The sequence below is a fragment of the Cohnella kolymensis genome (assembly GCF_000829465.1).
Taxonomy (GTDB): Bacteria; Bacillota; Bacilli; order Paenibacillales; family Paenibacillaceae; genus Cohnella; species Cohnella kolymensis.
Window position 1 is genome coordinate 57672 of the sequence record NZ_JXAL01000028.1, and the last position, 43497, is coordinate 101168.

The following is a 43497-nucleotide window of genomic DNA, read 5'->3' on the forward strand; positions in this document are numbered from 1 at the left end:
AGAGCCCGGAGCCGCGTCCGGTCATCATCGTCAGTAAAGATGTACTCGTCCGGGTCAAAGCGGATGTGCTCGGCATCACAGCCGAGGATTATTTGTCCGACCGGATCGCCACCGTGTCAGACCAGTATACCGGCCATTTAACGCTGCAGGTGCATCCTTCCTTTATCGACCAGTTTTACACTTACCGCTATTTACACATCAAGCCGATGGGTTTGAACGTCACTTTGCTTCCTAACCAGTTCGTCATTCTCAAGGATGAATTGGGCACGTCAAAATCCGCGCTGCTCAAGGTTACTCCCGACGGAACGCGGCTGGAACCGCTCCATATGAGCAACGATCCCATATGGGGCATCACTGCGCGCAATGCGCAGCAGCGGATGGCGCTCGAGCTGCTTCTCAACGACGACATCCCTCTCGTCACCTTGACCGGCCGCGCAGGTACGGGCAAAACATTAATCACCCTGGCCGCAGGGCTGATGAAGGTGGAAGACGAGCATCGATTCAAAAAACTGCTCATTGCCCGTCCGGTCGTTCCGATGGGCAAGGACATCGGTTATTTGCCGGGTGAAAAAGAAGATAAGCTGCGTCCGTGGATGCAGCCCATTTACGATAATCTGGAATTTTTATTCGATACTAAAAAAGCGGGGGATTTGGACAAAATTTTGATGGGGCTCGGCAGCATTCAGGTCGAGGCACTCACTTACATCCGGGGCCGCTCCATCCCAAGCCAATTCATCATCATCGATGAAGCGCAAAATTTAAGCAAGCATGAAGTGAAGACTATCGTCTCCAGAGCCGGCGAGAACAGCAAGGTTGTGCTGCTCGGCGACCCCGAGCAGATCGACCACCCGTATCTCGACTCGCAGAGCAACGGGCTCACGTATTTGGTCGAGCGGTTCAAGGAAGAAGGCATCAGCGGCCACGTCACCTTGGAGAAAGGGGAGCGTTCAGGGCTTGCCCAGCTGGCTACGGAAAGGCTATAAGGCTATGCGTGCCATTCCACCGTGCAGCGGTAAGCTTGCGCGATTCGCTCAGCCAATTCCGTAAGCTGTCGATCAATGAGGTGGAGGCGTTCATCGCCCGCAGTAAAACTTGCGATCAGATGTTCCTTCAACTGCATCAGAGCCGGGGCGGGTTCCGCACTCGGCTTTAATGATTGCAGGGAAAACGCGGCTGTCAGCGCCAAATCTGCAAAGGCGTTCTCAGCTCGCGTTTCAATTACATAATCTTCATACAACTCTCCATGTTCCGTTCCTTCAGATGGAAGCACAAGCAGGGTAATTCTTTCCGACGGTACCCGATAATGGCGCAGCAGTTCCTCTACCGGAGAATAAGACTCGGCGGTATCAAAAATAAGAAGCTCTTTGTGCCGGTCGAAAAGCGGAGCGCGGTCGGCGATTCCTTTGACGATTTGCGCGTAAAAACCGGGCAATTTCCCGTCCGGCAGCTGCATATCAAGACCATATTTGATATCCAAATTCATCATTCGCCATCCTTCATCATCATGCCTTGTATTCATATCATTATAACCTTTGAAACACTTACAAAAAAAGCGAGACAACGCGGCTTGACACCTGTTATCATGATAAAACGAAGTATAAAGCGATAGATGAAAAAGGTGAAGGCTATGGCCTTTCGTAAGTCCGCCTTGGCGCTGATCTTGCTCGGAGTCATGCTGTTTATATTGTCTCCATGGACGGAAGCGCCCTCCCGTACTTCCCTTCCTTCTCCCATCATGCAGAAGGACGATGTTGAGACGCTGGAGCCGGTCATGGCTCGGGTTCCTTCTCTCTTAACCGTTGAGGCTGCATTGAGCGATGCGGAATTCGGTATTCTTGAAGAGCAAAACAAGCTGTATATGACGCGTCACCGGAATGTGATGGTTAACTTGATCCAAATCCGGCCGGAGGATGCGTATGAGCATTTCAAGACATCGCTCGAGATGGGTGATGCGGCGGACGTCATGCTGGTGCGTAATGAATGGGTGAAACCATTCGCCGTAGCCGGCCACTTACTGCCGGCGGATGCCGCTTTCGTCGGCTCCGCGCAGGCCGAACAGTTCGCTGCCGTCGCCGCTCCGGCGAAATGGAACGGTTATTTCTGGGGCGTTCCTAAGGACATCGATCCCTATGTAACGCTATGGAATTCTGCTTTGCTGCGCACTCTTCTCGGCGAGAATATCGCGTTTCCGTTGTCAGCGGAACAATGGCAGCAGCTCGCCGCCAAAAGCGAGGCTATGCCGTCCCCTGTTTCCTGGCTGTCGCTGAATCCCGAGGATCCGATGGCATTGCTGTCTTGGCTCGATAACGCCTCGGGTGAGCGAACCGATACGTTGATAGACAGCGTATACGATCAGTGGAGAGGCGGGGCGCTTGACTCAGCGTTCGGCATTCTTGACCAGCATAGAGCGGGAGTCACTATGGACGCCGATGCGATGCAGGCCGGCCGGTCGGTCATCGAAGGCCGAACAGCGGCAGCCGTAATCCCGTTCTCGGCGGCTGTGCGGCTCAGTTATGAAACGCCCCGCGGCAGTACGATTCAAGTGGACCGCTCGTCCTGGAATCTTCCTTTTGTGTGGCCGCGCGGAAGAAGCTTTGTGATCTCCGCTCAGACCGAATCAGAGGAAGCCGCCTATACCTGGATGGCAGAGATGACAGACGGTCCGGCGCAGCTGGAATATTACAAGCAGTGGGGACTGCTCCCCGTATATCGATCCGTCTTCGAGCAGGACCTGCAGCTGTCCGATCTCATACCGTCAAGAATCCCTATGCGTTTTCCCAACGAACCTCCCGGGAGCTCAGAGCCGGAGCTATATTCCCGGCTCACCCATTTGGGAGAGCTTTGGAGAGCGTTCGCAGAAGGCCGGCTGTCGCTGGAAGACTGGCAGAAGCAGTGCTCATGAGCTCAACCGATTTTTAAGAGGACGATCAGCCGGCCGTTCTCCAAAGCTACGCTTTCCGCTTTTACATATTTGATTAATTTTTGCGGGTAGAAGCCCAGATCGAATTCCCTCTCGAGATCGGCTCGTGTCGTATCGGGCAGAGCAAGTCCGTTGAATAGAAGCTTATCCACGTGAAACCGGATGGCGTTCTCCGGTTCTTCCTCAATCGTATAACGGCCTTGAATCTCCACCTGAATGTCGCCGTTATCGCCTTTCATCGACAGCATCCCATCGTTGAAAGTGAACGCGAAGTGCTCGAACCGGCTGTCTTGGCTGCGAAGAAATTTATTCAGCTGAGCGTCCGTGAGCGTCAGCTTTGTTTTGAGCCCGGTCGTTTGGATGGTGCCGGGAGTGTCCTTGATCCAAGCCGGCAGCTCCTGCATCGCATCGGCGAGCGCTCTGAAATGCTGCTTCACCTCATAGAGACCGACATTTTTCCAATAGACCTGGAGCTCCCCCATCAGATGCCGAAGCATATCCTCGTCGCCGCTTGCCGCTAATGCCGCATCCAGTTCGCTCTGCAATGCCACGATGCGCTCGCGTTGGGCGCGGAGCTCTTGTTCCACTTTCGCCAGCTCCGTCTTGTTCAGTTGCAGATCGTCATAACCGTCACGCAGTTTTCCATACTCCGCCGAAAAGCGGTTCATCGTTTCATGATCGGACTCGGCAATCATATCCATCATATCCCACACTTGCAGCAGCTCCTGAAGGGAATTGGCGGACAGCAGCGATGACAGCCAGAAATCTTTGTACCCCATATAATAGGAACGCAGCACGCGTCCCGCTTTTTCTCTTTGGGCGGCGATGGCCAATTCTTGCTCGGCCAGTCGATCTTCGCTCGCTTCGATCGCAGCTTGGGTGTCGGTCCTCAGCGCGGCGATGCGCTCAATTTCCCGGTCGAGCTCAACGACGGACAAGCTTTTCTCGAGCAGCTGTTTGGTTTCTTCGGTGATCGGCTCGGCATACACCGGCAGCACCGCGCCTGTTCTGGAAGCAAGAAGCATTATAAATAAAATAAGAACGGCCTGTAAAAGGCGGCGCATCGGGACCCCTCCTCTCGGTCGGACGAGCGGCGCGGTAGTCTGAATCTATGATCAGCCCCGCACATTTATGACCCGACGAATGAACTGCATCTTTCGACATGGCCGACTCCTAAGTTATTATAATATGACGAAACATATCGGGGAAGGAGGCTGGCACATGAATGTTGAAATTCCGGAATCATCGCTTACCGGCGTAATCAGGCGACAGATAGAAGACAGCAAATACGTTGGCGAAGATCTGAGCGGCAATCTTGTTCCTGTCATTCCTTTTAACCAGTATATGAAGCTTTGTCTCTATCATCCCGCATATGGTTATTACCGTACCGGATCCCCGCGCGTCGGCAGGGAAGGAGACTTCTATACGAGCGCATATATCGGAGAAGTGATGGGCGAGCAGCTGGCTTCCTGCCTGGTCCGGCTGGCACGCGACCGGTTTCCGCAAGACACGCCTGTGGAAGTGATCGACTGGGGCGGAGGAACGGGACGCCTGTCCCGGCAGATGCTGGACGTCTGGACGCAAGAGTACGGCCAAGCAGCCGATTCTCGATCACGGTCGTCGATGGAAATCCCGGTCATCGGCAGGCGGCGGGTGAACTGCTGGAGCCGTACATCGCCTCCAAACGGGCTCGAGTCGTCAGCGACGAGCAGGCGGATCCGGCTTTATGGTGCGGCAGCAATGTGATCATCGTGGCAAATGAGCTGCTGGATGCTTTTCCGGTTCATCGCATCGTATCGCGCGGCGGCCGCTTGCTGGAGTGGGGAGTGGCTTGGGATGCGGGCGGCTTTATCCCTTGTTTGATGGAACTGAGCTCGCCGAGGCTTTCGGATTGGGTGGAAGAGCAGGGGATAAGCTTGCTCGACAACCAGACGATCGAAGTCAATTTGGATGCGGCAGACTGGATCGCTGAGGTCGGCAGCAGTCTGGGGAACGCGATTGTTGTGCTGATCGACTATGGCGATGAGGCGGGCGAATTGTCGGCGCCTTATCGGATGGAAGGCACGCTGCTCTGTTACTATAAGCACCGCGCGCATGACAATCCTTATCTCATGCCGGGCGAGCAGGACTTAACCTCTCACGTTAACTTCACTCATATTCGCCAGGCGGCCGTTCGGGCGGGTTGGCATGAACTGTGGTACGGCACGCAAAAGAAGTTTCTTGTGGAATCCGGCGTATTGGAAAAGTTGAGCACACACACGATCGCGGATCCGTTCCACCCGGTCGTCCGCCGCAACCGGTCGATCCGCCAGCTGCTGCTCTCCGACGGCATGAGCGAGCTTTTCAAGGTGCAAATTTTGGCCAAGAGTGAGAGTTAGCTGCTCGCCTGCGGTGCAACGCAAAAATGAAATAGAGGCTGTCTCCCTAAGTCTTCGCAGACTTGAGAGGCAGCCTCTTTCGATTGCTCTGAAAGGGTATGTACCACACCCGGACCGTTGTTATAACGGCAGGCCCATTTCGAAAACGGACCAGTAAGTAAAGCCAAGGAACGCAATGACCATGTATCCCCAGAACATTAAGAGATACGTCTTCTCGGTAAAGTTCAAATAACCTAGCAAGAAGAAAACGGCTGTCTGGATGAAGAATAGCAGCGACATCTCGTACATATCGCCTGCGAACGCCATTAAGGCAATTGCCAATGTCCAGAAGCCGAGCACCCGAAACATTCGTGCCATGCAGGTATCCCCCTTTGTGCTAAGCGACCGGCGATGCAGTGCATGCTTTCGGTCGTCTTTCTGTCGTTCAAGCCCATCACTACAGCATATTATACCGTTTGGACAAAGGAGTGTAAACTGAAACTCGTGACGAAATGGCAAACTTTTCGGCACGATACGCGGGCTGGCTAGGTCTCCCCGTTCTATGTAAGCAAGCTCGTGAATAATCCCTTCGGCTCCGCAGGTATAGTGATTCAAAAAATGGATATACATAGAAGTATCCGATAGATTCTATGAATTCTACTACGGGCATAGAAATGAAGCAAGCAACGTAATATACGCGAAAACCGAGGAGGGAAGGGCACCCATGACGGCTGTGAGACAAGACGCATGGAGTCCGGATGACGATTTGATCTTGGCGGAGGTTACTCTGCGTCACATCCGGGAAGGCGGCACGCAATTGTCCGCTTTTGAAGAGGTAGGGCAGCGAATCGGCCGTACTTCAGCCGCTTGCGGTTTCCGTTGGAACAGTTGTGTCCGCAAAAGATACGACGAAGCCATCGGAATGGCCAAGCAGCAGCGCCAGAAACGTAACTATTTGAAGAAACAAGGCATATCCACCCTAGCCGGCGGCGATCGTCTGATCGTGGAAGAGGGCGAAGGCGGTAAAACGGAGATGATGTCGGCGGAGTCGATGTCTCTGGAAGCGATTATCCGTTATTTGCGTCAATGGAAAAATACAGTGCAGGAAATGAGCCGTCAAATCAGGCAGCTCGAGAAGGAAATGAAGGAGAAAGACGAGCGTCTGACCGAGTACCGCGAACAGAATGAGCGTCTCTCCAAGGAAGTTAACGAGGTTCAGACCGACTATCGTGTTGTGAATGACGATTACAAGGCGCTTATACGAATTATGGACCGGGCACGCCGTCTCGCTTTCCTGACGGAAGAGCCCGATGAGGACCGCGCGAGATTCAAAATGGACGCAAACGGCAATCTCGAGCGCATTGAATAGGATAATTAAGCTCAGCTGCCCGCGGGGGACTATCCCCGCGGGCGTGCTTGGTATGGTAAGAAAAAGAGAGGAGGGAGAGGACTTGCCGACAGCTGCTGTTGTAGGCGGAGGATCGCTGGGCATGCTGCTGGCTGGCCGCCTCGCCGCCTCGGGATGCGATACGGAGTTATGGACAAGAACAAGCGAGCAAGCGGCCAGGATCAATTCCGAAGGGCTGACTGTTGAAAGTGAGACAGGACAAGCCGTTATCCGGGCAGAGGTGAAAGCCGTTCCGATCAACGAGGCGGCATTTTTTAAGAACGGTCCTATTCTATTGGCGTTGAAACAGACTGCGCTGACTCCCGATTTTTTGGAACGGTTCGCAAGAATTGTGCCTGACGACGCCACCGTGGCGCTGTTTCAGAATGGAATCGGGCATGTCGAGAAGCTGCAGCTGGCATTGCCGGGAAGAAATTTGGTGGTTGCCATTACAACGGAAGCGGCGCAGCGCATCGACTCCGTTACCGTGCGTCATACGGGCAGAGGGGAGACCCGGCTCGGTAACGTCACGGAGGATTCCGGAGGACACGATCAGGACTTGGAGGATTTGCTGAAACAGGCAGGATTTTCCGTTTCACTGTCGAAACAAGTGAGGGAAGCGATGCTGCGCAAATTGCTCATTAATGCGGTGATCAATCCGCTGACGGCCATTTTGCGGGTGAAGAACGGGGAGCTTACGCAGTCGCCGGAACGGCTGCATTTGATGAAAGCTTTATTTCTCGAAACATATGAAATTCTAACACCTCACGGTTTGGGCGATGAAGCTGAACTGTGGAACCATGTATTGCAAGTGTGCGACGCGACCAAAGCGAATCGATCATCCATGCTGCAGGATGTTTCCTTACATAAAGAGACGGAGATTGAATCCATTAACGGTCAGATTTGCCGGCTGGCGAGCGAGCAAGGGAAACCGGCTCCGTGGAATACAGCGGTGACCACACTTGTGAAAGCAGTCGATTAAATCAGGGGAGAGTATACGATGAGTGCGTTTTGGGGGTCGCTCGTTCACGCATACGCGTTCTTGGCCGTTGTGCCAGTAATCCCGTTCCTTGTAGTCTATTGGATCGTGAAAGCGCGCGGCGGTGACCGCAAAAAAGCCATACGTGCGGCAATTGACGTCACGAACGCTTTTCTCATCGGCTGCGTCGCCATGCTGCTGAACCGCCGGCTCAGTACGGACTTCGGCCTTTATTTCATCATACTGCTGCTGCTCATAGGCGGAGGGCTTATCGGGAACGCGCAGAATCGAATCCGCGGAAAAGTGGATACGGGCAAGCTGGTGCGCGGAGTGTGGAGGCTCACTTTTTTCCTGATGGGAATCATGTACTTGCTGCTGATGTCTTTGGAAATCATTCTCCCGCCCGACGTGAAATCATAGGAATCCTATATAGGCTTGGCGCGTAAAGCAACCTGCGGTTTTCGGGGTTGCTTTTTTGTTTTTCGTGGAATCATAGGAAAAAAAGTCCTGTAGTTCAATTGTCCTATAAAAGGTATAATCGAAAGCACCACTATTCTACTCGACAAAGGGGCTATACACATCATGCGCAAAACGTGGTTATTCGTTCTTGCTCTCGTTCTTGTAGCAGGAACCGTGCTCGCAGGCTGCGGCGCGAAAAATAAAGAGAACGGATCCGGCAGCGGAGCCGCTGAGCAGGTATTCAACATGAACCTGTCAACCGAGCCGCCAAGCTGATCCCGCACTCGCTCAAGACTCCATATCGTTCACCGTCCTGACGGGAATGTATGAGGCTTGACCCGCCAGGATCCGGACGGCAAAATCGTTCCGGGTGTGGCAGAAAAATGGGATATTTCCGATGACCAGAAAACATACACTTTCCATCTTCGGAAAGACGCAAAATGGTCGAACGGCGATCCTGTAACGGCACATGACTTCGAATATGCCTGGAAACGCGTGTTGAGCCCGGATCTCAATCCTGCTTCTCCTTACGCTTACCAGCTGTACTATGTCAAAAACGCTCAAAACTATAATATTGCAGCGGACAACCCGAACCATGTGAAGGATCCGAACCAAGTCGGCGTGAAAGCACTGGACGATAACACGCTGGAAGTTCAGTTGGAAAACCCTACGCCGTACTTCTTGTCCATCGTTTCCTTCTGGACGACGTTCCCTGTGCACAAATCCGCCAAGGATAACGCGGCATGGGCGGCCGAAGCGAAAACGATCGTTTCGAACGGTCCGTTCAAAATCGCCAGCTGGAAACACAGCAACGAGATTGATCTTGTGGCCAATGAACATTACTACGCTAAAGACGAAATCAAGCTGAAAAAAGTGCACTTCGTGATGGTTGCCAACGCAAGCACCGAACTGCAAATGTACAAAAAAGGGCAATTGAGCTTCGCCGGCTTCCCGACCGGAGAAATTCCAACGGAACAGATCGATGTTCTGAAAAAGACCAACAAGGACGAGCTCCGCATTCAACCGACTGCAGGCACGTACTATTACAACATGAACAACACCAAGCCTCCGTTTGACAATGTCAACGTCCGCAAAGCTTTTGCGATGGCTGTTGACCGCGATCTCTTGGTGAAAAAAGTGACCAAAGGCGGACAAGCTCCTGCGTTCGGCTTCGTACCGCCAAGCATCTTGGGCGAAAAAGACTCCTTCCGTAAGGAACATTCGGAACAAGATTTCTTCAAAGAGGATGCCGCGCAAGCGAAGCAGCTTCTCGCGCAAGGCTTGAAGGAAAAAGGCATGAGCAAGATGCCTGCCGTAACGCTGACGATCAATGAAGGTACAGGCCATAAGAAACTGGCCGAAGCGATCGCTGATATGTGGCGCAAAAAATCTGGGCGTTGAAGTGAAGATTCAGACGCAGGAATGGAAAGTGTTCCTGAAAAACCGCCAAAACCTGCAGTATGATATCGCCCGTGCCGGATGGTCTGCGGACTATAACGATCCGATGACGTTCGTCGATCTGTTCACGTCCAAAGGCGGCAACAACGATACAGGCTTTAAAAACGCTCAGTATGACGATCTCGTCAAACAAGCGTATGCAACTGCCGATCAGAAAAAGCGGATGGAATTGATGGCGCAAGCGAGAAAATTCTCATCCAGGACAACATGGCGATCTTGCCGCTGTATTACTACACCGGCGTACACTTGGTCAAACCGGAAGTTCAGAACATTGTGATGGACTACCAAGGTCAAGTAAACTTCACGCGTGCTTTTGTGAAATAACAAGCAGTGGAATTGCAGGCGGGATATTTCTTGGGCCGGGCCCGGGAATATCCCGTTTTTTTCTTGTTCTGGTAATATCTTTGAATGGAACCGAAAGCGTATTCCCTTTTACAATTAACGGGTGATCTGTAAATCCAGAAAGGAATTGATGGGCTGTGGCGCGTTATTTTATCGGGAAGTTCGTATCCCTGCTTTTTTCATTATTCATTCTCGCCACGGTTACGTTTTTCCTTATGAAAGCTATACCGGGCGATCCTTTTACGGCCGAGAAGGCCGTGCCGCCTGAAATATTGGCGAAGCTGAACGCCTTTTACGGTTTGGACAAGCCAATCTGGCAGCAATACATTACGTATTTGCAGAACCTGTTGAATTTCGATTTGGGCATGTCGATGCGGAGCCAATACCAGACGGTATCGGGCATTATTGCCGATTCGTTTATTTACAGCTTGCAATTAGGGCTGATTGCAGTCGTGGTCTCCGTCATCATCGGCGTGGCTTTGGGCTTGCTTGCGGCACTGTATTATCGTAAATGGATCGACACGGCCGCTATGATCGTGGCCGTGCTGGGCGTCTCCGTGCCAAGCTTCGTTGTTGCAGCGTTCATTCAGGAATGGATCGGCAATAAGCTGGACCTGTTGAACCCGGCAGGCTTGAACGGCCCGGCGGACTTCATTATGCCTGTCATTGCGCTGTCCGCTTTGCCTGTCGCATTCATTGCGCGGCTTACCCGTTCCTCGATGCTGGAGGTGCTGACGGCGGACTTCGTGAAGACTGCCAAATCCAAAGGCTTGCGTCAGCAGGTGATCATTATCCGCCATGCGCTGCGCAATGGCATAATGCCTGTCGTTACGTATCTGGGGCCGATGACGGCGAACGTCGTTACGGGCTCGGTGATCGTCGAGCAAATATTCGGCATTCCGGGGCTTGGACCCCAATTCGTTACGAGTGTTTCCAACCGTGACTATACGCTTATTATGGGCATTACGCTTTTCTATGCGGTTATTCTCATGATTGCGCGGTTGTTGACGGACATCGCTTACGCTTTTATCGACCCTCGCATTGAACTTACCAATAGGAAGGAGGCCGCATGATGTCGGAACGAAGCAACACAAAAGAACTGACGAAAGAGCTGTTTCGGAAACTGACCGTACGGCCGCCTGCCGATGTGGTGCTGGGTGAAAGCGTGCCGATATGGCGCGACGTATGGCGCAGGCTTCGTTCCAACCGGGCAGCGATGGCCGGTCTTGTTTTCATGATCATTGTCGTTGTCATGGCCATTATCGGTCCTATGATTTCTCCTCACGATTATTGGACGAACAGCTTGGAGCATACGAACGAGCCTCCTTCCGGAGAGTATTGGTTCGGCACGGACGATCTTGGCCGCGATATGTTCTCGCGTGTCTGGATGGGAGCCCGGATTTCTCTTATCGTGGGCTTGGCCGCAGCGGCACTGGATTTGATTCTGGGAGTCATCTACGGCGGCATCATGGGTTATGTAGGCGGACGTACGGATGAAGTGATGAACAAAGCATCGGAAATCCTGTATGCCATTCCGTATTTGCTCGTCGTTATTCTTCTGCTCGTCGTGATGGAGCCGAGCATGTGGACGATTATCCTGGCGCTGGCCGTAACCGGCTGGATTAACATGAGCTGGATCGTCCGGGGACAAATCATGCAGCTCAAAAATCAGGAGTATGTGCTCGCGGCGCGTTCGATGGGTGCCGGCGGCTCGCGAATTTTGTTCCGCCATCTGATTCCGAATACTCTGGGACCGATTATCGTCACGATCACCCTGACGGTGCCGTCCGCTATTTTCGCAGAAGCGTTCCTGAGCTTCCTCGGTTTGGGCGTCCAATCTCCTGCCGCTTCGCTCGGTACGATGATTAACGACGCTTTGGACAGCTGGACGATCTTTCCGTGGCAAATGATGTTCCCCGCAGTATTGATCAGCTTGACCATGCTTGCATTTAACGTCTTCGGAGACGGATTGCGCGATGCGTTCGATCCCAAGACACGAAAATAAATATAAATTTAGGAAACAGGGGGTGACGAAATGGAGAATATGCTTTCCGTATCGGATTTGCACGTGTCTTTCCGCGCTCGCGGGGGAGAGGTTCAGGCCGTTCGCGGCGTCAGCTTCGAGGTGAAGCCCGGCGAAGCGGTTGCCATTGTCGGGGAATCCGGCTCAGGCAAAAGCGTAACGGCGCAGAGCATCATGCGGCTGCTTGCCAGCCCGCCTTCCTATGTGAAGCAGGGAAGCATCGAATTCATGGGCCGGGATTTGCTGCGGCTCTCGGATAAAGAGATGGAGAGCGTCCGGGGTAAAGATATCGGCATGATTTTTCAGGATCCGATGACCTCCCTGAATCCGACGATGACTATCGGACGGCAGATTACCGAAGGCTTGATCAAGCACCAGGGTCTTAGCCGTTCAGCTGCCAAAGCACGTGCCGTCGAGCTGCTCTCTCTGGTAGGCATTCCGAATCCGGAAGCCCGCTACAGCCAGTATCCGCACTCCTTCTCGGGAGGGATGCGCCAACGGGCCATGATTGCGATCGCATTGTCCTGCAATCCGGCACTGCTAATAGCGGACGAGCCGACAACGGCGCTTGATGTCACGATACAGGCTCAAATTCTGAACTTGATGAAAGATTTACAGAAGCGGCTCGGCACATCGATCATTCTGATCACACATGATCTTGGAGTCGTATCGGAAGTGTGCGACAGAGTCATTGTCATGTACGCAGGACAAGTGGTGGAGACAGGGACGAAAGAGGAAATTTTCCGCAGTCCCCAGCATCCTTACACCCGCGGATTGATTCGCTCCATGCCGCACCTCGATCAGCCGAAGCACGAGAAGCTGATCCCGATTCCAGGATCGCCTCCGGATATGCTTCAGCCGCCTGCAGGCTGCGCCTTCTGCTCACGTTGTGAGCACGCGATGGAGGTTTGCCTCAATAACGACCCTGAGCTGCTCAAAGTCGGGGAGAGCGGCCAGCAGGCGAAATGCTGGCTTCACCATCCGCTTGCCAAGGAGGTGCAACAAGCATGAGCACCTTAAACGTGAAGAAATCGGCGGGCCCTCTGCTGGAAGTAAACGGGCTAAGCAAGCATTTCTCAGTCGGCAAAGGCCAGACTTTGAAAGCCGTCAACGATTTGTCCCTGACCGTGCAAGCGGGTGAAACCCTTGGCGTCGTCGGTGAATCCGGATGCGGGAAATCGACGGCCGGACGGACCATTCTTCGCTTGTATGAGCCGACTGCAGGGGAGACCAAATTTGAGGGCACGAACATTTACAAGTTAAAAGGTTCAAAGCTAAAGGCGATGCGCCGGGAGATGGCCATGATTTTCCAAGATCCGTACGCTTCCCTTAACCCGCGGTTCTCAGTCGCCGATATTATCGCCGAACCTCTTGATATCCACGGCCTTGCCGGAAGCTCCAAAGAGCGGAAGAAAAAGGTCGAGTCGCTGCTCGAAATGGTCGGCTTGCGTGCGGAGCACGCGAACCGCTTCCCGCATGAGTTCTCCGGCGGACAGCGGCAACGGATCGGGATTGCCCGCGCTCTGGCGGTAAATCCGAAGTTTATCGTCTGCGACGAAGCGATCTCGGCATTGGACGTTTCCATTCAGGCTCAAGTTGTGAACCTGCTGCAGGAGCTTCAGGATTCGCTCGGGTTAACGTATCTCTTTATCGCGCATGATCTGTCTATGGTCAAGCATATCAGCGACCGGGTCGCCGTTATGTATTTGGGTCACCTGGTAGAGCTGGCGGACAGCGAAGATTTGTATGCCGATCCGCGTCATCCTTATACGCAGGCGCTGTTGTCCGCGATTCCCTCAGTGGAAACCGGCACAGAGCAGCCTAAGGAACGCATCGTGCTGACCGGCGATCTGCCAAGCCCGATTAACCCGCCGAGCGGCTGTCCGTTCCGTACGCGCTGCCCGCTCGCAACAGAGAAATGCGCTGCCCAAATGCCGGAATTCCGTGAAGTTTCCAAAGGACACTGGGCTGCTTGCCATTACGCGTAAAACCGTCAAAACCGTTTAAAGCAATTGCTTTAAGCGGTTTTTTCACGTTTTATTGCTTTGACGCAGTTTCTGCACTTGTGTAAAATCAAACGTGATGGCATTTCGACAGATCGGGGGAACTTTCCCGTTGAACATTGCACCGTTAATAGAAACGAACACAACCTCCTTAGCCGAACGTTATCGGCTGGGAGATAAGACGGCATGTGAGCTTTTCGGCTTACATCCGTCTCAGGAAGAGCATTGGAAGCGGAGAGCCGCTTTTCTGGACGACACGGGATCGGCTCGCGCCGACCGCTATTCACTCGCTCAAGCACTTGGCGTTTATCAAACGAAGCTGCCTTATTACCCTCAAGCGGAGCAATCCCTGAGACGGCTCGCGGAGCCGGGCAGCCTCGTTGTCGTCGGCGGACAGCAGGCCGGATTGTTCGGCGGAGCGCTGATGATCTACTATAAGGCGCTGACGGTTATCCAGACGGCGCAATATGCGGAGAAGCTGCTGGGCCGGCCGTCGTGCCTGTCTTCTGGATCGCAGGAGAAGACCACGATTTTGATGAGGCGAACAACGTCAACATTCAATCGGCCGACGGCAGCGTGAAGAGAATCCGCATCGAGCGTCCGGCGGGCCCTCGGCTGGCAGTAAGCAGAACGGCGCTTACAGCGGAGCACTGGAGTCAGGCGCTGCAGGAGCTTGCCGCGCAGCTGCCGGACACGGAATTCAAGCCGGCCCTGCTGGAACGGCTGCAAAGTCACGTTTCAGATGCGCCTACGTTAAGCTTGGCCTTTGCCCGTTTGCTTGCCGATTGGTTCGGCAGCCAGGGACTCGTGCTGATGGACGCGGATGATCCGAATGTCCGGGCTCTAGAAGGACCGATGTTTAGGGATTTGATCCAAAGCAACGATGACCTAGAACAAGCGCTGAGAACCGGAGAAAGCCGGGTGACGGAGCGGGGATTTCCGCTGCAAGCCGAAACGGCGCCGGGAAGCGCGAATTTATTTTTGCATCATGAACAAGGCCGGCTGCTGCTCTTTAAGGAAAATGGAGTTTTTACAGACCGCAGGGGCTATGTGGCGTTAACCGCCGAGGAAATGCTGGAGCTGACGGAGAGTGCACCTGACCGGCTGAGTACGAATGCGCTCACAAGGCCGTTAATGCAAGACTACTTATTTCCTGTGATCGCCTCCGTCCTGGGACCGTCTGAACTCGCTTATTGGGGAGTGCTCGGGCCGGCATTTGCCCAATTCAATATGTCTTTGCCGATTCTGGTTCCGCGTCAATCGTTCACTTATCTGGAACATAATGTGGCGAAGCTGCTGGACAAATATCGTTTGTCCGTGGAAGAGGCAATGTCAGAATGGGAGCAGCGGAGAGCGCAGTGGCTGAACATGCAGGACCAATGGAATCTCGAAGGACAATTTCAGCAAGCGAGAACTCAATTTGTAGATTTATATACGCCCGTGATGGAGACGGTATCGTCTATGCAGCCCGGGCTTGCCAAGTTGGCCGAGAACAACCGGGATAAAATTTTGGAGCAAATCGCTTACCTGGAATCCCGTTCTCTGGAGGCACTGGCCCAGAAGCATGAAGCGTCTCTTCGGCAGTGGGATCGGATTCACGCGGCTCTTTCCCCTTTGGAGAAGCCTCAGGAAAGGGTTTACGGCGCCGTTCATTACTGGAATCGTTACGGATTGCAGTGGCTGGCGGGGTGGACCGAAGTTCCCTATGAGGTGACCGGCGGGCATCGGCTCGTACAAGGATTGGCTTCTTCATAGAATGAAGTGGAGGAACGACAAGATGAAAACAACTTTGCAAAGTATCGTCCGCGATCCGTCGCTGGCGCCGGAAGGAAAGCTCAAAATCGACTGGGTCCAAGCCCATATGCCGGTACTGAACCGTATTCGGGAACAGTTCGAGCGCGATCAGCCTTTCAAAGGGCTGCGTGTCGCAATATCGCTTCATTTGGAAGCCAAAACGGCTTATCTCGCAAAAGTGGTACAAGCGGGAGGAGCAGAGGTTGTCATTACAGGCAGCAACCCGCTGTCGACGCAAGATGATGTCTGTGCCGCGCTTGTAGAAGACGGTATTGCCGTTTATGCCAAATACAATCCCGACCCTCAGGAATACAAGGAATTACTGGTCAAAACTTTGGAGACAAAGCCGGATCTGATTATTGACGACGGTGGAGACCTTGTGTCCATCCTTCACTCCGAGCGGCAAGATTTGATCGGCAAGATCCGCGGCGGCGCAGAGGAGACCACAACCGGTATTCTGCGCTTGAAAGCCATGGAGAAGGACGGCTCGCTGAAATTCCCGATGGTTGCCGTCAACGATGCCTATTGCAAATATCTTTTCGATAACCGTTACGGTACGGGTCAGTCCGTCTGGGACGGCATTAACCGTACGACCAACCTCGTGGTTGCGGGCAAGACCGTTGTCGTCAACGGATACGGATGGTGCGGTAAAGGCGTAGCCATGCGGGCAAAAGGATTGGGCGCAAACGTAGTCGTAACCGAAGTTGACGCGATTCGAGCGGTGGAAGCGTACATGGATGGCTTTACGGTACTGTCCATGGATGAAGCGGCAAAGGTCGGAGAGTTTTTCGTCACCGTCACCGGCAACAAGGATGTCATCCGGGGCGAGCATATCGCGAACATGAAAGACGGAGCCATCCTCTCCAATGCCGGTCATTTCGACGTCGAGGTGAACTTGGTAGAGCTGGCCGCTATGTCCGTCTCCAAACGAACTGTGCGCCGCAACATTGAGGAATATCAATTGAAGGATGGCCGCAAGATTTACGTTCTGGCGGAAGGCCGCCTCGTGAACCTGGCCGCCGGCGACGGACACCCTGCAGAGATTATGGATATGACATTCGCCCTGCAAGCTCTGTCCCTCCGATACGTCAACGATAACTACGAAAAAATCGGCAGCCACGTCGTCAACGTCCCTTATGAGTTGGATGAACAGGTAGCCCGCACAAAGCTGGAAGCACTCGGCATCCGCATTGACTCATTATCCCAACAGCAAAAAGATTACCTGGACAGCTGGACCGCCCATTGAGGCTGGCTGCCCCCGAATCCCGCTCGCTTAACCGCGAAGCGGGATTTCTTTATATAGCTGCTCCAGCCGCCTTATGGCCATTATCCCTCTCGCTCAGATGTAGCTGCTCCAGCCCCCTTATGGCCAGTATCCCTCTCGCTCAGATATTGATGTCACGCAACACAGGCACTCTTGTTTTAGTAAGCTCTTATAGTCATTGAATATGTTCTCGATCGAAATCAGCTGCAGAGAGTCACCTGATTGGACGGGATATTGGACAGAGGTTTGGAGATCTGTTGTGCCTCATGACTGACAGGGATAGTGCACATAAGGCAGCGAAAACGGTACGGAACTGAACGAAGGGGATAGTGCACATAAGGCAGCGAAAACGGTACGGAGACTGAGAGAAAGGGATAGTGCACATAAGGTAGCGAGAACGGTACGGAGACTGAGGGAAGGGGATAGTGCACATAAGGTAGCGAAAACCTGTACGGAGGCTGAGGAAAGGGAATAGTATACATAAGCTGACGAAAATGGTACGGAGACGGAAAACAGTACGGAACTGAACGAAGGGGATAGTGCACATAAGGTACTGAAACCGGTACGCAGACTGACGGACAGGGATAGTGCACATAGGTGCTGGAAGTACCCCGCCCGGCGGGCAGAGGCAGGAAACTTTTTCCTCCCATTCTTCGTCTATTGGTCAGATAGCCAAAGATGGGGGAGATTTAGATGAAGGGGACGGGAAAGCGGGGATTATGCAGTGGCTTGATTAGTGTTTTGACAGCGGTTGCATTACTGCTCATAATTGCGGCGTGCTCTAGCGGCCAAGCAGACAACAGCGGGGCGAATGCCGATTCGGCGCCGGCTGTGGCGGAGAAATCGATAGCTGATCAATCGGGTGATTCGTTGCAATTCTCTGAGAATCAAACGGCGGCGCCTGCAGCGCCCTCATCTTCTCCGGAGGCACCTGCGGCAGGCAACGGCGAAACCGATTCCAACACGAACAGCGGAGGGGGAGTCGGCCCGATTGCCGATGCCAACGCGGGATTCGACCGCCAGGTCATCTATAAAGCAAACATGGTCATGAAGGTAGAAAAATTCTCCGCTGCTCAAGAGCAGCTTTTGGCTGCCATACATCAAAGCGACGCCTATGTGCTTCAATTTTCCGACACCCACAATAACGATGAAAGGGGCGCCACGTACGTTATTAAGGTGCCGTCCCAAGGATTTTCACCTTTTCTGGAGAGACTCGGTAAAATAAAAACACTGGACTCCCAGCAGCAAATGGAGGGCACAGATGTAACGGAAGAATTCGTTGACCTGGCAGCCCGTCTGAAAGCAAAACAAGCGGTTGAAGCCCGCCTGCTCGCTTTTATGGACAAAGCCACTAAAACGAGTGACCTGATCAGCTTTTCCAACGAGCTGGGGAATGTGCAGCAGGAGATCGAGCGGATCAAGGGGCGCCAGCGTTATTTGGAACAGAACGTTGCCTATTCGACCGTAAGTCTTCGTCTGTATGAGAGTTCCGATCCTGTCTCCATACTGGAGGAAAAGGAGAAAAACTTCGGAGAGCGTATCTCAGACGCAATGTCCGGCAGCACGAAGGCGTTGAGACAGTTTGGGGAAGGATTGGTCATCGTACTGGCGGCTTTGCTCCCGGTCATCGTGCTCGCAGCGATTATCGCCGTTCCTGCGTTTCTGGTTATACGTAACAGAAGGTCTGCACGTAATGAAAACGCCAAAGAAAGAAGAAAATTATGGAATACTCCAAACGTCAATATGTCGAATAATGAGGAAGATCCACCTAAAAAGGCGGAAGATAAATCAGCAAATTCGGACGATTAAACTACAAATTCCAAACGGAGAGCAACTAAATTAATCCCATAATATTTTCGAAAATCCTGCTGACATAAGCAGGATTTTTATTTTATGCCGCGAATAATCATCATAAGTGGTTCAGAGTGGTGCAAAGTGGGGAAAGATGGGGGAGGTGACAAGAGCTTATGTTTTTAGGGGAATTTCAACATAGTATTGACGACAAAGGTCGAATTACGATACCGGCGAAATTCCGCGAAGCTCTTGGCACCGACTTTATCGTCACCCGTGGGTTGGACAACTGCTTGTTCGTCTATCCCCGCCAGGAATGGGCCGTACTGGAACAGAAAATCAAGGCGCTGCCGTCGATGGCCGCCAACGCAAGGGCTTTTTCGCGTCTGCTCTTCTCCGGCGCATCCGAATGCGAGTGGGATAAACAGGGAAGGGTAAACGTGCCGAATCACTTGCGGGAGTATGCGAAGCTGGATAAGGATTGCGTTGTTATCGGAGTGTCCAGCAGAGTGGAGATTTGGGATAAGGCCGCGTGGCAGGAATATTCCCTCCAGTCGGAAGGCTCCTTCAATGAAATTGCGGAGAAGCTGGTCGATTTCGACTTTAATTTCTAACCTGCTTACACCTTATTACCAAATACATAAAGAAGAAACACGGACCCATCTATCGGGTGCCGGGAGGCAAGAATCATGTTTCACCATGTTACCGTACTGAAAGAGGAAGCAGTCAAAGGGTTAAACGTCCGACCGAAAGGCATCTATGTCGATTGCACCATGGGCGGCGCCGGACACAGCGAACAGATCGCCGCGCTGCTCGGGCCGCAAGGCCGACTGATCGGCTTGGACCAAGACGAAGCCGCGCTGGCGAATGCGCGGGAGCGGCTTGCCCCCTACAGCCAGGTGGTCACCTTGGTGAAGAGCAACTTCCGGCATCTGAAGGAGGCACTTCGGGAAGCCGGAGTGCCGGAAATAGACGGAATGCCCCGAGTTGACGGTGTATTGTTCGACCTGGGGGTGTCCAGCCCGCAGCTTGATGAAGCCGATCGCGGCTTCAGCTACAACCAGGATGCGGAGTTGGACATGCGTATGGACCGCGATCAACAACTGACCGCCAAGGACATCGTTAACGGCTGGGATGAACGGGAGATCGCAAACATTCTGCGTGACTACGGAGAAGAAAAATTCGCACGAAGAATAGCAGGCAACATCGTCAAGGCAAGAGAAAAAGCGCCAATAGAGTCCACCGCCGAACTTGCGGAACTGATTAAAACGTCCATTCCTGCGGCAACCCGGCGAACGGGCGGACATCCCGCCAAACGTTCTTTTCAAGCGCTGCGCATCGCCGTCAATGACGAGCTCGGCGCATTCCGCGACGCGCTCGAGCAAACGATCGACTGTCTGAATCCGCATGGCCGCGTCGCAGTCATTACGTTCCACTCGCTGGAGGATCGGATCTGTAAACTGGCTTTTAACAAAGAAGTTGCCAGCTGCACTTGTCCGCCGGATTTCCCCGTATGCGTATGCGGAGGAGGCAGCGGCGGCCGGCTCCGGCTGACGCCCCGCAAACCGATATTGCCGTCAGAGGAAGAGCTCGAGCTAAATCCCAGGGCAAGATCCGCAAAACTTAGAATCGCCGAAAAAACTCGACACATCGGGTTCTTGATAGAGCTTAGAGGAGGTACATGTACAAATGGCTTATTACGGCAATCTCGCGCTTCGACCTGAACGCGCACCTGAAGAAACAGTCCGAAAGACACAGCGGCAATCGGCTAAAGTAGTTCGTCGGCGCCAGCTTCCTATAGGGGAAAAACTGTTATACTTATTTACAATAGCGGTGGGTATGATCATCGCGACAGTCATTATTTTCCGCTATGCGGAGATGTATCAGATGAACGGCCAGCTCCAGAAAATCAATGGACAGTACGAACAGACGACGCTGCAGATCAAGGAAATGCAAAGAGAAGTGGAAGCGCTCAGCGACCCGGCCAGGATCAAGGCTATGGCCAGCGCGCAGGGTATGGTGCCGATCGATCAGCAGCAAGGTTTTACGGTAACGTCTAAAGATGATCATACCGCTGTGGCCATGAAGCCATAGGGAGTGTTCGGGAAATGAAAGGATTTACTTATGACCAAAAGGATTAAATTTCGGACGCTGCTGATGGGGGGGTTAATCACCCTCCTTTTTGTCGGATTGATCATTAAGCTGTATTGGGTGCAGGTGGCGAATGCAGCTTTTTGGGCGGATCATGCGCGGAGTAACTGGGTAACCAGAGAGAAGATCCCGCAAGAACGCGGTATGCTGCTTGATCGGGACGGCAAGGTGCTGGCTGCCGACGCGGCGGCTTACACGGTTGCAGTCGGCCCGAAACAGATCGCCCTTTTGGAGAAGGAAAATCCGGATTGGAAGCTGACCGAGCGAATCGCAACCAAGCTGAATTCCGTATTAGGTACATCCAAACAGAAGCTTATCGACAATATCAACTCCAAAAATACAGACGGAACCTATCGGGTGCAACGTGAAATCCATCCGGACGGCTGGAAGATCGATAAGGCGGTCAGGGACAAGCTGGCCGATTTCCGCGCAGAATTGCAGAAGCTGACGGGCAAAAAAAACGTCGGTCTTTATTTCATTGAGGATCAAAAAAGGTATTATCCTAACGGTACTCTCGCCTCTCACATTCTCGGATACGAGAATAAGGAGGGTAATGCGATCATCGGGCTGGAGAAACAATTTGACAAAGACTTGCGGGGCGAAGCGGGTTCCATCATCTATGAAAAAGACGGTAATCGAACGCAGCTGCCGGACGGTAAAGTGGAAGTCAAGCAAGCGGTGCACGGCAAAAATATTAACTTAACGATAGACCGCGACATTCAATATTATATTGAAGAAGCGCTGCGCGCAGCTTACGAGGAATACAATCCGGTGAGCATTACGGCGATTGCTGCGGATCCGAAGACGATGGAGATTCTCGGCATGGCCAGCTTGCCGGACTTCAATCCGAATAAGTATTGGGAGACGAAGGACCAGGTGTCTTTTAAAGACAACGCCCTCCAATCGGTATACGAACCGGGCTCCACCTTCAAGATCGTAACGCTTGCGGCCGCTGTGCAAGAGGGTATTTTCAAGCCTAACGACACGTACAAGTCCGGCAGTATCAAAGTAACGCCTAAATCGAGACCTATTACCGATCACAAGCGGGACGGCTGGGGAGAAATCACCTATCTGGACGGGCTCAAGCATTCCAGTAACGTGGCATTTGTCAAGCTCGGCTATGAGCAGCTGGGCGCCGAGAAGCTGAGGAAATATATTGATGCGTTCGGTTTCGGGCAAAAAACCGGCATCGAAATACCCGGCGAATCGCAAGGCGCGATAAGATTCAACAATAAAATCGCAATAGAGGTAGCGACAGCAGCATTCGGACAAGGCCAGGTTCTCGTAACCCCGATTCAGCAAGTGCAGGCGGTGGCCGCCGTCGCTAACGGCGGCAAACTCATGCAGCCGCATATTATTAAGTCTATCAGCGACCCTATGACAGGCGACAAACAAATTACCGAACCTAAAGTGATCCGTGAGGTAATCTCGGAATCCACTTCCCGCAAAGTCGGCGAGTATTTGGAACAAGTCGTAAGCGACCAGAAGATCGGTACAGGCAAACATGCGTATATACCCGGTTACAGGATTGCAGGTAAAACGGGTACCGCGCAAAAGGTTATCGACGGCAAGTATTCGGACGACCGGTATGTCGTTTCCTTCATCGGGTATGCGCCGGTAGAGGATCCGAAGATCGTTCTGTACGTCATCGTCGATGAGCCGGACATCCCGGCTGCAGGCGGCGGCTCGGTCGCCGCGCCGATTTTCAAGAAAATCATGGGTCAATCCCTGCTGCATCTAGGCATTTCGCCCAGCATGCCGGATGTATCCCTGACGGCGGCTCCGACACCTTCAAAGGCAGCGCAAATTACAGCGACTGTTCCCGATGTGACGGGCATGACGGTTTCCGCTGCGAGCAAAGAGCTGAAAGGCCGGTCTTTCAATGTCGGAGCGATCGGCAAGGGCAACAAAGTGCTCCAGCAGCTGCCGAAAGCCGGCAGCGTGATGCCTGCTTCACAGCAAATCTATTTGCTTACAGATACGAAGCCCGGCAATGTGCCCGATCTGAAAGGACTGTCGCTCCGCGATGCGCTCGAGATGTGCTCTCTGCTGCAGACGCCGTGCACAGTTGAAGGAAAAGGATACGTCATTTCACAAAAAACGGTGAAAACGGCAGGGAAGCTGACCGTGCAGCTCACGCTGGCGCCTTCCGGCTCGTCCGGCGGGTGAGGGCTTGTTCTAACCCCCTTTGTCCGAGAATAGTCTGGAACTAAGCCAAAGCAGGTTCCGACGTTCTCGCTTAAGGGGGTTGTTTACGTATGAAAGTTTCGCAGGTAACAGTCCGCAAACGTTTGTATGTCATGCTGATCCTGGCCGTTGTCGCCTTTATCGCGCTGGTCATTCGGCTTGGCTATGTGCAGCTCTGGATCGGAGGGGAGATTGCCAAGAAGGCTGAGGATTCTTGGCGGCGCGATATTCCGTTCCAGGCCAAACGCGGGGAGATACTGGACCGCAACGGAACGCGCCTTGCTTATAATGTCAGTTCGCCGACGATCCTCGCGATTCCGGTGCAGATCAAAGATAAGCGCGGGACGGCGCGTACTCTGTCCCAGCATCTCGGCATGTCCGAAGAGCAGCTTTTCAAGCTCGTATCCAAAAGAGAGAAGAATGTAGAGCTCAAGCCCGGCGGCAGAAAACTGACAACCGCAAAGGCGCGTGAAATCCGAGAGCTGAAGCTGCCTGGAATCGTCGTGTCGGAAGACAACAAACGATATTACCCGTTCGGAAGCCTGGCGGCGCATGTGCTTGGCTTCACCGGAGCCTATAACCAAGGGCTGACAGGGCTTGAGCTGCAATATGACGAGCGATTGACCGGCCTGAAGGGCAGCGTGTCTTATTTGTCGGATGCGGCAGGCAACTTCATTCCCAATACCTCGGATACATACCAGCCGCCAAAAGACGGTTTATCGTTGCAGCTGACCATCGATCAGAAGGTCCAATCCATCGTCGAGCGGGAATTGGATCAGGCGATGCTGCAGCATCAGGCCGACAGTGTCATTGCGATCGCGATGAACCCGAATACCGGGGAAATCTACGCGATGGCCAGCCGGCCGACCTACCAGCCGGACAAATACCGCGAGGTGCCGGTAGAAGTCTACAACCGCAATCTACCGATCTGGATGACCTACGAGCCGGGATCCACCTTCAAGATCATCACGCTTGCTGCGGCCGTGCAGGAAGGCAAGGTGAATCTGGAGCATGAGCATTTCTACGATCGCGGATCGGTCGAAGTCGGAGGCGCGAGGCTTCGCTGCTGGAAAAAGGGCGGGCACGGCAGCCAAACGTTCCAAGAGGTCGTGGAAAACTCGTGCAACCCCGGCTTTGTCGCGCTCGGTCAGCGGCTGGGCAAAGAGAAGCTTTTTTCGTATATCAACGACTTCGGCTTCGGTAAAAAGACCGGTATCGACCTAAAGGGCGAGGAGAACGGAATTCTTTTCAAGCTTAACCGGGTTGGTCCGGTAGAACTCGCTACCACCGCTTTCGGGCAAGGAGTTTCCGTCACGCCGATCCAGCAAATCACCGCGGTGTCGGCTGCCATCAACGGTGGCAAGCTGTTCAAGCCCTATGTGTCCAAATCGTGGATTCACCCGGAAACCCGGACGGTGCTGGAAGAGACGAAGCCGCAGCTCGTGCGCCAGGTCATTTCTCCTGAAACATCAAAGATTGTAAGAGAAGCTTTGGAGAAAGTGGTCGCGCAAGGAACCGGACGAAACGCGTTTCTGGACGGTTACCGGGTAGGCGGCAAGACGGGTACCGCGCAAAAGGTCGTTAACGGCCGGTATTCGCCTAACGAGCACATCGTGTCATTCATCGGATTCGCGCCCGCCGATAAACCGGAGCTGATCGTTTACGTCGCGGTCGACAATCCTCAGGGCATCCAGTTCGGAGGTCTCGTAGTCGCGCCGATCGTACGCGCGATTATGGCGGATGCTTTGCCGTCTTTGGGCGTTGCGCCCCGGACCAAACAAGTGGAAAAAGAATATAGATACGGGGATACCCCGATTGTGACCGTACCGAATCTGGTAGGCAAGACCGTATCGGACATTTACGAGGATATGAATATGAACTTTCAACTGGCTTCGACAGGCAGCGGGAAAACGGTCATCCGGCAAGCTCCGGCCGCAGGAGCACGGGTCGAACGGGGCTCCGTCATCCGAATCTATCTCGGCTCAGAAGAGTAAAGTATTTCCAACCCCTTGAATGCATAGGAGTCATTGGACCATAATGAGGGTACATCAGGTCGTAGGAGGCCGATTCACATGAACTTGTATGAACTGTCTAATCAACTGCTATTGTCACGCTTGATCGGCGAACGATCCATTGAAATCCAAAGCTTGGAGACGGATTCCCGTAAGGTTATTCCGGGAACGCTGTTTTTCTGTCTGCCCGGACACACGGTAGATGGCCACGAGTACGCGCCGCAAGCCGTCGAAAGAGGTGCTGTTGCTCTGGTAACTTCGCGGCAGCTGCCGCTGGACGTTGCGCAGCTTATTGTGCCGGATACGAGAAAAGCGCTGGCTGTGCTGGCTGACTATTACTATGGAAGGCCTTCTCACAAGCTGCGCCCGATCGGGGTCACCGGCACGAACGGGAAAACAACGACGACTTATTTGGTAGAACGAATTTTGGCGGATGCCGGCATATCTGCGGGGGTAATCGGAACGATTGAAACCCGCTATGAAGGCAAAAGCTTGGAGATGTCCGGAACAACGCCGGACGTGCTTCAGCTCCAGCAAATCTTCCACTCCATGGTGGAAGCCGGAACCGACCGCTGCGTCATGGAGGTCTCTTCCCACGCACTGGAGCAGGGGCGCGTAATCGGCTGCCGTTTCCGCACGGCGATCTTCACGAATTTGACTCAGGATCATCTGGACTATCACGGAACGATGGAAGCTTATAAGGCGGCGAAAGGATTGTTTTTCTCAAGACTCGGCAACACTTACGCGGACCGGCCGGAAGACCGTACATATGCGGTGCTGAATGCCGATGATCCGGCGTCGGAGCAGTTCAGCAAACTGACCTCGGCTGAAGTGCTGACGTACGGAATCGAGAATGACGCGCACCTGCGCGCTTCCGAGGTTGCCATTTCCGCCAAAGGCACGTCGTTTACGCTGGATGCATTCGATATCAGGCGTAAAGTAAACCTGCGTATGGTCGGCAAATTTAACGTGTATAACGCGTTGGCGGCGTTAGGCGCCGCGATCTGCGAAGGCATACAGATCGATCAGGCGGTTCAAAGCCTCGAGAGTATTGCCGGTGTTCCCGGACGTGTGGAAGCGGTGGACGGCGGGCAGGATTTTGCCGTGATCGTCGATTATGCCCATACCCCGGACGGGTTGGAAAATGTACTGCGCACCGTTAACGAAATCGCGACGGGACGCGTGCTCTGCGTATTCGGATGCGGCGGCGACCGCGATAAGACGAAGCGGCCGATAATGGGCCGGATTGCCGCTGATCTCGCGGATCGCCTGATCGTAACAAGCGACAATCCCCGCACCGAGGATCCGATCGCCATTTTGCACGACATAGAAGCCGGTTTGAAAGAAGCGGGCGTTCAGGAGCAGAGGTATGAGCTGGTGCCCGACCGCCGCGCCGCCATTCAAAAAGCGGTTGAAATGGCAAGCCCCGGAGATGTAGTATTGATTGCGGGGAAAGGCCATGAAACCTATCAACTGATCAGCGGGGTCACTCATGATTTTGACGACCGTCTGGTGGCGAAAGAAGCGATAAGGAGTCGAAGCAAGTGATGCAGGCAACAGTTCTGGAAGTGGCCGAGTGGTGCGGCGCCGAGCGGGTTCAGCCGGGTTCGGTTGAAGCAGGTGCCGTCAGATTGACGGGTGTTTCGACCGATACGCGGCGAATCACGGAAGGTCAGCTGTTCGTGCCGCTCCGGGGCGACAATTTCGACGGGCACGATTATATTCAAGCAGCGAGAGACGCGGGGGCTGCCGCTTCCTTATGGGAAGCAGGCCGGGAATTGCCCGATACCGATATCCCGCTTATTTTTGTTGAGGATACGCTGCGGGCGCTGCAGACTTTGGCCGAAGGCTATTTGCGGCAGCTGGATGTCCGTATCGTCGCGGTGACGGGCAGCAACGGCAAAACAACGACGAAAGATCTCATTTCTTCCGTGCTCGCAACCCGGTACCGGGTGCACAAGACGGAAGGGAATTACAATAATCATATCGGACTTCCTCTTACGATCTTAAGTGCCCCTTCCGATACCGAAGTGCTGGTGCTCGAGATGGGGATGAGCGGCCGGGGCGAAATCGCTCTGCTGTCCAATCTCGCGAAGCCGGATATCGCGGTCATTACGAATATCGGTGAAGCGCATTTGCTGCAGCTCGGGTCCAGGAGAAATATCGCAAGGGCAAAATTGGAAATAATAGAAGGACTGCAGCCCGGAGGCGCATTGGTTTATTACGGCGACGAGCCTCTCCTGTTCGAAGAGCTGGAGGAGCTGACTTTACCGGCAGATACGCGGCTGCTCACCTTCGGTGAAGGCCCCGGATGCAGCCTGGCTGCGGACAGTATTCGGATCGCCGCCGAAGGAACCGCATTCTCGCTGACCGGCGAACCGGGCAAGCCGTACGAGCTGCCTATACCGGGCAAGCATAACGCCATCAATGCGCTGGCCGCTGTCGCCGTCGGCAGATTGCTGGAATTAGCCCGCGACGATATCTTCCAAGGGCTCAAATCGGCGAAGCTGACCGGTATGCGGATTGAGCGCAGCATGGCGAAGAACGGAGCCGTCATCCTGAATGACGCTTATAACGCCAGCCCGACTTCGGTCAAAGCTGCGATCGATCTGGTCGCTGAGCTGACCGGCAGCCGCCGGAAATGGATCGTGCTCGGCGACATGCTGGAGCTGGGTCCCGAGGAAGCTGAATTTCATGCGGAGACCGGCCGATATTTGTCGCCGGACAAGGCGGATCGCGTGCTGCTGTACGGACCTTTGTCGGCTAACACTTACGAAGCTGCCGGACGGAATTATCCGGACGACTGCGTGTTTCATTTTAAGGATAAAAGCGCGTTGACCAAGATGCTGCTAGACCGGCTCTCTCCCGAGGACCTGGTGCTTGTTAAAGCTTCGCGGGGCATGAAGATGGAAGAAGTCGTGAACGCGCTGCAGAAAGGTGCCGGTGAGTGACGGGATGGACTATACATCGATCTTATGGACATTAGGAGTATCCTTTTTGCTCGCGGTGCTGTTCGGCCCGCTGTTCATTCCGCTTCTTCGCAGGCTGAAGTTCGGACAGCAGGTGCGCGACGACGGACCGGAGTCTCATTTGAAGAAAACCGGGACGCCCACGATGGGCGGCATAATTATATTGGCTGCGTTAACCATCGCATTCATGAAGTTCGCGGATGCCGGTCCCGAATACTGGGCGCTGCTGACCGCATGTCTCGGTTTCGGGCTTATCGGTTTTTTGGATGACTATATCAAGATTGCTTTCAAAAGATCGCTCGGTTTGACGGCGAAACAGAAATTGTTCGGGCAGCTGCTATTTTCTATCATTTTTTGCTTCATGCTGTATAACATGGGTCACAGCACCGAGATCGGCGTTCCGGGTACGGATTGGTCTTTCGAGCTGGGCTGGGGTTATTACATTCTCGTTGTGATCATGTTTTTCGCCGCCAGCAATTCGGTCAATTTCACCGACGGGCTGGATGGGCTTTTGTCGGGGACAAGCGCTTTGGCATTCGGAGCATTCGCCGTAATTGCCGTGGAAGCGACCGAGCCGCAGGCGGCCGTATTCTGTGCGGCGATGGTCGGTGCCGTGCTGGGATTTCTGGTTTATAATGCGCATCCGGCCAAAGTGTTCATGGGAGACACCGGGTCGCTCGGCATCGGAGGCGGCATCGCCGCTGTTGCCATCCTGACCAAAACGGAGCTTCTGCTTGTCGTCATCGGCGGCGTGTTCGTCATTGAGATGCTGTCGGTCATCATTCAAGTGGCTTCCTTCAAGACGCGCGGCAAACGGGTATTTAAAATGAGTCCGATCCACCATCACTTCGAATTGTCGGGATGGTCGGAGTGGCGGGTCGTCACGACTTTCTGGGCAGCGGGGTTTCTCCTGGCGGTCGCCGGCCTGATTCTGTATAAGGGGTTATAACGACATGATGCAACTTACATCCTACCGCGGGCGGCGGGTCGTCGTTCTCGGATTGGCGAAGAGCGGCGTTGCAGCGGCCAAGCTGTTTCACTCCATCGGCGCCGATGTGATCGCGAACGACAAGAAAGCGCGGGAGCAATGCCCTGAAGCCGATCAGCTTACGGCTTTGGGCATTTCTGTTGTGTGCGGAGGCCATCCGGAAAATCTTGTCACTGAGGAAACTGCGTTACTCGTCAAAAATCCGGGTATACCTTACTCGGCGCCTCCTGTCGTTACGGCGCAGCGGCTCGGTGTTGAGGTCGTCACCGAAGTGGAGGTGGCAGGGCAGCTGTCGGCCGCGCCTATCGTCGGCATTACCGGCTCCAACGGTAAGACCACCACGACCACATGGACCGGGGTGCTGCTCGAAGAGGCCGGATTGAAACCGGTCGTGGCAGGCAACATCGGACGTCCGCTCAGCGAGGCGGCTCAGGAGGTTTCGGCCGACGGCTGGCTGCTCGCGGAGCTCAGCAGCTTTCAGCTGAAAGGGACGGAGGAGTTCCGCCCTAAGATCGCCTGCCTGCTGAACATCTCGGAAACGCATCTTGATTATCACGGCACGATGGAGGATTATGTCGCATCGAAGGCGAAATTGTTTGCGAATCAAACTTCGTCCGATTTTGCCGTCTATAACGAGGATGATGCAATGTGTCGGGAGCTGGCGTCGGGGTTCAAAGCGCGGAAGCTGCCGTTCTCGTTGACCCGCAAGCTGCCGCAAGGGGTTGCGGTTGAGCCTCCGTACCCGGATGTTCGTCCGGGACCCGATGAAGAAGTCGAAGCGGAGAGATGGATTGTCTATCGGGACGAAAATGGAGGGGAGCGGCGGATCATCCGGATTGACGAGCTGGGCATTCCCGGCCGGCACAACGCTGCGAACGCGCTTGCCGCGATCGCGGTCGCTCTTGCAGCAGGCGCCGCGCCGGAGAAGCTGGTCGAGCCGCTGCGGGACTTCCGCGGCGTGGAGCACCGTCTGGAGTATGTCGGAACCTTCGGCGGCGTGAAATATTACAACGACTCCAAAGCGACGAATCCGATGGCGACCACCATGTCCATCCTCTCGCTGCCGGCGCCGCTTATCCTTATCGCAGGCGGGCTCGATCGGGGATCGGATTATATGGAACTGCTGCCGGTTTTCCGCGATCGGTTGAAAGGGCTTGTGGCACTTGGGGAAACCCGGGAAAAGATCGGCAAAGTGGCGTCGGCGTCCGGTTTAGCCGCGGTGAAAGTCGTCGAACCTGAGAATGACGCCGAAAGTACGCTGCGCCGCGCCATAGAAGAAGCTGCGGACATGGCCGCGCCGGGAGACATCATTCTCCTGTCGCCGGCATGCGCGAGCTGGGACATGTTCCCTTCTTATGAAGTGCGGGGCCGCATTTTTAAGCAATCGGCGCATACGTTGTAGAAGGGGGCTCGTCCCCACTTCTGCTCCTCGTGAGGTGTCCGGTTCATGGCCAAAACCCGTTCCGTCCCCGATCTATGGATGATCGCGCTACGCTAGGCAGTCCTGGCGATCGGCGTGGTGATGGTGTATAGCGCAAGCGCCGTCGCGGCTTTCCACGAACACGGCGATTCTTATTACTATGTAAAAAGACAGCTGCTGTTTGCGGTTTTCGGTATTGCTTCGATGTTCGTCACCATGAACGTAGACTATACGATTTGGCGTAAATGGGCCGGTCCTGCGCTGCTCATCTGCTTCGGGCTGCTGATCATTGTGCTTATCCCGGGGGTCGGCGTTGTGCGCGGAGGAGCGCGCAGCTGGCTGGGCATCGGTTCTTCGGCATTCAGCCTTCGGAGTTCATGAAATTGGCTATGATACTGTTTCTGGCCAGATACCTGTCTGAAAAGCAGAGCTTGATTACGCAATTCCGCAAAGGGTTGCTGCCGCCGCTCGGCATCATCGGGCTGGCGTTCGGACTGATCATGCTCCAGCCCGATCTGGGCACAGGGGCCGTCATGATCGGCGCATCGCTGCTTGTCATCTACGTGACGGGCGCGCAGGTCGCCCATCTGGGAGGCTTGGCGCTGCTCGGGCTTGCCGGCTTGGGAGCTCTTATCGCCGCCGCACCTTACCGGCTGCAGCGGATTACCGCGTTCCTGGATCCATGGCAGGATCCGCTGGGCGCAGGCTACCAATCGATTCAATCGCTTTACGCGGTCGGTCCCGGCGGCTTGGTCGGTCTGGGACTCGGCATGAGCCGCCAGAAGTACAATTATTTGCCGGAGCCTCAGACGGATTTTATTTTTTCCATTCTGGCTGAAGAGCTTGGCTTTATCGGGGGTTCCCTGCTCATTCTCTTGTTCCTGCTCCTCATCTGGAGAGGCATGAGAACTGCAATTACGATATCCGATCCTTTCGGAAGCTTGCTGGCTACCGGGATCGTCGGCATTTTTGCGGTCCAGGTGCTTATTAACATAGGCGTTGTAATCGGCATGCTGCCGGTTACGGGCATAACCCTTCCGCTCGTCAGCTACGGAGGCTCGTCTCTTACCTTGCTGCTGACGGCGCTTGGAATATTACTTAACTTATCCCGTTACTCGAGGTGACTTTTCATGCGTGTCGTGTTAACCGGAGGAGGTACCGGAGGGCACATTTATCCCGCGCTGGCGATCGGCCGGGAAGTATCGGAACGACAACCGGATTCGTCTCTGCTCTACATCGGGACGCGCCGCGGTTTGGAAAGCCGGATCGTGCCCCAGCACGGCATTGATTTTGAAGCGATCGAAATTACCGGATTCCGGCGTTCGTTATCCTGGGAGAATGTTCGGACGCTCATGCGCTTTTGGCAGGGCGTGCGCCGGTCCAAGCAGCTATTGAAAAAATTCAAGCCCGATGTAGTCGTCGGCACCGGCGGTTATGTGTGCGGGCCTGTCGTATATGCGGCATCGAAGCTCGGCATTCCTACGCTCATCCATGAGCAGAATGTGGTGCCGGGCCTGGCCAACAAATTTTTGAGCAGGTATGTGGATGCGGTCGCCGTCAGCTTTGCCGAGTCCGCACAATATTTTCGCCGCTGTCCCAATATCGTACATGCGGGCAATCCCGTCGCTTCTGCCGTGCTGCGCGCATCCAAGGATAATGGATTCAGCTCGCTCGGGCTGAAACCGGGAACGCCTTTTGTGCTTGTCGTGGGCGGGAGCGGGGGCGCCAAGGCGCTGAACGAGGCGATGTCGCAGATGGTTCCGCTTATTGGTGGGCTGCCCGACGTTCACTTTGTTTTCGCGACGGGCGAAAGATTTTACGAGGACACGGTGACACGGATCAAGGGTTTACCTGCTGCGGCGGAAGATCGTCTGCACGTCCTGCCTTATATTCACAATATGCATGAAGTGCTGTCCGCGGCTTCGCTTGTCGTCACCAGGGCCGGCGCATCTTTCATTGCGGAGACGACGTCGATCGGAGTGCCGGCGATATTGATTCCGTCTCCGAACGTGACGAACAATCATCAGGAAGCGAATGCCCGGAGCGTAGCGGATGCCGGCGCGGGTGTAATGATTCTGGAACGGAATTTATCCGGTGAGGTTTTGTTTCAGCAGATTGCCGCGATCATGACGGACTCCGCAAGACGGCAGTCGATGGCGCAGGCCTCACGGAATTTAGGCATGCCGCAAGCGGCGGCTGCGATATATGAGCAAATAGGCCGGATCATCCGGCAACGATAAAAACGGTCGTTCTTCAGCGGCTGAAGTAGGCGTTTGTCACAACCCTTACCGACCTGTCATAAGATACAGCGTGATCGTGACTGCCCGAATATGGGACACTAGGTAAACGGCGGCAGCGGCGCACCCTGAAGGACGATCAAGGAGGAAACTTGGATGCAGCAGTTGATCGCGGAGCTGGAACAAGCCGGTATCGGCGATATCCGGATTAACGAATCGCTCGCCGGACACACGACCTGGAAGATCGGCGGACCTGCGGACCTGTTTTTGATCCCGGGCAATGATGAGGAGCTTGCGGCAGCTTTGTCGGTGCTGCACCGCCATGGCGTGCCCTGGTGCGTGATCGGCAGAGGCTCCAACACGTTGGCGTCCGATAAAGGGGTTCGGGGAGCCGTCATCAAGCTTGGCGACAGCTTCGACGAAGTGCGCTTTGATGAGGATACGGTGACTGCAGGCGCTTCGTATTCGTTCATCAAGCTGTCGGTCATGGCCGGCAAGGAAGGGCTTACCGGGCTGGAATTCGCGGGAGGAATACCCGGAACGGTAGGCGGAGCCGTGTACATGAATGCCGGTGCGAACAATTCGGACATTTCACGTATCTTAAAGTCAGCCGAAATCATCTGGGAAGACGGCAGTCGGTCTGTATACGGGAAAGAGGAAATGGACTTCGCGTATCGCCATTCCCTTTTGCATGACAAAAAGGGCATTGTGACCCGGGCGGTGTTTAAGCTTGCGAAGGGCGAACGCAACGAGATCGCCGCAACGCTGGCGACCTACAAGGATCGTCGCCGCAAAACCCAGCCGCTTCACATGGCTTGCGCGGGCAGTGTATTCCGCAATCCCCCGAACGATCACGCTGCAAGGCTGATCGAGGCCGCCGGTTTAAAAGGGCTGCGCGAGGGCGCCGCAGAGGTGTCCCAAATGCATGCCAACTTTATCGTCAACCACGGTGGTGCGACGGCTGAGGACGTCCTCACCCTTATGCGACGGGTTCAGCAAAAAGTCGAAGACACATTCGGAATAGTTTTGGTGCCGGAGGTTCTCTTGATGGGTGAGCGGTAACCCGGAGGTGAAACCCTTGGACAATTTGGTGATTGAAGGCGGACTGCCGCTTTCGGGCACCATTCGTATCCACGGAGCCAAGAACGCCGCTTTACCGATATTAGCCGCCAGTTTGCTAGCGGAAGGACAAGTGAAGATCCGCAATGTCCCAAGATTGTTAGACATCGAGGTCATGCTGGACATTTTGCGGGATCTGGGGTGTAAAGCGCTGCATGAGGGTACGGTGGTGACGGTCGAACCGGCCGCCGCCGCATCCTCTCACATTCCGGAGACGCTGATGCGTAAAATGCGATCTTCGGTGTTCTTGATGGGGCCGCTTCTGGCGCGTTTCGGTGAAGCTCAGCTCTACCAGCCCGGCGGATGCGCTATCGGGGAAAGAAAGATTGATCTGCATTTGCGGGGGCTTGCCGCTCTCGGAGCGGAGATTCGAGAGAAGGGCAGCCGCATCGTTTGTAAAGCTCAAAAGCTTAGAGGGGCCGAAGTGATTCTCGATTTTCCGAGTGTCGGCGCCACCGAGAACATTATGATGGCAGCCGTGCTTGCGCAGGGCCGAACAACAATTATCGGGGCTGCGCGAGAGCCGGAAATTCAAGATTTGCAGCGGTTTTTGAACGAGATGGGCGCGAATGTAAAAGGAGCCGGCACGGATACACTCATTATCGACGGAGTCACATCTCTGCGCGGCTGTAATTTCGAGGTGATCCCCGACCGGATCGTTACAGGCACCGTTATGGTTGCGGCTGCGGCAACCCGCGGAGACGTAACGCTGGAGAATACCGAGCCGGGACATCTCGCATCTCTCGTGCATGTGCTCAGGCGCGCAGGTGTTCAAATCGATGTCGGCAATGATATAATCAAAGTCAGCGCATCCAAGCGCCCTGTGGCGGTAGAACGCGTTGTCACATCGCCTTATCCGGCATTTCCGACGGACTTGCAGGCTCAGGTCATGACATTCCTCGCGTTGGCGGACGGTGTGAGCATGATCAAGGAAACGATCTTCGAAGGCCGGTTCAAGCATGTCGATGAGTTATGCCGTATGGGAGCGGATATCAGAGTCGATTTAAACCACGCGTTCATTCGCGGAGTGCCCCAGCTGTACGGCACGACCGTCGAAGCCACCGACCTGCGGGCAGGCGCTGCCCTTGTCATTGCCGGTCTGTGCGCGCAAGGGCGGACGGTTGTGGAGCAGGTGCACCACATCGACCGCGGATACGACCGGATCGAGAACATGTTCCGCCAGATCGGCGGCAACATCATCCGGGAAACGAACAAAACGAAAGTTTACAGCTGACGGTGCGGCTGCCTGCCGGCGATCGATGATCGCGCTCAGCCGTTACTATAACGCCAAAGCACCCCCCGCTGCAGGGGCCCATCCCCCGCGAGGGGGTGCTTTTTGTAACGAGTAAGGACAAGCTGTGCTTGGGTCGGATTAACTGGCATGGCAGGGAGGAAGAGGTGCGGGTATCCGCTGGAGAGGTTTGCCGTTCGCCTTTGAACACGGGAAATAACCTTTTAATCAAATCATAGATTTCCTGTGTTCAACAGCGACGGAAGCGGATACCCCACATCGCACGACCTGCGCCCATGCCGGTGAAAGACTTGACCCAACAGCACTTGTCCGCCCGAGAGGAGGGAGAAACGCAAATGACAGAACGCATTCCCGCGCTTAAGCGGGAAACGGCGCCGCGCGCCCGCAAGGGCAAAAAACTGCTCTGGATACTATTCGCACTTTTTTTTTATCTTGCTTGTGGTGTTGTTTTTGCGTTCCTCCCTGTCCAAATTTTCGGAAATACAGGTGACGGGCACGGCTAGCTTGTCTAAAGAGGAAGTCCGGAAAGCGCTGGGCGTAGTTCCCGGCGACTCCTTCTTCGTTCCTAGCTCCGGCCGTCTTAAACAGCGCGTGCTCACGTTAAAGCCTGTGGAAGATGTTACCATAACGAAAAACTTTCCAGGTGTCCTTAAAGTGGAAGTCAAGGAGTATGAGATGGTAGCCGTCCAGCTTTCTCCGGACGGTCAAATGTTCTCCGTCCTGGCGAACGGTTTGGCGCTGCCGGTCGTGGAAGGGCGTTTGCCGGACAAGCCTGTCCTCTCCGGATGGAAGCCCGGCGACCCCAATCTGATCGCTTTGTGCCGTGCTCTGAGCGGTGTGCCGGATCAGTTTCTGACCGATTTGTCCGAAATCCACTCCGACCCTTCTACCGCGTACCCGGACAGGATCAAGCTGTTCACCCGTTCGCGTTTTGAAGTGGTTACGACGGTGGGCAAGCTCGCAGACAAAATCTCCTACTTGAGCGACATCGTGCAAAATAGAGAACCCGGTAAAGTGTTGATGCTGGAGGCGGACACTTATTTGCCCTATTCGGCAGAAAGCGCCCCGCAAGCATCCCCGGAAGCCGATAAACTTAAGGAAAAGGACACTACTCAATAACTAAAAAGAATGCTAGAATTTCATTTATGGGTGTAATGGGTAATCTAATAGAGTTGATTTTCACCCGACTGACGAATAACCAAATAATTTGTAGAAAAAAGAGGGAAAACCTCGCGGATGTGGAATATGTAGTGGAAGCATCCCTTGTTCGCAGCCTTATTCATCGATTTACGGGAGGTGCCACCGGTTGAGCAATAATGACCTCATCGTCAGCCTGGATATTGGAACTTCCAAAATCCGGGTGATTATAGGGGAAATCAGCAACGGGGCCATTAACATCATTGGCGTCGGATCTGCGGATTCCGAAGGTATTCGCAAAGGCGCCATTGTCGATATTGACCAGACCGTGCAGTCCATTCGTAATGCCGTCGATCATGCGGAACGCATGGTTGGCATTGGAATCAGTGAAGTTTACGTCGGGATCGCCGGCAACCATATCGCCTTGCAAAGCAATCACGGCGTCGTCGCCGTCTCCAATGAAGATCGGGAGATCGGGGAAGAAGACATCGAGAGAGTGCTGCAAGCGAGCAAAGTGGTGGCATTGCCTCCTGAACGCGAAATCATCGGACTCGTTCCCAAGCAGTTTTTGGTAGACGGACTAGCGGATATTCAAGATCCGCGCGGCATGATAGGCGTTCGCCTCGAAGTGGAATGCACGATCATTACCGGAACGAAAGCAGCGGTACATAACCTGATGAGATGCGTAGAGAAAGCAGGACTGCGTATTTCCGGCATTATCCTTATGTCTCTGGCATCAGGTATGATGGCTCTAACAAAAGACGAGAAGCAGATGGGAACTGTGCTGGCGGATATCGGAGCCGGTGCGACAACGCTCGCCGTATTTGAAGGGGGCAGCCTTGCGGCTGTGTCGACGCTTCCGATCGGCGGGGACTATGTCACCAGCGATATTTGCTACGGGCTCAAAACCCAGACCGAGTATGCCGAGAAGATCAAGCTGAAGTACGGGTGCGCTCGTATCGAAGATGCGGCTGACGACCTGAGGTTCAAGGTCATGCGGGTCGGCAGCAACATGGAGAAGGAGTTCTCCCAGCTCGATCTGGCGAATATTATCGAACCGCGCATGCAGGAAATTTTTCAGATGATCCGCCAAGAAGTGAAACGGCTCGGTTATCATGACAAGATTAACGGCTACGTACTGACAGGCGGAACAGTATCTTTGCCTAGCGTTCTGCCGCTCGCGCATACGGAACTGGAGTCCAATGTGAGAATTGCGGTGCCCGATTATATCGGCGTCAAAGATCCGTCCTTCAGCAGCGGCGTCGGCATGATTCAATATGTGACCAAATACGTACGTGCGCGCGGAACAACCGCTGCCAAACGCCCGGGCAAAACGAAAGCCTCCGGCAACGAGGAAAAGACCGGCGTCATGGCTTGGTTCAAGAACATGTTCAAAGAATTTATTTAAGCCGCCGCTTACGAGGAACCATTGGAGCGTAGCGAGGAGGAGTTAGCAAATATGTTGGAATTTGATTTTGAGATGGAACCGCTCGCGAAAATCAAAGTCATCGGTGTAGGTGGCGGCGGCAGCAACGCTGTAAACCGAATGATCGAGAACGGCGTTAAAGGCGTCGAGTTCATCACCGTCAATACAGATGCGCAAGCGTTGCAATTAACGAAATCCGAACAAAAGCTGCAAATCGGGGACAAGCTTACCCGCGGACTCGGTGCCGGAGCCAATCCGGATGTCGGTAAGAAAGCGGCGGAAGAATCCCGCGAGTTTATAACCAATACGCTGAGCAGCGCGGATATGGTGTTCGTCACTGCAGGTATGGGAGGCGGCACCGGCACAGGCGCGGCTCCCGTTATTGCCGAGCTGGCGAAAGAAGCCGGCGCGCTTACCGTCGGTGTAGTCACGCGCCCGTTCACTTTCGAAGGCCGTAAGCGTTCGGCCCAAGCGGAGCTCGGCATTGAAGCTCTCAAAGAAAAAGTGGATACGCTTATTGTCATTCCGAATGACAGATTGCTCGAGATCGTAGACAAGAAAACCCCGATGCTGGAAGCTTTCCGGGAAGCGGATAACGTACTGCGTCAAGCCGTTCAAGGCATCTCCGATCTCATCGCGGTGCCTGGATTGATCAATCTCGACTTCGCAGACGTGAAGACAATCATGACGGAACGCGGATCCGCTTTGATGGGCATCGGAATCGCAGGCGGTGAGAACCGTGCGATGGAAGCCGCTCGCAAAGCGATCATGAGCCCGCTGCTCGAAACCTCCATCGAGGGCGCTCGCGGCGTCATCATGAACATTACCGGCGGCTCTAACTTGTCGCTGTATGAAGTCAACGAAGCTGCGGAGATTGTCATATCCGCTTCCGACCCGGACGTGAACATGATTTTCGGAGCGATTATCGATGACAACATGAAAGACGAGATTAAAGTGACCGTGATTGCGACCGGATTTGAACACAAAGGTCCTACAAGACGCTCAGCTCCGTCCGCGTCTCCGGTGCAGCACCACCATCACTCGGAGCCGGCAAGCACAGGCGCCGGTGCGGGTGCGGCCTCCAACGAAGTTCGGCCGGCCGGCAATCTTCGTCCTTTCGGCAGCCAGAACGTGTCCAGCGATCAACTGGATATTCCGGCCTTTTTACGCAATCGTCCGCGCGGCGATCGATAAATTTTATAAGCGCATCGGATTAGGACTCCGGTTCCACTTTTTGTGGGCCGGAGTTTTTTCTTTGTCCTCGGACAAGAATTCATCTCGACAAAAAAACTGCTGAGATGCCGGCATGATTAGACAGACTCCGGATTTGAAAGCGATTATACTGGGTTCATCCATCCCGGCCTCTACCCCCTGCGGCTTCCGGGCAATGAAGGATGGGGGTTTCTTTATGACCGTTTATGTGGATTTAGTGTTCTTCACGAATCTGGCAGTGGACGGGACTGTGCTTCTAACCACTGCCAAAGCGAGACGCCTCCACCCTTCCAAAAGCCGCCTGTTCAGTGCCGCTCTGTTGGGCGCTGTATATGCGGTACTCATGTTCTGGGCGGACATACCTTATTTGTACTCTTTTGCGGTGAAGGTGCTTATTTCTCTGGTTATGGTACTTCTTTCGTTCGGCTATGGCGGACCGTTGCAGCTGGCGCGTAATTTCGGCGCTTTCTATACGGTAAACTTCGTGACATTGGGAGGAGTGATCGGCCTCAGCTATTTGGTCCGGTCCTCCGGAAATCCATGGGGCGGAGTAGCGTTTACGCAAGACGGCGGACTAATCTTGGAATGGCAAATGCAGCTCGGCTTGTTCATTGTCAGCTTTTTGCTGTCATTGTGGCTGTTCCACGGAACTTCTCAGGGACACCGAAAGCTGCAGCAGATGGACACCCTGCTATGGGATGTCGAGATTCGTATCGAAGATCGGGCGTGGAACGTGCGCGCGCTGTTGGATACCGGAAATCGGCTTTATGATCCGCTCACCCGCATCCCCGTTATGATTATGGAAGCGAGCATCTGGAAGGATGATCTGCCGCCAGGCTGGTGCGAGCGGTTAAAATCTGAATCGGCGGATCGGCTCATTACGGAGCTCGATACGGATTTGTCAGAATCATATGCTTGGGCACATCGGCTGCGTCTCGTGCCGTATCGGGCGGTGAACGGGAACTCTCGTCTCATGCTGGCAGTCAAGCCGGATACAGTGTTGTTGTCTCGGGAAGGACATCCCCCTCATCAGGTTCACCGGCTGTTGATCGGATTGGACGGCGGGGTTTTGTCGTCAGAAGGAATGTATCGTGCCATTATTCATCCGGATATGGCCAACGCCGACTCATCGCCGTCGGCTCCATCTCAGCCTGCGTGACAGGAGGTTTTGCAGAAATGCTCATGAACTTGAAGCTAAGGTCGCAATTATCGCTTTATCGCCTGTTATTCTGGCTCGGCTGGAAGAGCGAGGAAGTCTATTATATTGGAGGAAGCGAAGCCCTTCCGCCCCCTCTCAGCCGGGAAGAGGAGGAGTATTTGCTGGAAAGGCTGCCAACCGGCGATTCGGCAATCCGGGCCATGCTTATCGAGCGTAATCTGCGCTTGGTCGTCTATATCGCCCGCAAATTCGAGAACACCGGCATTCATATCGAAGACCTCGTCTCGATCGGCGCCATCGGACTGATTAAAGCCGTCAACACGTTTGATCCCGACAAAAAAATCAAATTGGCAACCTACGCTTCCCGATGCATCGAAAATGAGATCCTCATGTATTTACGCCGTAACAGCAAGACCCGCACTGAAGTATCCTTCGACGAGCCTCTCAATATCGATTGGGATGGGAATGAGCTTTTGCTGTCGGATGTGCTGGGTACGGAGAACGACACGATTTACCGCAACATTGAAGAGCAAGTGGACCGCAAGCTGCTCCATAAAGCGCTGGATAAGCTGAGCGAGCGGGAGCGGACGATCATGGAGCTGCGCTTCGGGCTGGCCGACGGGGAAGAGAAAACGCAGAAGGATGTCGCGGATTTGCTCGGCATATCCCAGTCGTATATTTCCCGTTTGGAGAAACGCATCATTAAACGCCTGCGTAAGGAATTTAACAAAATGGTTTGATCTTTGTGTGAAAATTCGGTGTTTTCTAACATTTACAGCTTGTTCCAGAAGACGCATTTTACGGAATAAAATTGACCTCCCCGGAGATACTTTACATTAATGCTGCTCCCCGGGAGGAATTACCATGACCCGTAACAAAGTGGAGATTTGTGGAGTGGACACCTCAAAGCTGCCCGTTCTGACCAATGCCGAAATGAGGGAACTGTTTCTTGCTCTGCAAACCCGAGGAGAGCTGGGAGCCCGGGAAAAATTGGTGAATGGCAACTTGCGCCTCGTGCTGAGTGTTATCCAACGTTTCAACAACCGCGGGGAATTCGTCGACGACTTGTTTCAAGTCGGGTGCATCGGATTAATGAAGGCGATCGACAATTTTGACTTAGGTCAGAACGTTCGCTTTTCCACGTATGCCGTGCCGATGATTATCGGAGAAATTCGCCGTTACCTGCGGGACAACAACCCCATTCGCGTGTCCCGCAGCTTGCGAGACATTGCTTACAAGGCGCTGCAAGTCAGGGACCAGCTTACGAATCAGCACTCGAGGGAACCGACCATTCTGGAAATCTCCGAAGTGTTGAACGTACCGAAAGAAGACATCGTGTTCGCATTGGATGCCATTCAAGACCCGGTTTCTTTGTTCGAACCCATCTATCACGATGGCGGAGACCCAATCTTCGTGATGGACCAAATCAGCGACGAACGAAATAAAGACGTGCAATGGATCGAAGAGATCGCCCTCCGCGAAGCCATGAGAAAGCTAAACGACCGCGAGAAAATGATCCTCTCCATGCGCTTTTTCGAAGGAAAAACCCAAATGGAAGTGGCCGACGAGATCGGTATCTCCCAGGCACAAGTCTCCCGTCTAGAAAAATCCGCCATCCAGCAAATGCAGAAGTATGTAAAGACCTAAGCGGTACCTATAACCTCCAAATGTTCCCCCGAAGGTGAAGCCGTTGCTTCGCCTTCTTTTCATTTTCAAGTCAGTAACCTCTCAAGGAGCACATATCGGTTCTCATCTCTTATAGCCACTATCCCCGTCGCTCATGAACCATGTTATGCGACTCTTATGGCCACTATCCCCGTCGCTCATGAACCATGTTGTGCGACTCTTATAGCCACTATCGCCGAGGCTCAAGGTAAGGGCCAAACTACGCTCCAGCCCAGGGCATCAAGTCCAAAACTGAGTAGGGAAATCCAAAAGCCAATACCAAATAAGCGTAGTCCAAAGATACAGAATTAACTTGCTAGCTGAGCTCGTTTCGCACGGTATTCGGACCAAGCACGGGACATTCTTCTCGTATTCTTTTCGCGGATCAACGATGGATATGTCAAGGTGGTAGTTATTGCGCAGAGCTGAAAGAGATTTTCAAAAGGAGCTAGGTCACGGACCTTAACGTTGAATTGATATGCATATTGATTTAAGTAAGCCTGCAAATGCTTGGGGCCAATTCCCCTGAAGGTATGATTGATCCACTGGTTTACCTTATTATTAAGCAGTTTTAGAGGCTTTAATTTGTGGGAGCGAAATTTTTTGAGTTCAGCAATTATCTCGGTAGCTTTGGGGTCTACATGATGTTTGATGAATGTGGTCTTGCCCCAAGGAATTATTGAGCAGCTATTAAGATGCTCCTCGGGGACTTGGTTGATTTTGACATGAGTCAGCTCGCCTTTGTCGCTAATGGATGCTCCGATGATTAAAATGTGTTCCTGAGGATGCAGATAAACAGTAGGATTGTAGGGGGCGCCGTACTGTCCCCAATTGATATGGACTAAGCCGGTGAGCTTCTTATGGTTATCCGCTTCAGTCATGGCATGACGAATTTTGTGACAAATAAGCCACGCGGTTTTGTAGGTCGTACCGATGATCGATGCTAAGCGGATTGCGGAGATTCCGCCAGGCAAGGCGTGCAGAAAAATGGCTTGGAACCACAGCCTAAGCGGTGTCCTGCTGCCTTCAAAAATCGTACCGGCAATGAGGGAAGTCTGAAGGCGGCACGATCCGCATTCATACAGGGGCAGTCGGCGAGTACGAATGGTATAGGCGTGGGCGTGGTCGCAGCGTGGGCAACGGAAGCCGGTCGGCCATCTGGATGAGTACAGTATGCGTATACATATTTCTTCATTGTCAAAGTATTTGCAGAACTTCTCGAAAGTCAGGGAATCAAACACTATGGACCCCTCCAATTACGAACATCTGTTCCTGTTTAGATTATACCAAACATATGTTCCGGTTGTCAACTATTTTTCGCATCGAAATTGTGCCCCTGACGGAGCGGGATAGTGGACATAAGGCGCTGAGAGGACAGATATATTGTGTGTGATTGACCGTACATTTTTCCGGCCTGGCTCATATAGTTAATGTAGGGTACAAATGCCCGGTCGACGGGGGAGCGAAGGAGCATGAAAATATCCGATTTCCAGACCAAAGACGTGATCAACATTGTCGACGGAAAGAAGCTGGGCCAGGTTAGCGATTTGGAGCTCGACTTGCGCCAAGGGCGGATCGACTCCATTGTCGTGCCTACGGCGACCCGACTGTTCGGTATGTTCGGCGGAGGAAACGATGTGGTTATTCCTTGGCGCAACATCGTGAAAATCGGCGCAGACGTCGTGCTGGTCCGGCTTGACGACGCCAAAGTTTATAGGCTGGAAGACGGGGAACACACAGCAAGATAGGCAGGGTAACTGCGCGGTTCGGGGTGCCTATGGTACAC

At 53.8% G+C, this 43497-nt stretch carries 37 protein-coding genes and 3 pseudogenes (1 of these 40 cut by a window edge); 36 read left to right on the forward strand and 4 right to left on the reverse strand.

Features of this window, described 5'->3' with window-relative positions:
• Positions 1-983, forward strand: the 3' portion of a protein-coding gene (locus SD71_RS18550) for a PhoH family protein (RefSeq protein ID WP_041066563.1). It extends 349 nt beyond the left edge of the window; the window shows 983 of its 1332 coding nt (coding positions 350-1332); its start codon lies beyond the left edge, outside the window; it ends in the stop codon at positions 981-983.
• A 2-nt stretch (positions 984-985) separates the two neighbouring features.
• Here SD71_RS18550 and SD71_RS18555 read toward each other — a convergent pair whose 3' ends face one another.
• Positions 986-1486: a hypothetical protein gene (locus SD71_RS18555; protein ID WP_052476400.1), complete on the reverse strand. Its 501-nt coding sequence runs from the start codon at positions 1484-1486 to the stop codon at positions 986-988.
• A gap of 141 nt (positions 1487-1627) precedes the next feature.
• Here SD71_RS18555 and SD71_RS18560 point away from each other — a divergent pair, with 141 nt between their 5' ends.
• Positions 1628-2902 carry an extracellular solute-binding protein gene (locus tag SD71_RS18560; protein WP_041066565.1) on the forward strand — a complete coding sequence of 425 codons (1275 nt, stop codon included), beginning with the start codon at positions 1628-1630 and terminating at the stop codon, positions 2900-2902.
• Between the two features lie 2 nt (positions 2903-2904).
• Here the strand turns inward: SD71_RS18560 and SD71_RS18565 are convergent, their stop codons facing one another.
• The gene (locus SD71_RS18565; RefSeq protein WP_041066567.1) at positions 2905-3984 is read right to left on the reverse strand and encodes a coiled-coil domain-containing protein; all 1080 of its coding nucleotides are present in this window, start codon (positions 3982-3984) and stop codon (positions 2905-2907) included.
• A gap of 157 nt (positions 3985-4141) precedes the next feature.
• On the opposite strand from SD71_RS18565, the gene SD71_RS25175 reads away from it, so the two are divergent.
• Entirely contained in the window at positions 4142-4666 is a 525-nt protein-coding gene (locus SD71_RS25175) for a hypothetical protein (RefSeq protein ID WP_052476401.1), read from the forward strand.
• A complete protein-coding gene (locus SD71_RS23265) occupies positions 4582-5298 on the forward strand; it encodes an SAM-dependent methyltransferase (protein ID WP_235427241.1) in 717 nt (238 codons plus the stop codon). Before SD71_RS25175 ends, SD71_RS23265 begins: the two co-directional genes overlap by 85 nt.
• A 120-nt stretch (positions 5299-5418) precedes the next feature.
• On the opposite strand, the gene SD71_RS18575 is transcribed toward SD71_RS23265, so the two are convergent.
• Positions 5419-5655, reverse strand: a complete 237-nt coding sequence (locus SD71_RS18575; protein ID WP_041066569.1) for a DUF2626 family protein — start codon at positions 5653-5655, stop codon at positions 5419-5421.
• Between the two features lie 346 nt (positions 5656-6001).
• Here SD71_RS18575 and SD71_RS18580 point away from each other — a divergent pair, with 346 nt between their 5' ends.
• From SD71_RS18580 to sigG, 31 genes and pseudogenes are all read left to right on the forward strand, one after another.
• Entirely contained in the window at positions 6002-6646 is a 645-nt protein-coding gene (locus SD71_RS18580) for an RsfA family transcriptional regulator (protein ID WP_041066571.1), read from the forward strand.
• 82 nt (positions 6647-6728) lie between these two features.
• Positions 6729-7646, forward strand: a complete 918-nt coding sequence (locus SD71_RS18585; RefSeq protein ID WP_041066573.1) for a ketopantoate reductase family protein — start codon at positions 6729-6731, stop codon at positions 7644-7646.
• 18 nt (positions 7647-7664) lie between these two features.
• Positions 7665-8063: a DUF3397 domain-containing protein gene (locus SD71_RS18590; protein WP_041066575.1), complete on the forward strand. Its 399-nt coding sequence runs from the start codon at positions 7665-7667 to the stop codon at positions 8061-8063.
• A 162-nt stretch (positions 8064-8225) separates the two neighbouring features.
• Positions 8226-9884: pseudogene (locus SD71_RS18595) on the forward strand (peptide ABC transporter substrate-binding protein).
• Between the two features lie 155 nt (positions 9885-10039).
• Entirely contained in the window at positions 10040-10975 is a 936-nt protein-coding gene (locus SD71_RS18600; RefSeq protein WP_041066577.1) for an ABC transporter permease, read from the forward strand.
• Entirely contained in the window at positions 10975-11907 is a 933-nt protein-coding gene (locus tag SD71_RS18605; RefSeq protein ID WP_082034340.1) for an ABC transporter permease, read from the forward strand. Before SD71_RS18600 ends, SD71_RS18605 begins: the two co-directional genes overlap by 1 nt.
• A gap of 30 nt (positions 11908-11937) precedes the next feature.
• Positions 11938-12936 (forward strand): ABC transporter ATP-binding protein, encoded by a 999-nt coding sequence (locus SD71_RS18610; RefSeq protein WP_041066581.1) that lies wholly within the window; start codon positions 11938-11940, stop codon positions 12934-12936.
• Positions 12933-13913 (forward strand): ABC transporter ATP-binding protein, encoded by a 981-nt coding sequence (locus SD71_RS18615; RefSeq protein WP_041066583.1) that lies wholly within the window; start codon positions 12933-12935, stop codon positions 13911-13913. The genes SD71_RS18610 and SD71_RS18615 overlap by 4 nt, the downstream gene beginning before the upstream one ends.
• Positions 13914-14007: 94 nt before the next feature.
• Positions 14008-15683, forward strand: a pseudogene (bshC, locus tag SD71_RS18620) (bacillithiol biosynthesis cysteine-adding enzyme BshC).
• 22 nt (positions 15684-15705) lie between these two features.
• A complete protein-coding gene (locus SD71_RS18625) occupies positions 15706-16968 on the forward strand; it encodes an adenosylhomocysteinase (RefSeq protein WP_041066585.1) in 1263 nt (420 codons plus the stop codon).
• Between the two features lie 711 nt (positions 16969-17679).
• Positions 17680-18795, forward strand: a complete 1116-nt coding sequence (locus SD71_RS18630; protein ID WP_052476408.1) for a DUF4349 domain-containing protein — start codon at positions 17680-17682, stop codon at positions 18793-18795.
• Positions 18796-18953: 158 nt separating this feature from the next.
• Positions 18954-19391, forward strand: coding sequence for a division/cell wall cluster transcriptional repressor MraZ (gene mraZ / locus SD71_RS18635; protein ID WP_041066587.1), 438 nt, complete (start codon positions 18954-18956; stop codon positions 19389-19391).
• Positions 19392-19466: 75 nt separating this feature from the next.
• Positions 19467-20501 carry a 16S rRNA (cytosine(1402)-N(4))-methyltransferase RsmH gene (gene rsmH, locus SD71_RS18640; protein WP_200889623.1) on the forward strand — a complete coding sequence of 345 codons (1035 nt, stop codon included), beginning with the start codon at positions 19467-19469 and terminating at the stop codon, positions 20499-20501.
• Positions 20467-20871: a cell division protein FtsL gene (ftsL, locus tag SD71_RS18645; protein WP_041066589.1), complete on the forward strand. Its 405-nt coding sequence runs from the start codon at positions 20467-20469 to the stop codon at positions 20869-20871. Before rsmH ends, ftsL begins: the two co-directional genes overlap by 35 nt.
• 30 nt (positions 20872-20901) lie before the next feature.
• Positions 20902-23097, forward strand: a complete 2196-nt coding sequence (locus SD71_RS18650) for a penicillin-binding transpeptidase domain-containing protein (protein WP_041066591.1) — start codon at positions 20902-20904, stop codon at positions 23095-23097.
• An 89-nt stretch (positions 23098-23186) separates the two neighbouring features.
• Positions 23187-25109 carry a stage V sporulation protein D gene (locus SD71_RS18655; RefSeq protein ID WP_041066593.1) on the forward strand — a complete coding sequence of 641 codons (1923 nt, stop codon included), beginning with the start codon at positions 23187-23189 and terminating at the stop codon, positions 25107-25109.
• A 78-nt stretch (positions 25110-25187) separates the two neighbouring features.
• Entirely contained in the window at positions 25188-26675 is a 1488-nt protein-coding gene (locus SD71_RS18660) for a UDP-N-acetylmuramoyl-L-alanyl-D-glutamate--2,6-diaminopimelate ligase (protein WP_041066595.1), read from the forward strand.
• Complete coding sequence (locus tag SD71_RS18665; protein ID WP_041066597.1) at positions 26672-28078, forward strand: UDP-N-acetylmuramoyl-tripeptide--D-alanyl-D-alanine ligase; 1407 nt, start codon at positions 26672-26674, stop codon at positions 28076-28078. Before SD71_RS18660 ends, SD71_RS18665 begins: the two co-directional genes overlap by 4 nt.
• Before the next feature lie 4 nt (positions 28079-28082).
• Entirely contained in the window at positions 28083-29045 is a 963-nt protein-coding gene (gene mraY / locus SD71_RS18670) for a phospho-N-acetylmuramoyl-pentapeptide-transferase (protein ID WP_041066599.1), read from the forward strand.
• A 4-nt stretch (positions 29046-29049) separates the two neighbouring features.
• A complete protein-coding gene (gene murD / locus SD71_RS18675) occupies positions 29050-30486 on the forward strand; it encodes a UDP-N-acetylmuramoyl-L-alanine--D-glutamate ligase (protein ID WP_041066601.1) in 1437 nt (478 codons plus the stop codon).
• 120 nt (positions 30487-30606) lie between these two features.
• Positions 30607-31628 (forward strand): annotated as a pseudogene (gene spoVE, locus SD71_RS18680) (stage V sporulation protein E).
• A 6-nt stretch (positions 31629-31634) separates the two neighbouring features.
• Positions 31635-32744 (forward strand): undecaprenyldiphospho-muramoylpentapeptide beta-N-acetylglucosaminyltransferase, encoded by a 1110-nt coding sequence (gene murG, locus SD71_RS18685; RefSeq protein WP_041066603.1) that lies wholly within the window; start codon positions 31635-31637, stop codon positions 32742-32744.
• Between the two features lie 153 nt (positions 32745-32897).
• Positions 32898-33803, forward strand: coding sequence for a UDP-N-acetylmuramate dehydrogenase (gene murB, locus SD71_RS18690; protein WP_041066605.1), 906 nt, complete (start codon positions 32898-32900; stop codon positions 33801-33803).
• 16 nt (positions 33804-33819) lie between these two features.
• Positions 33820-35094: a UDP-N-acetylglucosamine 1-carboxyvinyltransferase gene (gene murA / locus SD71_RS18695; RefSeq protein WP_041066650.1), complete on the forward strand. Its 1275-nt coding sequence runs from the start codon at positions 33820-33822 to the stop codon at positions 35092-35094.
• 353 nt (positions 35095-35447) lie between these two features.
• Positions 35448-35615: a hypothetical protein gene (locus tag SD71_RS24070; RefSeq protein ID WP_161793417.1), complete on the forward strand. Its 168-nt coding sequence runs from the start codon at positions 35448-35450 to the stop codon at positions 35613-35615.
• A 1-nt stretch (position 35616) separates the two neighbouring features.
• A complete protein-coding gene (locus SD71_RS18700; protein ID WP_052476410.1) occupies positions 35617-36231 on the forward strand; it encodes a cell division protein FtsQ/DivIB in 615 nt (204 codons plus the stop codon).
• 187 nt (positions 36232-36418) lie between these two features.
• A complete protein-coding gene (gene ftsA / locus SD71_RS18705) occupies positions 36419-37657 on the forward strand; it encodes a cell division protein FtsA (RefSeq protein ID WP_041066608.1) in 1239 nt (412 codons plus the stop codon).
• Between the two features lie 51 nt (positions 37658-37708).
• Positions 37709-38869: a cell division protein FtsZ gene (gene ftsZ / locus SD71_RS18710; protein WP_041066611.1), complete on the forward strand. Its 1161-nt coding sequence runs from the start codon at positions 37709-37711 to the stop codon at positions 38867-38869.
• 112 nt (positions 38870-38981) lie between these two features.
• Positions 38982-40046 carry a sigma-E processing peptidase SpoIIGA gene (gene spoIIGA, locus SD71_RS18715; RefSeq protein ID WP_082034346.1) on the forward strand — a complete coding sequence of 355 codons (1065 nt, stop codon included), beginning with the start codon at positions 38982-38984 and terminating at the stop codon, positions 40044-40046.
• Between the two features lie 17 nt (positions 40047-40063).
• Positions 40064-40786, forward strand: coding sequence for an RNA polymerase sporulation sigma factor SigE (gene sigE / locus SD71_RS18720; protein ID WP_041066615.1), 723 nt, complete (start codon positions 40064-40066; stop codon positions 40784-40786).
• Between the two features lie 124 nt (positions 40787-40910).
• Positions 40911-41693: an RNA polymerase sporulation sigma factor SigG gene (sigG, locus tag SD71_RS18725; RefSeq protein ID WP_041066617.1), complete on the forward strand. Its 783-nt coding sequence runs from the start codon at positions 40911-40913 to the stop codon at positions 41691-41693.
• Positions 41694-42019: 326 nt separating this feature from the next.
• Here the strand turns inward: sigG and SD71_RS18730 are convergent, their stop codons facing one another.
• Positions 42020-42952 (reverse strand): transposase, encoded by a 933-nt coding sequence (locus SD71_RS18730; protein ID WP_052476411.1) that lies wholly within the window; start codon positions 42950-42952, stop codon positions 42020-42022.
• A gap of 231 nt (positions 42953-43183) precedes the next feature.
• On the opposite strand from SD71_RS18730, the gene SD71_RS18735 reads away from it, so the two are divergent.
• Positions 43184-43459 (forward strand): YlmC/YmxH family sporulation protein, encoded by a 276-nt coding sequence (locus tag SD71_RS18735; protein ID WP_041064085.1) that lies wholly within the window; start codon positions 43184-43186, stop codon positions 43457-43459.
• The last annotated feature ends 38 nt before the right edge of the window (positions 43460-43497 follow it).

Bases quoted from the DNA above. Each gene is read 5' to 3' on its own strand.
- SD71_RS25175 (WP_052476401.1), top strand. From the start codon at position 4,142: ATGAATGTTGAAATTCCGGAATCATCGCTTACCGGCGTAATCAGGCGA.
- SD71_RS18580 (WP_041066571.1), top strand. From the start codon at position 6,002: ATGACGGCTGTGAGACAAGACGCATGGAGTCCGGATGACGATTTGATC.
- sigG (WP_041066617.1), top strand. From the start codon at position 40,911: ATGACCCGTAACAAAGTGGAGATTTGTGGAGTGGACACCTCAAAGCTG.
- murD (WP_041066601.1), top strand. From the start codon at position 29,050: ATGATGCAACTTACATCCTACCGCGGGCGGCGGGTCGTCGTTCTCGGA.
- SD71_RS18605 (WP_082034340.1), top strand. From the start codon at position 10,975: ATGTCGGAACGAAGCAACACAAAAGAACTGACGAAAGAGCTGTTTCGG.
- SD71_RS18735 (WP_041064085.1), top strand. From the start codon at position 43,184: ATGAAAATATCCGATTTCCAGACCAAAGACGTGATCAACATTGTCGAC.
- spoIIGA (WP_082034346.1), top strand. From the start codon at position 38,982: ATGATTAGACAGACTCCGGATTTGAAAGCGATTATACTGGGTTCATCC.
- rsmH (WP_200889623.1), top strand. From the start codon at position 19,467: ATGTTTCACCATGTTACCGTACTGAAAGAGGAAGCAGTCAAAGGGTTA.
- SD71_RS18625 (WP_041066585.1), top strand. From the start codon at position 15,706: ATGAAAACAACTTTGCAAAGTATCGTCCGCGATCCGTCGCTGGCGCCG.
- mraZ (WP_041066587.1), top strand. From the start codon at position 18,954: ATGTTTTTAGGGGAATTTCAACATAGTATTGACGACAAAGGTCGAATT.
- SD71_RS24070 (WP_161793417.1), top strand. From the start codon at position 35,448: ATGACAGAACGCATTCCCGCGCTTAAGCGGGAAACGGCGCCGCGCGCC.
- SD71_RS18560 (WP_041066565.1), top strand. From the start codon at position 1,628: ATGGCCTTTCGTAAGTCCGCCTTGGCGCTGATCTTGCTCGGAGTCATG.
- SD71_RS18660 (WP_041066595.1), top strand. From the start codon at position 25,188: ATGAACTTGTATGAACTGTCTAATCAACTGCTATTGTCACGCTTGATC.
- SD71_RS18655 (WP_041066593.1), top strand. From the start codon at position 23,187: ATGAAAGTTTCGCAGGTAACAGTCCGCAAACGTTTGTATGTCATGCTG.
- SD71_RS18555 (WP_052476400.1), bottom strand. From the start codon at position 1,486: ATGATGAATTTGGATATCAAATATGGTCTTGATATGCAGCTGCCGGAC.
- murG (WP_041066603.1), top strand. From the start codon at position 31,635: ATGCGTGTCGTGTTAACCGGAGGAGGTACCGGAGGGCACATTTATCCC.
- SD71_RS18650 (WP_041066591.1), top strand. From the start codon at position 20,902: ATGACCAAAAGGATTAAATTTCGGACGCTGCTGATGGGGGGGTTAATC.
- SD71_RS18615 (WP_041066583.1), top strand. From the start codon at position 12,933: ATGAGCACCTTAAACGTGAAGAAATCGGCGGGCCCTCTGCTGGAAGTA.
- mraY (WP_041066599.1), top strand. From the start codon at position 28,083: ATGGACTATACATCGATCTTATGGACATTAGGAGTATCCTTTTTGCTC.
- ftsL (WP_041066589.1), top strand. From the start codon at position 20,467: ATGGCTTATTACGGCAATCTCGCGCTTCGACCTGAACGCGCACCTGAA.
- murB (WP_041066605.1), top strand. From the start codon at position 32,898: ATGCAGCAGTTGATCGCGGAGCTGGAACAAGCCGGTATCGGCGATATC.
- SD71_RS18575 (WP_041066569.1), bottom strand. From the start codon at position 5,655: ATGGCACGAATGTTTCGGGTGCTCGGCTTCTGGACATTGGCAATTGCC.
- ftsZ (WP_041066611.1), top strand. From the start codon at position 37,709: ATGTTGGAATTTGATTTTGAGATGGAACCGCTCGCGAAAATCAAAGTC.
- SD71_RS18610 (WP_041066581.1), top strand. From the start codon at position 11,938: ATGGAGAATATGCTTTCCGTATCGGATTTGCACGTGTCTTTCCGCGCT.
- SD71_RS18630 (WP_052476408.1), top strand. From the start codon at position 17,680: ATGAAGGGGACGGGAAAGCGGGGATTATGCAGTGGCTTGATTAGTGTT.
- sigE (WP_041066615.1), top strand. From the start codon at position 40,064: ATGCTCATGAACTTGAAGCTAAGGTCGCAATTATCGCTTTATCGCCTG.
- SD71_RS18565 (WP_041066567.1), bottom strand. From the start codon at position 3,984: ATGCGCCGCCTTTTACAGGCCGTTCTTATTTTATTTATAATGCTTCTT.
- SD71_RS18590 (WP_041066575.1), top strand. From the start codon at position 7,665: ATGAGTGCGTTTTGGGGGTCGCTCGTTCACGCATACGCGTTCTTGGCC.